Annotated in this window: 52 protein-coding genes, 3 tRNA genes and 2 pseudogenes (2 of these 57 cut by a window edge); 31 read left to right on the forward strand and 26 right to left on the reverse strand. The window is 65.9% G+C overall.

The window, feature by feature from the left end:
* Positions 1-248, forward strand: the final stretch of a protein-coding gene (locus ACFO5K_RS22640) for an alpha/beta fold hydrolase (protein WP_378566571.1). Its footprint begins 556 nt before the window's first position; only the last 248 of its 804 coding nucleotides appear in the window; its start codon lies off the left edge, out of view; the stop codon is at positions 246-248.
* Here ACFO5K_RS22640 and ACFO5K_RS22645 read toward each other — a convergent pair.
* Complete coding sequence (locus ACFO5K_RS22645; RefSeq protein WP_378566574.1) at positions 245-1141, reverse strand: LysR family transcriptional regulator ArgP; 897 nt, start codon at positions 1139-1141, stop codon at positions 245-247. The genes ACFO5K_RS22640 and ACFO5K_RS22645 overlap by 4 nt on opposite strands.
* 67 nt (positions 1142-1208) lie before the next feature.
* On the opposite strand from ACFO5K_RS22645, the gene ACFO5K_RS22650 reads away from it, so the two are divergent.
* On the forward strand, positions 1209-1829 hold the full coding sequence (locus ACFO5K_RS22650; RefSeq protein ID WP_378566936.1) for a LysE/ArgO family amino acid transporter: 621 nt from the start codon (positions 1209-1211) through the stop codon (positions 1827-1829).
* 4 nt (positions 1830-1833) lie between these two features.
* Here ACFO5K_RS22650 and ACFO5K_RS22655 read toward each other — a convergent pair whose 3' ends face one another.
* The 3 genes from ACFO5K_RS22655 to ACFO5K_RS22665 all read right to left on the reverse strand — a co-directional run bounded on the left by ACFO5K_RS22655 (position 1834) and on the right by ACFO5K_RS22665 (position 4293).
* Positions 1834-2175 carry a hypothetical protein gene (locus ACFO5K_RS22655; protein ID WP_378566577.1) on the reverse strand — a complete coding sequence of 114 codons (342 nt, stop codon included), beginning with the start codon at positions 2173-2175 and terminating at the stop codon, positions 1834-1836.
* A gap of 75 nt (positions 2176-2250) precedes the next feature.
* Positions 2251-2883: a transglycosylase SLT domain-containing protein gene (locus ACFO5K_RS22660; protein ID WP_378566580.1), complete on the reverse strand. Its 633-nt coding sequence runs from the start codon at positions 2881-2883 to the stop codon at positions 2251-2253.
* A 474-nt stretch (positions 2884-3357) separates the two neighbouring features.
* A complete protein-coding gene (locus ACFO5K_RS22665) occupies positions 3358-4293 on the reverse strand; it encodes a LysR family transcriptional regulator (protein ID WP_378566583.1) in 936 nt (311 codons plus the stop codon).
* 70 nt (positions 4294-4363) lie between these two features.
* Between ACFO5K_RS22665 and ACFO5K_RS22670 the strand changes: the two genes are divergently transcribed.
* From ACFO5K_RS22670 to ACFO5K_RS22695, 6 genes are all read left to right on the forward strand, one after another.
* Entirely contained in the window at positions 4364-5566 is a 1203-nt protein-coding gene (locus ACFO5K_RS22670) for a TDT family transporter (RefSeq protein WP_378566586.1), read from the forward strand.
* A gap of 77 nt (positions 5567-5643) precedes the next feature.
* Entirely contained in the window at positions 5644-5796 is a 153-nt protein-coding gene (locus ACFO5K_RS22675; RefSeq protein ID WP_378566589.1) for a hypothetical protein, read from the forward strand.
* 9 nt (positions 5797-5805) lie between these two features.
* The gene (locus tag ACFO5K_RS22680) at positions 5806-7029 is read left to right on the forward strand and encodes an MFS transporter (protein ID WP_378566592.1); all 1224 of its coding nucleotides are present in this window, start codon (positions 5806-5808) and stop codon (positions 7027-7029) included.
* The gene (locus tag ACFO5K_RS22685) at positions 7026-8093 is read left to right on the forward strand and encodes a flavin-containing monooxygenase (protein WP_378566595.1); all 1068 of its coding nucleotides are present in this window, start codon (positions 7026-7028) and stop codon (positions 8091-8093) included. Before ACFO5K_RS22680 ends, ACFO5K_RS22685 begins: the two co-directional genes overlap by 4 nt.
* A 1030-nt stretch (positions 8094-9123) precedes the next feature.
* Positions 9124-9660 carry a DUF6882 domain-containing protein gene (locus tag ACFO5K_RS22690; protein WP_378566598.1) on the forward strand — a complete coding sequence of 179 codons (537 nt, stop codon included), beginning with the start codon at positions 9124-9126 and terminating at the stop codon, positions 9658-9660.
* Positions 9661-9782: 122 nt separating this feature from the next.
* Positions 9783-10130, forward strand: coding sequence for a hypothetical protein (locus ACFO5K_RS22695; protein WP_378566601.1), 348 nt, complete (start codon positions 9783-9785; stop codon positions 10128-10130).
* A gap of 198 nt (positions 10131-10328) precedes the next feature.
* Here ACFO5K_RS22695 and ACFO5K_RS22700 read toward each other — a convergent pair whose 3' ends face one another.
* Positions 10329-12653, reverse strand: coding sequence for a WD40 repeat domain-containing protein (locus ACFO5K_RS22700; RefSeq protein WP_378566604.1), 2325 nt, complete (start codon positions 12651-12653; stop codon positions 10329-10331).
* A 125-nt stretch (positions 12654-12778) separates the two neighbouring features.
* On the opposite strand from ACFO5K_RS22700, the gene ACFO5K_RS22705 reads away from it, so the two are divergent.
* The 3 genes from ACFO5K_RS22705 (at position 12779) to ACFO5K_RS22715 (ending at position 17252) form a co-directional block, all read left to right on the forward strand.
* Entirely contained in the window at positions 12779-14122 is a 1344-nt protein-coding gene (locus ACFO5K_RS22705; RefSeq protein WP_378566607.1) for an esterase/lipase family protein, read from the forward strand.
* Positions 14123-14184: 62 nt separating this feature from the next.
* On the forward strand, positions 14185-16236 hold the full coding sequence (locus ACFO5K_RS22710; protein WP_378566610.1) for a hypothetical protein: 2052 nt from the start codon (positions 14185-14187) through the stop codon (positions 16234-16236).
* 467 nt (positions 16237-16703) lie between these two features.
* Complete coding sequence (locus ACFO5K_RS22715; protein WP_378566613.1) at positions 16704-17252, forward strand: hypothetical protein; 549 nt, start codon at positions 16704-16706, stop codon at positions 17250-17252.
* A 635-nt stretch (positions 17253-17887) separates the two neighbouring features.
* Here the strand turns inward: ACFO5K_RS22715 and ACFO5K_RS22720 are convergent.
* Positions 17888-17960 (reverse strand) — tRNA-Lys (locus ACFO5K_RS22720).
* Between the two features lie 377 nt (positions 17961-18337).
* On the opposite strand from ACFO5K_RS22720, the gene ACFO5K_RS22725 reads away from it, so the two are divergent.
* Positions 18338-19546, forward strand: a complete 1209-nt coding sequence (locus ACFO5K_RS22725; protein WP_378566615.1) for a L,D-transpeptidase — start codon at positions 18338-18340, stop codon at positions 19544-19546.
* 60 nt (positions 19547-19606) lie between these two features.
* Here the strand turns inward: ACFO5K_RS22725 and ACFO5K_RS22730 are convergent, their stop codons facing one another.
* Both ACFO5K_RS22730 and ACFO5K_RS22735 read right to left on the reverse strand, forming a co-directional pair.
* Positions 19607-19945, reverse strand: a complete 339-nt coding sequence (locus tag ACFO5K_RS22730) for a hypothetical protein (protein ID WP_378566618.1) — start codon at positions 19943-19945, stop codon at positions 19607-19609.
* A gap of 95 nt (positions 19946-20040) precedes the next feature.
* The gene (locus ACFO5K_RS22735; RefSeq protein WP_378566619.1) at positions 20041-20217 is read right to left on the reverse strand and encodes a hypothetical protein; all 177 of its coding nucleotides are present in this window, start codon (positions 20215-20217) and stop codon (positions 20041-20043) included.
* A 25-nt stretch (positions 20218-20242) separates the two neighbouring features.
* Here ACFO5K_RS22735 and ACFO5K_RS22740 point away from each other — a divergent pair, with 25 nt between their 5' ends.
* Complete coding sequence (locus ACFO5K_RS22740; protein WP_378566620.1) at positions 20243-20788, forward strand: CGNR zinc finger domain-containing protein; 546 nt, start codon at positions 20243-20245, stop codon at positions 20786-20788.
* A 130-nt stretch (positions 20789-20918) separates the two neighbouring features.
* Here ACFO5K_RS22740 and ACFO5K_RS22745 read toward each other — a convergent pair.
* From ACFO5K_RS22745 to cmrA, 3 genes are all read right to left on the reverse strand, one after another.
* Positions 20919-20991: transfer RNA gene (locus ACFO5K_RS22745), tRNA-His, on the reverse strand.
* A gap of 55 nt (positions 20992-21046) precedes the next feature.
* Complete coding sequence (orn, locus tag ACFO5K_RS22750; RefSeq protein WP_378566623.1) at positions 21047-21685, reverse strand: oligoribonuclease; 639 nt, start codon at positions 21683-21685, stop codon at positions 21047-21049.
* Between the two features lie 80 nt (positions 21686-21765).
* A complete protein-coding gene (gene cmrA, locus ACFO5K_RS22755) occupies positions 21766-22569 on the reverse strand; it encodes a mycolate reductase (RefSeq protein ID WP_378566626.1) in 804 nt (267 codons plus the stop codon).
* A 391-nt stretch (positions 22570-22960) separates the two neighbouring features.
* Here cmrA and ACFO5K_RS22760 point away from each other — a divergent pair, with 391 nt between their 5' ends.
* The 3 genes from ACFO5K_RS22760 (at position 22961) to ACFO5K_RS22770 (ending at position 25196) form a co-directional block, all read left to right on the forward strand.
* Positions 22961-24397 carry a phosphotransferase gene (locus ACFO5K_RS22760; protein ID WP_378566629.1) on the forward strand — a complete coding sequence of 479 codons (1437 nt, stop codon included), beginning with the start codon at positions 22961-22963 and terminating at the stop codon, positions 24395-24397.
* A gap of 93 nt (positions 24398-24490) precedes the next feature.
* Positions 24491-24739, forward strand: coding sequence for a hypothetical protein (locus ACFO5K_RS22765; protein WP_378566632.1), 249 nt, complete (start codon positions 24491-24493; stop codon positions 24737-24739).
* 100 nt (positions 24740-24839) lie between these two features.
* Positions 24840-25196, forward strand: a complete 357-nt coding sequence (locus ACFO5K_RS22770) for a hypothetical protein (protein ID WP_378566635.1) — start codon at positions 24840-24842, stop codon at positions 25194-25196.
* Between the two features lie 82 nt (positions 25197-25278).
* Here the strand turns inward: ACFO5K_RS22770 and ACFO5K_RS22775 are convergent, their stop codons facing one another.
* The gene (locus tag ACFO5K_RS22775) at positions 25279-27309 is read right to left on the reverse strand and encodes an FAD-dependent oxidoreductase (protein WP_378566638.1); all 2031 of its coding nucleotides are present in this window, start codon (positions 27307-27309) and stop codon (positions 25279-25281) included.
* Positions 27306-27860: a PadR family transcriptional regulator gene (locus ACFO5K_RS22780; RefSeq protein WP_378566641.1), complete on the reverse strand. Its 555-nt coding sequence runs from the start codon at positions 27858-27860 to the stop codon at positions 27306-27308. Before ACFO5K_RS22780 ends, ACFO5K_RS22775 begins: the two co-directional genes overlap by 4 nt.
* A gap of 90 nt (positions 27861-27950) precedes the next feature.
* On the opposite strand from ACFO5K_RS22780, the gene ACFO5K_RS22785 reads away from it, so the two are divergent.
* Positions 27951-29270, forward strand: coding sequence for an MFS transporter (locus tag ACFO5K_RS22785; RefSeq protein WP_378566644.1), 1320 nt, complete (start codon positions 27951-27953; stop codon positions 29268-29270).
* An 86-nt stretch (positions 29271-29356) separates the two neighbouring features.
* Here the strand turns inward: ACFO5K_RS22785 and ACFO5K_RS22790 are convergent, their stop codons facing one another.
* Positions 29357-30004: a TetR family transcriptional regulator gene (locus ACFO5K_RS22790; RefSeq protein WP_378566647.1), complete on the reverse strand. Its 648-nt coding sequence runs from the start codon at positions 30002-30004 to the stop codon at positions 29357-29359.
* A 145-nt stretch (positions 30005-30149) separates the two neighbouring features.
* Between ACFO5K_RS22790 and ACFO5K_RS22795 the strand changes: the two genes are divergently transcribed.
* Genes ACFO5K_RS22795 through ACFO5K_RS22805 form a run of 3 tightly spaced genes read left to right on the forward strand, consistent with a single transcriptional unit; the run spans position 30150 to position 32750 of the window.
* A complete protein-coding gene (locus ACFO5K_RS22795; protein WP_378566649.1) occupies positions 30150-31241 on the forward strand; it encodes a ferredoxin reductase in 1092 nt (363 codons plus the stop codon).
* 40 nt (positions 31242-31281) lie between these two features.
* Positions 31282-32430, forward strand: coding sequence for a fatty acid desaturase family protein (locus ACFO5K_RS22800; RefSeq protein WP_378566652.1), 1149 nt, complete (start codon positions 31282-31284; stop codon positions 32428-32430).
* Positions 32430-32750, forward strand: a complete 321-nt coding sequence (locus ACFO5K_RS22805; RefSeq protein ID WP_378566655.1) for a hypothetical protein — start codon at positions 32430-32432, stop codon at positions 32748-32750. The genes ACFO5K_RS22800 and ACFO5K_RS22805 overlap by 1 nt, the downstream gene beginning before the upstream one ends.
* Here the strand turns inward: ACFO5K_RS22805 and ACFO5K_RS22810 are convergent, their stop codons facing one another.
* Positions 32751-33209 carry a DUF4254 domain-containing protein gene (locus ACFO5K_RS22810; protein WP_378566658.1) on the reverse strand — a complete coding sequence of 153 codons (459 nt, stop codon included), beginning with the start codon at positions 33207-33209 and terminating at the stop codon, positions 32751-32753. It abuts the gene before it with no gap.
* A gap of 340 nt (positions 33210-33549) precedes the next feature.
* On the opposite strand from ACFO5K_RS22810, the gene ACFO5K_RS22815 reads away from it, so the two are divergent.
* The gene (locus ACFO5K_RS22815; protein WP_378566661.1) at positions 33550-33870 is read left to right on the forward strand and encodes a hypothetical protein; all 321 of its coding nucleotides are present in this window, start codon (positions 33550-33552) and stop codon (positions 33868-33870) included.
* Positions 33871-33872: 2 nt separating this feature from the next.
* Here ACFO5K_RS22815 and ACFO5K_RS22820 read toward each other — a convergent pair whose 3' ends face one another.
* The 5 genes and pseudogenes from ACFO5K_RS22820 to ACFO5K_RS22840 form a co-directional block, all read right to left on the reverse strand.
* Entirely contained in the window at positions 33873-34865 is a 993-nt protein-coding gene (locus ACFO5K_RS22820) for an ABC transporter ATP-binding protein (protein WP_378566664.1), read from the reverse strand.
* A 2-nt stretch (positions 34866-34867) separates the two neighbouring features.
* Positions 34868-35701: an ABC transporter permease gene (locus ACFO5K_RS22825; RefSeq protein WP_378566667.1), complete on the reverse strand. Its 834-nt coding sequence runs from the start codon at positions 35699-35701 to the stop codon at positions 34868-34870.
* Complete coding sequence (locus tag ACFO5K_RS22830) at positions 35694-36569, reverse strand: ABC transporter permease (protein ID WP_378566670.1); 876 nt, start codon at positions 36567-36569, stop codon at positions 35694-35696. Before ACFO5K_RS22830 ends, ACFO5K_RS22825 begins: the two co-directional genes overlap by 8 nt.
* 224 nt (positions 36570-36793) lie before the next feature.
* Positions 36794-37558, reverse strand: a complete 765-nt coding sequence (locus ACFO5K_RS22835) for an alpha/beta fold hydrolase (RefSeq protein ID WP_378566673.1) — start codon at positions 37556-37558, stop codon at positions 36794-36796.
* Positions 37559-37727: 169 nt separating this feature from the next.
* Positions 37728-38048: pseudogene (locus ACFO5K_RS22840) on the reverse strand (glycerate kinase); the annotation flags it as partial.
* 1545 nt (positions 38049-39593) lie between these two features.
* Between ACFO5K_RS22840 and ACFO5K_RS22845 the strand changes: the two are divergent.
* The 4 genes and pseudogenes from ACFO5K_RS22845 to ACFO5K_RS22860 form a co-directional block, all read left to right on the forward strand.
* Positions 39594-40121: pseudogene (locus ACFO5K_RS22845) on the forward strand (AAA family ATPase); the annotation flags it as partial.
* A gap of 168 nt (positions 40122-40289) precedes the next feature.
* Positions 40290-41921: a hypothetical protein gene (locus tag ACFO5K_RS22850; protein WP_378566951.1), complete on the forward strand. Its 1632-nt coding sequence runs from the start codon at positions 40290-40292 to the stop codon at positions 41919-41921.
* Complete coding sequence (locus tag ACFO5K_RS22855; RefSeq protein ID WP_378566676.1) at positions 41918-43042, forward strand: aminotransferase class V-fold PLP-dependent enzyme; 1125 nt, start codon at positions 41918-41920, stop codon at positions 43040-43042. Before ACFO5K_RS22850 ends, ACFO5K_RS22855 begins: the two co-directional genes overlap by 4 nt.
* The gene (locus ACFO5K_RS22860) at positions 43039-43962 is read left to right on the forward strand and encodes an aminoglycoside phosphotransferase family protein (protein ID WP_378566679.1); all 924 of its coding nucleotides are present in this window, start codon (positions 43039-43041) and stop codon (positions 43960-43962) included. Before ACFO5K_RS22855 ends, ACFO5K_RS22860 begins: the two co-directional genes overlap by 4 nt.
* A gap of 54 nt (positions 43963-44016) precedes the next feature.
* Here ACFO5K_RS22860 and ACFO5K_RS22865 read toward each other — a convergent pair whose 3' ends face one another.
* The 5 genes from ACFO5K_RS22865 to ACFO5K_RS22885 all read right to left on the reverse strand — a co-directional run bounded on the left by ACFO5K_RS22865 (position 44017) and on the right by ACFO5K_RS22885 (position 48406).
* The gene (locus tag ACFO5K_RS22865) at positions 44017-44259 is read right to left on the reverse strand and encodes a hypothetical protein (protein ID WP_378566682.1); all 243 of its coding nucleotides are present in this window, start codon (positions 44257-44259) and stop codon (positions 44017-44019) included.
* A 194-nt stretch (positions 44260-44453) separates the two neighbouring features.
* Positions 44454-44987, reverse strand: coding sequence for a hypothetical protein (locus ACFO5K_RS22870; RefSeq protein ID WP_378566685.1), 534 nt, complete (start codon positions 44985-44987; stop codon positions 44454-44456).
* 79 nt (positions 44988-45066) lie between these two features.
* On the reverse strand, positions 45067-46194 hold the full coding sequence (locus tag ACFO5K_RS22875) for a hypothetical protein (RefSeq protein ID WP_378566688.1): 1128 nt from the start codon (positions 46192-46194) through the stop codon (positions 45067-45069).
* Between the two features lie 849 nt (positions 46195-47043).
* Entirely contained in the window at positions 47044-47559 is a 516-nt protein-coding gene (locus tag ACFO5K_RS22880; RefSeq protein ID WP_378566691.1) for a hypothetical protein, read from the reverse strand.
* A 214-nt stretch (positions 47560-47773) separates the two neighbouring features.
* Entirely contained in the window at positions 47774-48406 is a 633-nt protein-coding gene (locus ACFO5K_RS22885; RefSeq protein ID WP_378566694.1) for a winged helix-turn-helix transcriptional regulator, read from the reverse strand.
* An 82-nt stretch (positions 48407-48488) separates the two neighbouring features.
* Between ACFO5K_RS22885 and ACFO5K_RS22890 the strand changes: the two genes are divergently transcribed.
* Positions 48489-48896 carry a DUF1761 domain-containing protein gene (locus ACFO5K_RS22890; RefSeq protein WP_378566697.1) on the forward strand — a complete coding sequence of 136 codons (408 nt, stop codon included), beginning with the start codon at positions 48489-48491 and terminating at the stop codon, positions 48894-48896.
* A 527-nt stretch (positions 48897-49423) separates the two neighbouring features.
* On the opposite strand, the gene ACFO5K_RS22895 is transcribed toward ACFO5K_RS22890, so the two are convergent.
* Positions 49424-49497, reverse strand: a tRNA-Arg gene (locus ACFO5K_RS22895).
* 135 nt (positions 49498-49632) lie between these two features.
* Here ACFO5K_RS22895 and ACFO5K_RS22900 point away from each other — a divergent pair.
* From ACFO5K_RS22900 to ACFO5K_RS22920, 5 genes are all read left to right on the forward strand, one after another.
* Positions 49633-51699 carry a cytochrome c oxidase assembly protein gene (locus tag ACFO5K_RS22900; RefSeq protein ID WP_378566700.1) on the forward strand — a complete coding sequence of 689 codons (2067 nt, stop codon included), beginning with the start codon at positions 49633-49635 and terminating at the stop codon, positions 51697-51699.
* A complete protein-coding gene (locus ACFO5K_RS22905) occupies positions 51696-52673 on the forward strand; it encodes a threonine/serine dehydratase (RefSeq protein ID WP_378566703.1) in 978 nt (325 codons plus the stop codon). Before ACFO5K_RS22900 ends, ACFO5K_RS22905 begins: the two co-directional genes overlap by 4 nt.
* A 129-nt stretch (positions 52674-52802) precedes the next feature.
* Entirely contained in the window at positions 52803-53381 is a 579-nt protein-coding gene (locus tag ACFO5K_RS22910) for a single-stranded DNA-binding protein (RefSeq protein WP_378566706.1), read from the forward strand.
* Between the two features lie 68 nt (positions 53382-53449).
* A complete protein-coding gene (gene ettA, locus ACFO5K_RS22915; protein WP_378566709.1) occupies positions 53450-55126 on the forward strand; it encodes an energy-dependent translational throttle protein EttA in 1677 nt (558 codons plus the stop codon).
* Positions 55127-55328: 202 nt separating this feature from the next.
* Positions 55329-57000 carry the 5' end (the start) of an NAD-glutamate dehydrogenase gene (locus ACFO5K_RS22920; protein WP_378566713.1) on the forward strand. Its footprint extends 3215 nt past the window's final position, so the window shows 1672 of its 4887 coding nt (coding positions 1-1672); its start codon is at positions 55329-55331; its stop codon lies beyond the right edge, outside the window.

A 57000-nucleotide genomic window follows, 5' to 3' on the forward strand; every position in this document is an offset into this window, starting at 1 on the left:
GCACGCGGGCGCAGGCCGGGATGGACCGGTCCCAGGACCGCAGCGCGGCATATCGGCGGATCACGGTGCCCAGCTTGGTGATCGGCTTCGGCGATGATCAGATGGTGCCGCCGCGGTTCGGTCGCGAGGTCGCCGAGGCCATCCCGACGGCCACCTACACCCAGATCGAGCAGTGCGGGCACTACGGCTATCTCGAGCGGCCCGATGAGGTCAACCGGGTGCTGATCGACTTCCTCTCCGCCGGCTAGGTCACCGGGCGCAGCGCCGTCACGGCGCCGGCGCCGATCGCAGCCGCGACGGCGTTCAAAGCGGGCGAGTCCAGCTTCCACTGCTGCCAGTACAGCGGCACATCGATGCGCGACGCACCGTCGATGTTCACCAGAGTGCCCGCGGCCCGCTCGGTCTCGGTCTGCAGGTCGGGCAGCATGCCCCAGCCCAAACCCAGGCGCACCGCCTCGGCGAACGCGGTGGACGACGGGACGAAATGGGTGGGCGGGTCGATCGGCTCCGGATTCGTGGCGCGCAGGTGACGCCACTGCAGGTCGTCTTTGCGGTCGAACTGGATCATCGGAACCTCGGCGTAGGAGCCGGGACGCGCACCGTCCGGGAACCAGTGCCGCGCGAAGTCCGGGGTGGCCAGGGCCTGGTAGCGCATCGCGCCGAGCGGTTCGACCCGGCAACCCTGCACCGGCGTCGCCGTCGCGGTGATCGCCGCCATCACCGTGCCGTCGCGCAGCAGGCGGGTGGTGTGTTCCTCGTCTTCGCGGTGGAGTTCGAAACAGATCCCGCCCGTGACCCGCGACAGCGCGGGCAGCACCCAGGTTTCGAGGGAATCGGCGTTGACGGCGATCGGGATCCGCGCCGGGCGCCCGGCCGGTCGATTCGCCTCGCCGAGTTCGCGGGCGGCTTCGCCGGCGAGCAGGTCCACCTGCCGGGCCAACCGCAGCACCGCGAGCCCGGATTCGGTGGCGCGCACCGGTTTCGAACGCTGCACCAGGATGCGGCCCGCTGCTTCCTCCAGCGCTTTGATCCGCTGACTGATCGCCGACGGGGTGACGTTCAATCGCCGTGCCGCCGCCTCGAAGGTGCCTTCGGTGAGCACGGCATCGAGGGCGCGCAATTGGTCGAGCTGTAGATCCACGTCAAGTGATTCTAATGATGGTGAAGAATAAACAGCTGGACTGTATATGGCGGCACTTCTACCGTCGATGAACGTGACGGCAGCATCGGCGGCAATGGCCGCCCTCTCGGGATTGGGTTTCGGGCTCTCGCTCATCGTGGCGATCGGCGCGCAGAACGCGTTCGTCCTGCGTCAAGGCGTGCGCGGTGGGCACGTGTTCGCGGTGGTCGCGATCTGCGCGCTGTCCGACATCGTGCTGATCGCGGCGGGGGTGGCGGGCTTCGGCGCTGTGGTCGAGTCGTTTCCGGCCGTACTGACCGTCGCGCGCTGGGCGGGGGCGGTCTTCCTGATCGGCTACGCGCTGTTCGCGGCCCGGCGCGCGCTCGGATCATCGGCGCTGCTGGTCGAGACCGGCACCGCCACGGCCCTGAGCGCGTCGGTGCTCACCTGCCTGGCCCTCACCTGGCTCAATCCGCACGTCTACCTGGACACCCTCGTGCTGTTCGGTTCCTTCGCCAGTACATGGGCGGCACCGCTGCGGTGGTTTGTGGCGGGCGGGGCCATGTTCGCCAGCGTCGTGTGGTTCCTGGCGCTCGGCTACGGGGCCCGGCGGCTGGGCCCGCTCTTCGCGCGGCCCGCCGCCTGGCGCGTGCTCGACTCGCTGATCGCGGTCGTGATGATCGTGCTGGCGGTGAAGCTGGTGGTGTGACGGCTCAGGATCCGGTCCAGGGCTTCACCGGCGGCTTGACCCACAGCAGTTTCTCGTCGGCGTGGGCGCGGACCGCGGCCGAGTGCCGCGGGTTGCGGGCCGCCCACGCGTCCTTCTGGTCCAGCAGGTCCGCGACCACTCGCCAGGTCTCGCCGGTGCTCGGCGGGTTGGTGTCGGCGGCGCGCGCCAGTTTGCGCAGGACGGGCGCGGGCAGCGCCAGCAGTTCGGCGCTGCGGATATCGCGCGACCACACGTAGGCGGCCAACCGGCGGGCCTTGGCGACGCGGCTCGCGGTGGCCGCGTCGGAATGCGCGTGATCGGGTGCCTGGTCGGCGCTGTCTGGCACGCGCCCGATTCTACGACGAACGCCCGCGCCCCGGTCTTCCCCAACCGGTGCGCGGGCGTTGTGTGGTGACGGTGCTCAGTAGGCGCTGTTCACGTTGTCCATCGAGCCGTAGCGGTGGGCTGCGTAGTTGCAGGCCGCGACGATGTTGGACACCGGGTTCCAGACATCGAACGGGGTGCCGTCGACGTGGTAGGCGGCGAAGGTGGGGTCGATCACCTGGAGCAGGCCCTTGGAGGGGATGCCGTTGATCGCGTTGATGTCCCACAGGTTGATCGCCTGGGGGTTGCCCGTCGACTCGCGCATGATGTTGCGGTGGATGCCCTCGTAGCTGCCGGGGATGCCCTTGGCGGCCATGATGTCGAGCGCCTCGCGGATCCAGCCGTCGAGGTTGTTCGGGTAGGCGGGAGCCGGTTCCGGCATCGGGGCCGGGGCGGGCTCGGGGGCCGGGGCGGGTGCCGGGGCGGCCTCGACTTCGGGCGCGGGTGCCGGGGCGGGGATGGTCTCGATGGCCGGTGCGGCACCGACGGCCGGGATGGTTTCGGCCTGCTCGACGACCATGGCGGCACGCTCGGGCGCGCTGTCGTCGGCGAAGGACACCGCCGAGGACGCTGTGACGGCGATCAGACCGACGGAGGCCACAGCCACAGTGAACGCCTCACGGCGCGATCGGCGGCTGATAACGCTGCTGAGCTTGTCTTTGTTGAGCATGTGCTGTTCTGTTCCTTCATCTCTGTCTGGCGACCGCGAGGCCCGGTGGGGGCGCGGTGGACCGCGCAGCGCGCGCAGCGGCGCACGCCGGTCAGGCGATGTGTTGTTTCTGTCCATATGGGGAATGTGCGACGCTGGTGAGAGGACAGACGCTCGATGGCTGTCTGTCGCGTCGCACGGTGCTCCACAGCTGGCTGCGGGGAGACCACGCGCTGTCCGGTGCCGGGAAGGTTGGATACCTCCGCGTTGACCAAACCGCAGGTCTGTTTATGACCTGATGACAGAATGGTCACGACGGGTTAACGCAGGGTGAACGAAATTCAAACGCCAGGTGCTGGCGATCTTGGTTCACTTGCCGGGTGGTTGCAGAATCGTTATGTATGCAGGAGGTTTACACTGCCGCTCTGCGTGGTATGGGTCACAGAAAAAATTTGCCTCTGACAGGTTTCTTTCGTGTTCACCCAGCTCATCGGCTCACTGATGCGGCTCGCCAGAGCCGATCCCGGACCGGTGGGCGATGGTGACGAGGTCGCGCGCCGGGCCTTTGGGCGCAGTGCCCGCCGGCCAGACCGCGCGCAGGACGCGATCCAGCTCCAGCCCTGTGATCGTCGGAATGACCAACGTGCCCGCCGCCGCCTCGGCGGCCACGGCGAGCGAGCTGAGAATGGCGGGCCCGGCTCCGGCGGCCACCGCGGCTTTGATGGCGGTGGTCGAGGACAGCTGCAACGCCGCCGGCGCGGGTCGGGCGCCGGGGTACTGGCGCGCCAGGCAGTCCTCGAACCAGTCACGGGTGCCGGAGCCCGATTCCCGTTGCAGCAGGGGTGTCGCGGCCAGCTCGTCGACGTCGACGGTGCCGCGCCGTGCCCACCGGTGCCCCGGAGCGACCGCCACGACCAGTCGGTCTCTGGCGATCACCCGGCTGTCGAGGCTGTCGAAGTGCTGTCGGCTCTCGACGAATCCGATCGCCGCGCGGCCGTCGAGCACCGCCTGCGCCATGTCGGCCGAATTACCGGAATCGAGTGCGATGCTCAGATCCGGCGCCGCCGCGCGCAGGTTCGTCAGCCACTGTGGGAGCAGGTATTCGGCGATGGTCTGCGAGGCCGCGACCCGCAGTTGTGAGCGGTGTTCGGTCCGCAAGGTCTCGATGCCGGTGTCCAGGCGGCTCGCGGCATCGATCACCGCGCGCGCCCATTCCACGATGAGCTCGCCGGCGCGAGTGGGACGCGAACCCAGGGTGCTGCGCTCGAGTACCGGCACGCCGACCAGCTTCTCCAGTGTTCGTATGCGCGAGGACGCGGACGGCTGACTGATCCCGTGAGCCTGCGCGGCCCGGCCGAGGCTGCCGAGCTCGACCACCGACAGCAGCAGGTCGAGAGCGGCGAGGTCCGGAACACGAGGCGACAGGGGCATAGATCGATTCTATGCACCCATGTCTGCGCGACGGCTACCGGCGAAAGCCGCGCCGCACGAGCCTGGACCTATGACCATTACCGTGCCGCGCAGGCCCGAAGTTCTCGCTCGGAACGCCGGGTCCGCACGAACCGATGCGCTGGCCCACGTCGGCCTCAACTGGTTCGCCATCGTCATGGGCACTGGTATCACGGCGAACGCGGCCGCCCAGCTGCCCCTACAGCTGCCCGGACTGCGTGCCGCGGCCACGGGCCTGTGGCTGCTGGCCGCGGCGCTGTTGGCCGCCCTCGGTGCGGCATGGGCGATGCGCGCGATCCGGCACTCCGAACATGCCCGCGCCGACCGCGACCATCCCGTCCTCGCCCACTTCGCCGGTGCGGCGCCGATGGCGGTGCTCACCGTCGGCACGGGAGCGCTGCTGTTCGGCCCCGACCTCATCGGTGCGAGCGCGGCCGTGACCCTGGCGTGGGTGCTGTGGCCTGTCGGCGCGGTAATGGGGCTGGCCACCGCGTTCGCCGTGCCCTACCGGATGATCACCCGGACGCCGGCACAGCGACCCGACGCGGCATTCGGCGGCTGGCTGATGCCGGTCGTACCCCCGATGGTCGCCGCGGCGACCGGTGCGCTGCTCATCCCGCACACTCCGCCGGGACAGGCCAGGCTCACCCTGGTGATCTGCTGTGGCGCCATGTTCGGGCTCAGCCTCTTCGCCGCCCTGATCACCACCACCATGATCTGGTCCCGGCTGATGCACTTCGGAGCACCCGGTGCCGGTTTGGTGCCCACCCTGTGGATCGTGCTCGGGCCACTGGGTCAGTCGGTGACCGCGGCATCGGCCATGGCCGATGCCACACCTGGGCTGCTGCCGGCTCCACAGGCGGAGACGGCCGTCGCGGCCGCGACCATATTCGGGATCGCTACCTGGGGTTTCGCCATGCTGTGGCTGGCTTTGGCGCTCGCGGTCACCGCCCGCGCCATCCGGGCTCGCGCGCTGCCCTTCTCGCTCACCTGGTGGGGATTCACTTTCCCACTGGGCACCTGCGTCACCGCGAGTACCGCATTGTTCCAGCACACCGGCGCCGACCTGTTCGCCGTCGCCGCGGTGGCGCTGTACGCACTACTGGTCGGCAACTGGGGGACAGTGGCCGTTCGCACCGCACGCGGAGTGCGCGACGGTTCCCTGTTGCGACCTGGTGCACCGGCTCCGGAGCAGAACGCGGCTGCCGCAGCCCCTCGGTTCGCGGCTTGGACGCGGGCCGGTGCATCGACGTAGATCTATGGTTGTGTTCATCGACGCTGATCGATACTCTCGGATTATTGATCGATCCAAGTCGATGAAAGAGGTCTGTGATGAGCGTCCTGCCCGTTGTTGTCGTCGGAGCCGGTCTGGTCGGCCCCGCCGCCGCCGAACCGGCCCGCCGTGATTTGCCGTGGCTCCCGGAGCTCCGCCTCGGCGCGCCCGCCGCTTTGCAGGAACTGCCGTTGACCTCGCCTGCGCGCTGACCCGCTGCGATGCAGGTTGTTTCGACGTCCGCGGCACCCGCCGCAACCGGGTTGCGGCAGGTGCTGGTGGTCTTGTGCCTCACCGAGATCACCAGCTGGGGAATCCTGTTCTACGCCTTCCCGGTCCTGCTCGGGTCCATCGCCACCGACACCGGCTGGTCTGCCACCGCGTTGACGGCGGTTTTCTCGGCCGGGCAGTTGCTCACCGCGCTGACCGGGATCTTCGCCGGGCGCCGCCTGGACCGCCACGGGCCCCGAGTGGTGATGACAGCGGGCTCGGTGCTCGCGGTCACCGCGCTGATCATCGTGGCCACCGCGCAAACCCTGATGATGTTTCTGCTCGGATGGGTACTGGTCGGGGTGGCGATGGGTGCGGTGCTGTATCCACCCGCGTTCGCGGCATTGACCCGCTGGTACGGGCCCGACCGGGTGAAGGCCCTGACCGTGCTGACCCTCGCCGGTGGACTCGCCTCCACCGTGTTCGCTCCCCTGACCGCGGCCCTGGTGTCACGGTTGGACTGGCGCGCAACCTATCTGGTGCTGGCGGTGATCCTCGCGATCGTGACCGTTCCCGCACACTGGTTCGGATTGCGCCTGCCCTGGCCCGAGCGTCCTGACCAGAACACCGAACACGTCCACTCCGGCCCTCCCGGTGCGATCGCGCGCAGCCGGCCCTTCCTGCTGCTGGCGATCGCGTTGAGCGTCACCGGGTTCGCTTCGTTCGCGGTGGTGGTCACCCTCGTACCGTTGATGACCGAACGCGGGATCTCCACCACCACCGCCGCGATCGCCCTCGGCCTCGGCGGAATCGGGCAGGTCGCCAGCCGCATCGGCTACAGCGCCTTCGCTGCCCGTACCAGCGTGCGCACCCGCACCACAGTCATCCTGGTCGCGATCGCGGCCACCACCATGCTGCTCGGAATCTTCACCACCGCAGCAACATTGACCATCGCAGCCGTGCTCTCCGGCATGGCACGCGGCGTGTTCACCCTGCTACAGGCCACCGCGATCACCGACCGGTGGGGCACGGCCCACTACGGGCAACTCACCGGGCTGCTGTCGGCGCCCATGACCGTCGCCCTGGCCTCGGCCCCGTTCGCCGCCACCGCCCTCGCCTCGGGGTTGGGTGGCTACCCCACCACCTTCGTGATCCTCGGCAGCGCCGCCGCCGTGGCCGCGGCGCTGTCCTTGTCCACTATCCCGAAACACGCACCGAAGGAACAACACTCATGATCGACGCCCTCGTCATCGGCGCAGGCCAATCCGGGCTCACCGCCGCCCGCGCACTCACCGACCACCACCTGGCGCCCGTCGTCCTGGAGGCCGGGCCCGACACGGCCGGTTCGTGGCCGCACTACTACGACAGCCTCACCCTGTTCTCACCCGCCCAGCACGCCACCATGCCCGGCCTGGACTTTCCCGCCGACCCCCACCACTACCCGCATCGCGACGAAGTCGTCGACTACCTGCGCCGCTACGCCGAAACCCTCGACGCCGACATTCGCACCGACACCACCGTCACCACCGTCGAGGCGCACCCCGACGAAGGGTTCGTCGTCCATACCGGGGACGGCGGGCAATTCCACACCGCCGGGATCGTCGCAGCCACCGGTTCTTTCGGTAACCCGTACCTGCCCGAACTTCCCGGGCAAGACCGGTTCGGTGGGAACCTGCTGCATGTCGCCGACTATCGCCGCCCCCAGGATCACACCGGCCGGCGGGTGGTCGTCGTCGGTGCGGGCAACTCCGCGGTGCAGGTCGCCTACGAACTCGCCGACCACGCCACCGTCACCCTGGCCACCCGCCACCCGATCAACTTCTTGCCCCAGCACCGCGACGGACACGACATCCACCACTGGCTCGTCTCCACCGGATTCGACCGACTCCCGCTGGAATGGCTCGTCCGCTACGTCGGCGGCACCCTCGTCATGGACACCGGCGACTACCGGCAAGCCCTCACCGCCGGGCGCATCGACCGCCGGCCCATGTTCACCGGCTTCGACACCGGCGCCATCGTCTGGCCGGACGGCACGCGCGAACCAGCCGACACCGTGGTGTTCGCCACCGGTTACCGACCCGACCTCGGCTACCTCACCGAGCTCGGCGCCCTCGCCGACGGCTTCCCACGCCACAGCGCCGGGGTATCGACGACGCACCCCGGGCTGGTCTACGTCGGGCTGGAGTTCCAGCGGTCGTTTTCCTCCAACACGCTGCGCGGGGTCCATCGCGACGCCGAACTCGTGATCAACGCGCTGGCTGCCCACATCAACCAGGCACCGGCGAAGATAGGACTGTAGATCCGCACCGGGCTTATGGCAGCCGACGGGGCACGATGGCAGCCGACGGTGTCGCATTGGCACGATGGCAGCCCGACGGTGTCGCATGGGCACGGCGCGAGCTATCCGGTGCCGCGGGTAGGGGCGTGTATACGCCGCGGCCTGATCGGAGCGAACAGCAGTGGCCGGTCGTCGAGGATGTGACGAGACACATAGCTTCGAAAGCAGGACTCGGCGCGCCGTCGATCGAGCCCTGTGAAGTCCGTTGCGCGGCAGTAGCCAGACCGGAAGTTCGGCCCTGAATTCGGGCGTACTTCCGGTCACGGCCCGCAAAAAGAAGCAGGTCAGGACCGATGACCGGTCCTGACCTGCTTCTTGTTGTGCGCCATCAGGGACTCGAACCCCGAACCCGCTGATCGAGGCTCTTGGGCTTCGCGCTGGTAGTCGCCATGTTTGAGGGCGAGGCAACCGTTCGGGGATCGAGTCGGAACCGGCGTCTCACCGTCGCTGACCTGTGGTTTTTTGGCCGCGATGATGTGCGGAAGGCGGGAACTCTTGGGGAATTCTTGGGGCGGGGTCGAGTCGGAACCTACCGTTGCGGTCCGAGACGGTCTGGTGATCAGCGGAATTTGGGATCGGCTACCCAACCGGCGCTGAGGACCAGCGCAGTCGAGCGCTGGATGTTGTGGAAGCCGAAGAGACGATCGTGACAGACCGTGATTTTCCTGGGCTGCTCGACGGTCGCCGGGGTGATGTTCTCCGGTCATGCTGGGACCCTCGATGCCGATGCCGATGCCGATGCCGAAGCCGTTCGCGGTGAATGAGGCGGCGACGACCTGCTGGGCTTCTCCGAGAACCAGATCCCGTTCCGATATCAGAGGCAGAGGTTGGCCGTAGTCGTGAAGTCGTCGTCGGTGAAGTCGTGATGAGCGGCCAACCTTGACTGCGACTCGGTGAGTCACCGCACTGGTTGCACCCTCGCTCGCGGACTTGCGTCGCGTTGACCGTGAGGGATAGGTTGGCCAGTTCTGTTGTGTGCAAGGAGGTTTCGGTGGGGTTTTTCAGGCGGCGAACGAAAATGGATGCGGCGGAGGGAAAGCCTGATCTGGCGCTATTGCTGATGCAGGGCGAAGATCTGATCGACCAATTGGGGAAGGCGCATATGACCTGGGGGCTTGGCTCGGCCGATCGGTGGGATCTCGACCAGACCACCGGACTGATCTCCTGGACCTTCCCCAGCAAGACCGCAACAGCTCCCGCACAAATCATCGGCAGCCACAATCCGGGAGCCGGTACATGGATGTGGGCTTGGTCCAATGAGAGCATTCTGCCCGAGCTGAGCCGTGACTCCGTGGCCTTCTGCGATTGGGCAGTGGCCAACGACCTTCCTGGGTTGGCCGAGCCGGTTGCCGAGGCGGACGATGAGCAAGCCGCCACGTTCGCCACGCCTGCCGTGCGGGTCACCGAGGCAACCGGTTTCTACCGAGCTTCCAGCGGCTCATCGTCCACATTCATCACCTTCGGCCCAGTCACCCTCACCGCGCAAGATGGCACGACCTCGAATGTAGCGATCAACATCTCGGCCTAGCGGCGGACGGAAGTGGTTGTACGCGTGAGATATTGACTGAAACCCATTCGTCGATGAGCACGTGCGGATCGATAACAACTTCTCACGAAACACATCGGTATGGCGTAGTGATGCACTCGTCTATGCAGGTCGAAAGTAGCCTCTTGGGGCTGCTCCATGTGTCACCGGATCGAGTAGCAGTCCCCATCGACCGCAGATACTGCGACGAGGACGAGCTTCATGAACTGATCTGGCAGGCTTGGTCCGACGCAAAAATCGACAACGACCTCAGCATTAACCACGAGCTCGATCTTTCGGTGGGAACCTCGGCCGTGAAGAGCTGCGGGATCGACCTCGTCGCCACCTACGACGACCAGCACCGAGTCGGAGTCGAGGCCAGGGGCGCTGGCTGGTGGGCTTCAGATGTGGTGCAAGACCAATTTGTCCGGTACGCCGAGACCTGGCGCAGATCGACTCGTTGCTCCTATTGACCGCTGATCCCGATCTAGCCGAGATCGACTGGCCCCGCGATCTCAGCGTTCCGCTGTTCACCGTACTGATCGCGGGAAGGCGATCCCGGCTGTAGATGTTTGAGCGCAACGAGGCCCCCGGGTCCCGCGGAGGGAGTCTGGGGCCGTTGCACTGCGGTGGTGCCGATGTCACGCCGTCGACTGCAGTCGGGATACGGCTTAATACTTTTCGACAATGACGTCGTTCGAGGCGCTGGCGAGCAGTAGTGTGCCGTCGGGCAGGTTCGCGAACGCCACCGCGTTGACGATATCGTCGTGACCGGTCATAGGCAGCCCGAACAGCGAATTGGAGGCTACATCCCAGACCCGTACCGTCTTGTCGTCGGAGCCGCTAGCGAGAAGCAGGGTGCCGTCGGACAGGTTTCCGAATGCGACTGCGTTGACATCGCGAGTATGACCGATGATGGGTTGGAATAGCTGTCCGGTAGCCGCATCCCAAATTTGCACTGCGTGGTCGTTGTCGTCAGAGCTGCTAGCAAGTAGCAGCGTCCCATCGGGCAGGTTGCCGAACGCCACTGTATTCACCGGACCGGGTAGGTCTGTAATCCTCAGAGATAGTTCTTCAGAGATCACATTCCAGACGCTTATTGTTTTGTCGGCGAAGCCACTGGCAACCAGCAAGGTACCGTCGGGGAGGGTTCCGAACGTCACCATTCCGAGCGGCTTGGCATGCACCGGAAGGGTCCGGTACAGCTCCCCAGACTTCCAAATATGCACGGCCCGCTCGACCTCGTCGAGGGTGGCCAGGACTACTGTGCCGTCACACAGAGCCCCAAATGTCAGACCGACCGTCTCCATCTGGTCCGCCGGATGCGAACCGACCGGGACGCTGGACGTCGCGTTCCACAACCGCATCATCCTGTCCTCGGCGGAAGTGCATGCGAGCCATAAGGTGTCCTTCTCGATGTATCCGAAGGACATCGATGACACCTCGCCGAAGATATTGGGAGAGTCAAGCGGTTCGCCAGATATCGCGTCCCACAACCGCGCACCACTGTCCGAGCCGCTGGCTAGGAGCAATCTGCCGTCTGAGAGGGTGCCGAATGCTAGCTTGTTCACCTTGAAACCCATGGTCTCCCTGTGGGCGAGTTCTTCATAATACAGGTACTCGTCGTCGTCTTCGTTGCTCGCGAATGACCCAGAGTGTCCCGCCGATGCGGGGTCCCACACCCGCACGGTTTGATCATCGGAGCCGCTGGCCAGCAAGAGAATGCCGTTCGGCAGGGTGCCGAAGGCAACTGTGTTCACTGCGCCAGCGTGGCCGGTCAGCGGTAAACCGACAGACGTCCCCAATTCTGCGTCCCAGAGACGTACGGTGCCGTCCGAGGAGCCGCTGGCGAGCAGGCGCGAGCCGTCGAAGAGAGTGCCGAACGCCACCGCGTTCACTCCGCCATTGTGACCGGTCAAAGGCGGGCCGAATGGTCGTCCCGTCGAGGCGTCCCACTGCTGCACGGTGTGATCGCTGGAGCCGCTGGCAAGCAGGTCGGTCCCATTCGAAGGAGAGTCGAACGTCACGGCGCTCACCCAGCCGGTGTGGCCCTCAAGCGGATTCCCGTAGGGCTCCCCGGACGCCGCATCCCACCGCCGCACTGCGCCGTCGTCGGAGCCGCTGGCCAGCAGCACGGTCCCGTCCCGCAGAGTGCCGAATGCCACCGATCTCACCCAGGCCGCGTGGTCCATCAAAGGGGGTATAAACGGGTTTCCGGATACCGCATCCCACCATTGCACGGTGTCATCGTCGGAGCCGCTGGCCAGCAGGACGGTGCCGTCTGGGAGAGTGCCGAACGCTACCGTGTTCACCCCTCTGCTGTGGTCGGTCAGCGGCAGCCCGATGGGCACACCCGATGCCGCGTCCCATACCCGCGCGGTTCGATCCGAGGAACCGCTGGCCAGTAGCAGTGTGCCGTCGGGCATTGTCCCGAATGCAACGGACCGCACTTCGCCGGTGTGCCCGGTCAAGGGCGATCCGACGGGTTCCCCCGATGCAGCGTCCCACACCCGGACGGTGTGATCCGCGGACCCGGTGGCGAGCCACAGAATGCCGTCCGGAGTCGTTCCGAACGCGGCGGACAGCACGCTATGGGTGTGACCGCGGAATATGCGGTGGAAGGTCATGGGCAGGGCGGTCGTCCACAGAGTTCGGGATGGGCGCTCGGGAAACGTATTCAGCACCTGTGCGGCGGCACGTTCATCCCTGGCGGCGATTGAACGGAGGACCTCCGCGCGTTCACCAGGAATCTCAGTCGCGTTGAGGCTGGCGAACGTGCGCCAGAACAGCCGGGATACGGGATGATCCTGTGCGTGGGTTGCCAGAGCGCGCGCGAAGCGCGGGATATCGGCGTACAGCAGATAGCGATTGTCGTCGAGGAGTTCGGCGAGACGGTTGCCCGCAGCGGCATGAGTCGCGAGGTAACGCTGCAGATACGGGTTGGCATGAGCCCAGTCGCTGTCCGGCACCTGCGGGCTTGTCGGTTGTTTGCTCATCTGCACCTCCCCCGAGATGGCCGTGACTCCATCCCAATCTCTGTGGGCCTCCATCCTCGCTGAGATAGGCTCCGGAGAGTCACTTTTGGCACTACCGATCGGTCATTGAGGGGGAGTGGATTTCCGTGAGCGATGATCTCGTAGTCATCGTGCCGGGCATCACTGGCAGCGTGCTCGCCCCCGGAGGGCAGCCGCTGTGGAGTCTGTCTGCCGCAGCCTTGCGTAACGGAGTGCTCCGGACCAGCGCCGTCCTGGACAGTCTGACACTTCCATCGGATCTTGAGGAGTTGTCGGACTTTGAGGAGGTCGCGTTCGATACTCCGGAAGTGATCCGGGGGATACACGTTTGGCCGGGATTCTGGCAGGGGATGGGTTACGGCGCGCTGATCGACCGTCTTGAGAGTGCCGTACCAGGCCGCGTGCTGTGTTTTCCCTATGACTGGCGGCTACCGAATGCCTACACAGCATCGAAATTAAGGCTTTTCGTCGAGGAGGCGCTGCGAAGGTGGCCGGGTCGGCGCGTGACGTTCGTATGTCATTCGATGGGGGGGTTGATCGCCCGGTACTATCTGGAAGTTCTCGGCGGTCGTGAACACTGCGCGCGGCTCATTACAATCGGGACTCCATTCAGCGGAGCTGTCAAGGCAGTGAAAGCTCTCACCGGTGGACTGTATCCGCGGATTCCCAATGTAGGTGAACGGGTCGCGCGTGTGGCGACGACGTTCCCGTCGGTGGCCGAACTCCTGCCAACCTACCGATGCTTCGATGCCGGCCCCGGCACGGAACCGCTGACACTCAGTGAGATTGACGTACCAGGTCTTCCGAATAAGCTGGTTTTGCGGGGTCGTCGTTTCCACGACGAGTTGCGGCAGGCCGTCGAACGTAATCACGCCGCTTTACGGCACGGCGAGAATAGCTACCCAATGCATGTGTTCGCTGGAAAGCTGCACGTCACCGATCAAAGCATCGCCGTGGACGGCAGCCGATTGGTGTACCAACAGACTCAACGCGGAATCGATCACGCTGGTGACAGCACCGTACCCTCTTTCAGTGCGGTTCCGGCGGATTGGGAACGCGACGAAAACGCGCTGTTCCGTTCGGCTAAGCATGGTCCGCTCGTCAACCACCGGGATCTTCTCGATGACGTGATCGCGAAGGTCACCGCTCGCGAACTGGGCGCCATACTCGCGCCACTGGACGAACTCGCGGTGTATCTTCCCGAGATCGCTTCCGTTGCCGAACCGGTCGATCTGACGGTAATCAGCGATTCGCCGAACATGCGCTTACACGCGAGTATTCGGGATGTCGATGGTCATATTCATGCCAGTCATATTCCGCTGATCCCTGATGGCAGCGGGCGCCGTTACGTGGCATCTATGGGTTTGCCGCTGGGTTTGTGGCAGGTGCGAATTGAAGAGATCACCAAACATCCACAGGCATTTGTCGAAGACTTGATAACCATCGTCTGACTTCGAGTAGTTCGTTCCAGTCAACGCGCACAAGAAGCTGATAAATCGAGGCGGGTAAATACATGGACGCCAAAGGTGATCGCGGAACGTTTGCAGTCGTCGTCATCGCAGACTACGACGATCCAAATTTAAATCTGAACAGTGCCGGAAAGCATGCCGAATTAGTTGGCGCTGTATTCCGCGATCTCGGGTTCGGGGAGGACTGCCGATCCGGAAGTTCGTCCTCGCGTGAGATCCAGGATTGGCTTACGGACTGGAATCCCTCGTCGCGTCGGTTGTTGCTTTACTGGAACGGCCACGCACAATCAGACGGCGACGATATCGCACTATTCTGCGGCGACTATCGATCCGATAAGCCATTCGCCAAGGTATCGGGCCGCCAGCTAGGACAAGTACTGGCCGATCGGGAGGCTGTCGAGATTGTCGTCATAGTCGACTCGTGCAAGTCGGGCGTGGGAGTCGATGCGATCACCGCAGCTTTCAAAAAAAGCGTGCAGGATCGGGCGTTCGCCGTGGGGTACGAGCCAGGTTTGGCAGTCCTTAGCTCTGCGAGGGCGGGTGAACTCGCCCGCGAGGGTGTATTTGCCACCGCGCTGGAACATATTTTGCGTGAAGGTCCCCCGTCCCCGACGGAGACGTACAGTGGCTGGACGGCACGCGACGAGCTAATTACCCCGAATGATCTGTATGACGCGTTGCGCGTGCATCTGCACAGTAGCGGCGCACACCAGCAACCGGACTTCGGCCAGGTGCGTTCGGTCGGCGGATTCTTCCCATTCTTCAAGAACAGCCGCCATCGACCAAGCCGCCCGGATGTGATCGTTGAAGCGTTGCGGCACAGAGCATTCGCTGACTCCGACCTCATCGAGCATTTCATGGTCAAATTTCGGGGGATCGATACGCTCACTGCAGACGGCTGGTATTACGCGCCGCGCCCGGGTCCACAAGACCGTATCACCGATTGGCTGAAAGATGGGCACGGAATGCTCGTCGTCACCGGCCCCCCTGGCTCGGGCAAGTCCGCGCTGCTGGGGTGGCTGGCGGCGATGTCCTCGCCCGACTACCGCCAACATGCGGCTAAAATTCTATCCGACATCAATAGTTCCGAGCTGCCTCCCGAAAATGCGATAAGCGCGGGCATTCATGCCAAGCAGCGCACTTTGCAGGAATGCGTCACGTTCTTGGGGGAAGCGCTCGAACTTGCCCCGCCGGGAATAGGATGGGAGGAGCCCGGTCCGCTCGTCGAGCAAGTGGCCCAACTTGCCAGCCGCAACCAGAGCACCATCACCATCTTGCTCGACGCGCTGGACGAGGCATACCCCGCCGATCAGAACCGCATCGCCGTGGATCTTCTCGCCGCGCTCGCCGCCCGGCCCCGCGTGCGCGTCATCGTTGGCACCCGCCCCAATCGTGAAGATCCCCGACGGCGCGAGAATCCGAGCCCGCCTTCCGATGGGCCCTGGACTGCCGATGGTCCGCTCATCCGAGCTCTGACCTCAGACTCGAATCGAGTCGTCCGGCTAGATACCGACCCTGGATCTAGCTATGCCATCGCCACATACACCATCAACCGACTGCTCGACGCCAACTCCGAATCTCCTTACCGTACCCAGCCCGAACTGGCCGAAGTCACTGCAAGCAAGATCGCCGAACACAGCAATGGCATCTTCCTGTTCGCACGACTGCTCGCCCGTACGCTCGTCAACCGTTGCGACACAATCGATTTGAAAAGCAGCGACACCATCGCGCTGTTCAACGGTGGCGTCGCTGAAGCGTTCGACTCGGACATCAACAGCTATGGGCCCGACCGGCAACGGGTCTACGATGTCCTCGCGCCTCTCGCTTGGGCCGAGGGATCCGGTCTGCCGCGCCGCGATATCTGGCTCACTGTTGCTAACGCTCTCGTTCGGGCCGGAATCAGGTATTCGGAACAGGACATCGCATGGGTGCTTGAACACGCGGGGGCTCACATCGTCGAGTCAGGCGAGGACGGCCAGACCGTCTATCGCCTATATCACCAAGCTTTTAACGACTACTTTCAGCGCAACGTCGACCATGTCGAAGTTCAATCTCGGATAACTCGGTCCCTGCTTGAGCTGGTCCATCACCGGTAGGTCGGTTACAGAGCGTCGCTAGGCACTCGAAGCCGCTAATCCGTACTGATCGTTGCGCGACGGTGGCTACGAAGGACTGCTCGGTGGCGGTTTACGATTTCAGTCGTAACGAGACATGGTCCGCGGTACCATCGCCGCCATGACTGAGCAGCGCCTCTGTGTGTTCTGCGCCGGCCCCAATAACTCCCGCGAGCATGCTCTCGCATCCTGGTTTTTGGCGCGGTGGGACGGCCAGGGCCCATTCACCGCTTCGATCAACGGCGAACCTCTGCTTACGAGAGCCCAGCGTCCGATACAGAGTGACAAGATATGGCGGGTCATGCTGCCTAGACTGCAACAACGGACTCGACAAGGCCTTCGAAAAACTTGCCAAAGAGCCAGCTCGTCGGCTGCTCAATGACCTTCATCCGCTCGATACGGCAGCTGAGGTGAGGAACTTCTCGCGTTGGGTCGCAAAGACTCTCGCGATGTACGTACACCCCGCCGCGGTACACGGGGTGTACGCGTCACGTGCTGTCGGCGAAGTCGGTCCCAATCCGCGTGACCCCCGCCGCCTTCCCGGCGAATGGTCGGACTATCCGCCAGAGGTTCTTGCGGCGATCAGTCGCGGTGAACTCGCGGATGACCTGTCGCTGTGGGTCGCGGTGATCGACGCCATGGGGCAGCCTGATCCTGAGTTCGACCCGGTATGGCTTCGCAGCACAGCGCGAAGCGATGGAAGTGGAGGCACAGGGCAGTCCGTGGCGATCGGGTTCGATTTGCCCGGGACTACGCGCATTGTCTTCTTCCAGCTCGTCCACCATCCGTTGCACGACATCGTTCATCCTTTCGAGGCAAAAGGGTTGGTTACGCGGCTCTGGCCGAACCCGCCCGACTACCTCGATCTTGAATCGCACGCCGTGCTGGACAAGAACACCCGTCTCGGGGGCGTCTTTCTCGACGGCAAAGGAATGTCCGAGCACCTCTCGCCGGACCGCCGCGCAACCGGTAACGGGCTCCCGGACTACCTGACCTGAGCCACGCCGCCAGAACCTGTGCACCAGAGAACGTGTGGCAATCGGTATGAGTCCGAAGGCGGGCAGTCACCTGGCATCGGTGATGCTGTCACCCGGATAGCGAAGCAGTCTCAGCCGGTTGAGAGGGCATCGAACGGTTCGATCTAGATGCAGTTGCAGGCGAAATGGAGGCGGACACCAGTCTGCACCGCCCGAGCTCCAGCATAAAGTGATGCGAATCATAAATCGAGTCTTTGGCTAGCAGAGTGTCGAGGATGTCTTGCGCCTCGGCGATCTTCATCTCGTAGCTCCGCGCTCCGCCCTGTTTCGTTCTCGGGTCGAGGAGGGCACGACGGGCATTGATGTACGGCTCACCGCGTCGGCGGCATCTCGAACCCGATCAGCCTGTTCATGTTCTACCGGCCATCGAAGATCCACCCTGCCGCCAGATGGTGTTGCATCACACACCGACAGGTACCGATGGCACCTGAAGGTGCGCTGACGCAGCACCCAACCACTGTTGGGGACCGGCGGGGGTAGCAGAGGAGCAGAGGAGGGCTGGGACGAAATCTTGGTGTTTTCTTGGTGACGGCGTGTTCAGATGGGTCAACGAAGGAAGCCCCTGACCGTCGTGCCTGGTCAGGGGCTTCCTGTTGTGCGCCATCAGGGACTCGAACCCCGAACCCGCTGATTAAGAGTCAGCTGCTCTGCCAATTGAGCTAATGGCGCTGGATCTGCTGCATACTGTGCTTGCTACACAGTTGCTCGGATCGCGACTCTAGGGAGAGCCTCTCGGCTTCTCCGCTGGCCCCGCTCTCCGGTGCGGAACAAACATTAACAGGTGCTGGGCCGGAAAGTGAAATCGGGCGCTGACCAGCGGCAACGTCACAGTGCCCGGGTTGTTAACGGTGAGGGGCTCTGTGCCTATCTAACGAGTGTGACTTGGTCGTGTCGGCGGGCTTTCGACGTTGGTGGCGACCAGGCGGGCTGGCAGAATGGCGGGACGACGATCTCGGTCGCCCCCGCCGGTACGGATGGCAGCAGCGATCCGGTCGGTGGGATCTGCGGCGCACGGATATCGCGTCGGTACGGAAACGGGGTTGGACATGGGTAAGAAGCGGGGGAAACCTCGGTCACTGCGGGCTTTCTGGCCGGTGGCACTGCTGGCGGTGTTCGCGCTGGCCGCGTCGGCGTGTTCGGCGGCCGGTGGCGCCGGGGTGGAGGTGGCGATCGATCGCAATCCGGTCACCGAGCTCATCAAGCCGAAACTGGTCTCCGAGGTCAAGGACGGGCAGGTCGGGGTGTCGCCGGCGATGCCGCTGGCGTTCCAGGTGGAGGACGGCAAGTTCACCGAGGTGACGCTGACCAACCAGCAGGGGACCGCGGTGTCGGGTGAGCTCGCGCCCGACGGGCGCTCGTGGGCCACCACCGAGGTGCTCGGCTACGGGAAGACCTACCAGCTCGCGGCCACGGCGATGGGTCTGGGCGGACTGAACTCGGCCACCCTGAGCTTCACCACCAGCTCTCCGAACAACCAGACCAAGCCGTATCTGATGCCCGGCGAGGGTGCCGAGGTGGGCATCGGCCAGCCGGTGGCGGTCCAGTTCGATGAGAACATCCCCGACCGTCGCGCCGCGCAGGAAGCGATCACGATCACCACCGAGCCGCCGGTCGAAGGCGCCTTCTACTGGGTGAACAACCGTGAGGTGCGGTGGCGGCCCGAGCACTACTGGGCGCCGGGCACGCGGGTGACCGTGGATGTGAACGTCTACGGCAAGGACCTGGGCAAGGGTGTGTACGGCCAGGACGACATCCATTCCTACTTCACCATCGGTGACGCGATGATCTTCACCGCCGACGACAACACCAAGCAGGTGACGGTGGAGCGCAACGGTGAGGTGGTCAAGACCATGCCGACCTCGATGGGCAAGAACTCCACGCCGACCGACAACGGTATCTACATCGTCGGCGACAAGTTCGCGGAGATGGTGATGGATTCCTCGACCTACGGTGTGGCGGTGGACTCGGCCGACGGCTACCGGACCGAGGTGGATTTCGCGACGCGGATCTCCTACAGCGGCATCTTCTTCCATTCGGCACCGTGGTCGGTGGGGCAGCAGGGCTACTCCAACACCAGCCACGGCTGCCTCAACCTGAGTCCGGCGAACGCGCGCTGGGTGTACGAGAACGCCAAGCGTGGTGACATCACGATCGTGAAGAACACGGTGGGTGGCACGTTGTCGGGTGTCGACGGCCTCGGCGACTGGAACATTCCGTGGTCGGAATGGAAGGCGGGCAACGCCGACATCTCCTGAGCCGAAAAGACCAAGGGCCACCGGGTGCTTCCGGTGGCCCTTCGGTGTATCCGGGGTGTCTCAGGCCGGAGTGGGGAGATCGCTGCAGTCCATCATCGCTTCGCCCGCGACGGCGAGCGCGCTGCCCAGGGCGCCGCACAGGATGCGGCCGCCGAACAGGAGGCGGTCGAGGTTGGGCAGGCCCGCCGAGCCGGTGCCGGAGGAACCCGTCGTCTCCAGTCCGGTGGTGGACCCGCTCTGCGCCGACCCCGACTCCGGCGCTCCCGGTAACCCGAGCTCGGGCCCGTCGGTGGTGAACGCGGTGAGGGGCAGGCCGGGCGCTGCTGCGGCGGCGGAGCCTGCGATCGGGCCCAGTGCGGTGGCGGCCACGAAGGCCGCGACGACGGTGGAACGCTTCATCTGATGGTCTTTCCGCTCTGACGAGATCTGCCCCACATCTGGGCAGCCGTCCAGAGCTTAGCCCGCCGACGTGATCTTCGTCATCGACCCGTCGACTACGCCGTCGCGGCCGTTTCCGGTTCCTCGCCCCACAGTTCGGCCGTGATGCCGACACCGGCACCGCCGAGGGCGACCCGGCGCGCACCACACCGGCAGCGCTGGTAGGCGACGAGTCCGTCGCTGGTCCGGTGGCATGACTCGATCCACCAGGTGTGCGTGCTGTGCCTGCTCATGACTCCAGCGTGCTGTAATGGCATTGTGCATTACAACCATTACGGACGGGAGCCGGTGCAACTCGGCGTCGGGCTCCTCAACGATCCGTGCGCTGACGCCGAGGAACTGGGCAGGCGCTGTGCGGCGGCCGGCCTTGTGCTGGCGGCGGTGCCGACCGACGCCGAGTTCGCCGCGGTGACGGCGTTCCTGGCCCGTTGGCGGCGCGTCGTCGAATGCGCCGACCGCGCGGAGCGTGCCCTGTTGCTCAATACGCTGCTCGCCGAGTACGCCACGGCCCCCTGGCTCACCGACCACGTCGGTGACGGCTGGCACCTGCACTTCCGCGACCCGTCCGCCACCACCGACCGTCAGATCGCCGCCCTGCTCACCGTCGGCACCGCACTACATCTGACCGGTCTCGGCATGGACCGCCTCGGTACCTGCACCGCCGACGGGTGCCCCCGGGTCTTCGCCGACACGTCCCGCAACGGCCGCCGCCGGTTCTGCAGTCCGGCGTGCGCGAACCGGTCGGCGGTACGCAGGCACCGAGCGAGCCGGGCGAGTGCGGGGATCGACCACCGTGCCCGCTGACGCACGTTCCGGTCGTTGATGGTTGCCGCGTGTCCTCGTTCGCGCCGCGGCCCACGCCGGGACGCTGCACACTCGATCGGTCACGCACACGAAGAAGGCCCGGTCCCTGGGGACCGGGCCTTCTCTCTCGGGTGACCGACGGGACTCGAACCCGCGACAGCCAGGATCACAACCTGGTGCTCTACCAACTGAACTACGGTCACCATATCCGGTTCTGCACCGGCGCGGTAAATACTAGCGCGTATGTGGCCCCAGTCCCTAATCCGCTGGTTGGGGGCTCGTTCCGGTGACATCAACGGCTTCGGTGACCGCCGCGGCGACGGTCGCGATCTCGGTGCTCGACGGTCCGGGCGGCGCCACGAACACGGTGCGGCGGTAGTACTCGAGCTCGCGGATGGATTCCTTGATGTCGGCCAGCGCGCGGTGAGCCAGGCCCTTCTCCGGCTGCCCGAAGTAGATGCGCGGGTACCAGCGACGGCACAGCTCCTTGATGGAGCTCACGTCGACCATCCGGTAGTGCAGGTGCGCGTCCAGTTCCGGCATGTCGCGGGCGATGAACCCGCGGTCGGTCGCGATGGAGTTACCGCACAGCGGCACCGTGCGCGCGGTGGGCGCGTACTCGCGGATGTAGTCGAGCACCTGCTGCTGGGCTTGCTCGAGGGTGACGGTGGAACGCCGAACCTCCTCGGTGAGCCCGGACTTCGCGTGCATGTCGGCGACCACCGGTGGCATGCAGGCCAGTGCGGCGTCGTCGGCGTGGATGACGATGTCGACACCGTCACCGAGAATGTTGAGGTCGCTGTCGGTTACGAGCGCGGCGATCTCGATCAGCTTGTCGCTGTCGAGACGGAGCCCCGTCATCTCGCAATCCATCCAGACCAGGAGTTTGTCGGACACGCGAGCAACCCTATCGGTGCGAGTCCGGATCCGGGCGGCAGGTGTGTGGTGCGTCCGGCGGGACCGGCGCCGAGATGGACCTAGCCGCCCAGCTTTTTGTAGAACGCGCCGGCGACCGGGGCGGTGAACGAGCGCGGGCCGTAGTTGCCCGCCACGCTCATTCCCTTGCTGATCAGGCCGGGGACGATGCGCATCTTGTTGCGGGCCAGCGCGTCGATGGACACCTTGGCGGTGTATTCGGAGGAGACCCACAGGAAGTCGGGGACCATCTTGTCGACGATCGACTGATCTTCCGGCGCGGGGGTTTCGGTGCGGACCGGGCCGGGCGCCAGCAGGGTGACGTGCACGCCGGTGCCCTTGAGCTCGCCGCGCAGCGACTCGGAGAAGGTGTTCGCGAACGCTTTCGACGCGGCGTAGGTGGCGTTGTTCGGGATCGGCATGTTGCCCGCCGCCGAACCACTGATCAGGATCCCGCCCGCCTTGCGCTCGAGCATGCCGGGCAGCACGGCCAGGGTGAGGTCGTGCACGGCGGTGGCGTTGAGCTCCATCTGTGCCCGCTCGTAGGCGAAGTCGAGCTCGGCGACCGGGCCGAAGGTGGCGATGCCCGCGTTGTTGCACAGCACGGCGATATCGCGCACCGCGAGCTCCTCGACGAGGCTCGCGCGCTGGGCGCGGTCGGCCAGGTCCACGGCGCGGACCTCGGCGGTGATGCCGTGCGCCAGCGTCAGCCGCTGGGCCAGCTCGGTCAAGATGTCACCGCGGCGGGCGACGAGGATCAGCGAGTAACCGCGGCCGGCCAATTCGGCGGCCAGCGCGGTGCCGATGCCGGAGGACGCGCCGGTGACGACGGCACGATTGTCTGCAGTGGGGGAGGGCAAGCTCACACGGGGAGCTTAGGGGATCAGTACCGGGGTGCGGTGCCCGCGTCGTGGTGACCGTCGCCGGTGGTGGGGCGGGGCTCGGTCGGTGGATCGAGGGGAAACCGGTGGCTCGGCAATAGCATGAGAGGCGTTATGACCATGGACTCGTCATCGCCGCGCACCCTCGCCGACCGGACCGGCCGACTGCCGCACACGGCGACGCGCGCGGCCGCAGTGCTCGTGAGCCGGCCGACGCACGTGGTGGATCCTGGGTCGGCTCGGTGGGGGGACGGCTGGTCGACCGGCGAGCGGACCCTCGGCGTTCATTCCGCCCGGTTGCGCTCGGTGGCACCGTTGTCCTTCTACACGGCGCGTCCGACGACCGGGGCGGCTTTCGGCCGGAGCTGGTGCGGCAATGGCTGACGACCAGGTCTTCGGCATGGGTGAGCAGGAACGAGCCCGGCCCACCTGGCCCGCGCTCACCGAGGACGAGGTCGCCCACGCTGTCGCAGCCACCTGGGGTGGCGCGCAGCCGCTGGTGATCGAATGGCGCAGCCCGCGTCCGCTGTCGTCGACGGTCGGGGTGCGGTGCTCCGACGGCGCGCGTCTGGTGGTGAAGCGGTTGCCGTTGCGATTGCGCGACGAGGCGGCACTGGCCGAGGAGCACCGCTTCACGGCACATCTGCGCGCAGCGGGGATTCCGGTGCCCGAAGCGCGGGCTGTCGTCGGCGACCGGCTCTCTGGAACAGTTGCTCGGCGATCTGCGCCGGGCAACTCCGGGCCTGACTCGACAGCGAATGAGGTGGCGGCTCGGCGATCCGCGAAGCGCGATTCCCGGCGTGACTCGGCAGAGGGCGAAGTGGTTGTTCGGCGATCCGCGACAGGTGGTTCGGGGCATGACTCGACAGAGCGTGAGGTGGTTGTTCGGCGATCCGCGACAGGTGGTTCGGGGCATGACTCGACAGAGCGTGAGGTGGTTGTTCGGCGATCCGCGACAGGTGGTTCCGGGCGTGACTCGATAGAGGGCGAGGCGGCCTCTCGGCAACTCACCACCGGCGATGCTGGTCGCGGCCGGACCGGGCAGGAAGCGGCTGGGGGCTTCGTCTACGAGGTGCAGCGCGCGGGGGTCGGCGAGGACCGGTACCGCGAGGACTTCTCGTGGTCGCCGTACCGCGACACTGTCGACGCGGCAGCAGCGGGCGCGATGCTGGCCCGACTGCACCTGGCCGCAACGGGTTTCGATGCACCGCCACGACCGGCCCGCCCACTGGTGTCCACCATGCACGGTGGCGTGATCAGCGCCGTCGACTGGCACATCGCTCGCCGTCCCGCCCTCGCCCGCTTCCTCGCCGACCGTGACTGGCGCACCGAAGTCCCCGACCTGCGCGCCGATCTCACCGCCGCGACTCCGCTGTGGACCCACGGCGACTGGCACCCCACCAACCTGCTGTGGCAATCCCACGAGGTTTCCTCGGTGATCGACTTCGGCCTGGCCGACCGCACCACTGCCATGTTCGACCTGGCCACCGCGGTCGAACGCAGTGCGGTCGACTGGGTTTCGCTGCGCGACGGCGGTCCGGCCCACGTCCGCACCGACCAGATCACGGCCCTGATCGAGGCTTACCGATCGGTGCGACCACTGGCCGCGGGTGAACAAACCCTGCTCACCGACCTGCTGCCCCTGGTGCACATCGGCTACGAACTCTCCGAGATCGACTACTTCCTCACCGTCGCCCACGATCCGCACAATGCCGAAATCGCCTACCGCGATTGGCTGATCGGGCACCTGCACTGGTACATCAGTCCCGCCGGGCAGGACCTGCTCGCCACGGTACGGGCCGCGGCGGCCTGAGTGCACCCCGGATCGCCCTGCGCACCCAGATCGCCCTGCGCGCCCCGATCGCCCCGACGCACCCGGCGCACCCGGATCGCCCGGCGCATCTCGATGGCGCGGCGCACCTGGACCCCGGCGCCCCCTGATTGTCCTGCCACCCCGATCGCCCGGCGCACCCTGATTGTCCTGCGCACCCGGATCGCGCTGCGCACCCGGATCGCGCTGCGCACCCGGATCGCGCTGCGCACCCGGATCGCGCTGCGCACCCGGATCGCGCTGCGCACCCGGATCGCGCTGCGCACCCGGACCGCGCTGCGCACCCGGACCGCGCTGCGTGGCCGGATCGCGCTGCGTCGCTGAATCCCTCTGCGCTGCCGTGGGATCCGAATCGGCCACCGACTACCCTTGCCCTTTTCGACCCGAGCCGACAAGTGCGGCCACCGAATCAGGAGGCACCTCCGTGTCATCGACACTGACGCAGATGATCGTGATCGTCTCTTTCGCCGGTGCGGTGCTGCTGCTCGCCGTGCTCATGCGCGTGCTCACCACCAACCAGCGCCGCCGTGGGCTGCCTGCCGGTTTCATGAAGCTGTACGGCTTCGTGGCGCTGGGCGGATTCGCTCTGCTGCTGGTGGCCCTCGATGTCGAGCCGGAGGATCAGGGGATCAAGATCGCCGCGTTCACCCTGCTCGGCATCGTCGCCGGCTACCTGGCGGGCTCGCCCGATGCCGACCGGAAAGAGGAGACCACCGACCCGCTGCCCGCCGATGACGACGCCCGCGAAGACAAGGCGCCCGCCGAGGTCGCGGCCAAATAGCACACCCCGCCCACCGGATGCGAGTTCGGTGGGCGGGGTGTGACGGTCGCCCGTCGCGTCGGACGACCGGGTCAGGGGGAGGTCAGAGGCGCGCGGCCAGGCGGGTGCCCTGGTCGATGGCGCGCTTGGCATCCAGTTCGGCGGCCAGGTCGGCGCCACCGATGAGGTGCAGTTCGACTCCGGCGGCGCGCAGCGGTTCCTCGAGCTCGCGCACCGATTCCTGTCCGGCGCAGACGATCACGTTGTCGACCTCGAGCACGCGCGGGTTCTCCCGCTGCTCACCGAAGCTGATGTGCAGGCCCGCGTCGTCGATGCGTTCGTAGTTCACCCCGCCGACGTGCTCCACACCCTTGGCTTTGAGCGCGGCGCGATGCACCCAGCCCGAGGTCTTGCCGAGGTCCTTGCCGAACGGGGTCGACTTGCGTTGCAGCAGCACCACATCGCGGGCCGCGGGGGAGGGGTTGGGCGCCTTGAGCTGGCCGCGGACCTGCTCGTCGTCGGCGTCGACGCCCCATTCCTCTTTCCACTCGTCGAGCTTGAGCGTGGGGTGGCCCTCGACGGTGAGGTATTCGCTCACGTCGTAGCCGATGCCGCCGGCGCCGATCACCGCCACCTTCTTGCCGACCGGCTTCGCTTCCTTCACCAGTTCGGCGTAGGACAGCACCATCGGATGATCGATCCCGGGGATGTTGGGGATGCGCGGGCGCACACCGGTCGCCAGGATCACCGAGTCGTAGTCGCCCGCGATCAATTCCTCGGCACCGACCCGCTTGGCCAGATGCAGGGTGACACCGGTGAGTTCGATCTTGCGGCGGAAGTAGCGGATCGACTCGTCGAACTCTTCCTTGCCGGGGATGCGGCGGGCGATGTCGAACTGGCCGCCGATCTTGTCGTCGGCCTCGAACAGGTCAACGTGATGGCCGCGCTCGGCCAGGCTCACCGCCGCCGACAGCCCGGCCGGTCCCGCCCCCACCACGGCGACGCGTTTGCTGCGCCGGGTCGGCAGCAGCTGCAGCGTGGTCTCGCTGGCCGCACGCGGGTTGACCAGGCACGACACCTTCTTGTTGCTGAAGGCGTGATCGAGGCAGGCCTGGTTGCAGGCGATGCAGGTGTTGATCTCGTCGGCCCGGTCACCGCGCGCCTTGTTCGCCCACTCGGGGTCGGCCAGCAGCGGGCGCGCCAGCGAGATCAGCGCCGCGTCACCGCGGGTGAGGATCTCCTCGGCGATCTCGGGCATGTTGATCCGGTTCGAGGCGCACACCGGGATGTTCACCTTGCGGGCGATCTTGGCGGTGAACTCGACGAACGCCGCCCGCGGCACCGAGGTGACGATGGTGGGCACTCGTGCCTCGTGCCAGCCGATGTCGGTGTTGAGGATGTCGACGCCGACGGCCTCGAGCTCCTGTGCCAGGGCGATGATCTCGTCGAAGGTCTGGCCCTTGTCCACCAGTTCGGCCATCGACAACCGGAACACGATGATGAAATCGGGGCCGACCTCGGCGCGGATACGCTTGGCGATCTCCACCGGCAGCCTGCGCCGGTTCTCCGCGGTCCCGCCCCACTTGTCGGTGCGCTTGTTCACTCGCGGCGCCAGGAACTGGTTGAGGAAGTAGCCCTCACCGCCCATGATCTCGCAACCGTCGTAGCCGGCGAACTTCGCCAGCCCGGCGCAGCGCACGTAGTCGTCGATGGTCTTCTCGACACCCTTGCCCGACAGGGCGCGCGGTTTGAACGGGTTGATCGCCGACTTCACCGCCGAGGCCGACACACTGGTCGGCATGTAGGAGTAGCGGCCCGCGTGCAGGATCTGGATGGCGATCTTGCCGCCCTCGGCGTGCACCGCCTTGGTGATGGCGCGGTGCCGGTAGGCCTCGGTCTTGTTGGTGAGTTTGCCGCCCAGTGGTGCCAGCCAGCCGGTGCGGTTGGGGGCGTAACCGCCGGTGATGATCAGGCCCACGCCGCCGCGCGCCCGTTCGGCGAAGTAGGCGGCGAGCTTGTTGGTGTCCCAGGCGCGGTCTTCGAGGCCGGTGTGCATGGAGCCCATGACCACCCGGTTGCGCAGGGTGGTGTGGCCGAGGTCGAGTGGCTCGAACAGGTGGGGATAAGCAGTCATGGGCGGTGTTCACCTTTTCGCGGTCGCAGGGCCTGCAGTACTTCGTCGCACCATTCGACGTAGCCGGACTCCGCGCGGATGCCCGCGCGCAGCACCAGATACTGGTGCAGGGCGGTGCCGGAGAGCTGGTCCGGCACGGGGAAGAATTTCTTTTCACTGAGCCGGAACTCGTCGAGCCGCTCGGCGTGCTGGGTGCGATGGCGGGCCACCTCGGCACACACCGCCTCGATGTCGCCGTGGGCGGCGCCGCGGATCTTGACGCCGAGCTCGTCGCGCGCGGGCACCGCGTCGGTGGGCTGGGCGATCCAGCGGGCCAGTTCGGCGTGCCCCGGTGCGGCCACCGAATACACCTTCTTGTCGGGTTTGCCGTGCTGGGTCACCGATTCCACGGTCACCCAGCCGGCTTCCTCCATACGCTTGAGGACCCGGTAGATCTGCTGGTGGGTGGCACTCCAGAAGTAGCCGATCGACTTGTCGAATCGGCGAGCGAGCTCATATCCCGAGCCGGCCCGTTCGCTGAGCGAGACCAGCAGCGCGTGCTCCAGTGCCATGCGAGGAGAATATCCGGAACGATCGGTACTATGCAACCAGGTTCATATGTTTGCTCCGCATGAACCGTCGATCGCCATTACGCTGCGCCCATGACCGAGGTGAGCGCGTCGCAGACCGTCGGCGAGGCGGCCGGACGCGGACAGGTAGTGGCCTGGGGGTTGTGGGACTGGGGGTCGGCGGCCTTCCAGGCCGTGACGCTGACCTTCGTGTTCTCGGTGTATCTCACCGACACCGTCGGCGACGACCTGCCCGGTGGGATCTCGGCCAGCGCCTGGCTGGGCTGGGCGCTGGCCGCCGCCGGTCTGCTGGTCGCGGCGACGGCGCCGGTGTGCGGGCAGTATTTCGACGCTGTCGGCTCCCGCAAGCGCGCGCTGGCCACACTGACGGCGCTGACCGTGGGCGCGATGTCGCTGATGTTCTTCGTGCACGACGACCATGGCGACCTGTGGCTGGGCCTGGCGCTGCTGGCGTTCGCCTCGGCCACCTTCGAACTGGCCGGAGTGCCCTACAACGCGATGCTGCGGCAGGTCTCCACGCCCGCCACGGTGGGGCGGGTGTCCGGGTTCGGCTGGGCGATGGGCTATTTCGGTGGCATCGTGCTGCTACTCATCTGTTACGTGGGATTCCTGGCCGGCGAGGGCGACACCCGCGGTCTGCTGGGGATGCCCACCGACCAGGGGCTCAACGTGCGGTTGGCGATCGTGCTGGCGGCGGTCTGGTTCACCCTGTTCGCGCTGCCGGTGCTGTTCGCGGTACCGGAACTGCCCCGCACCGATGCCGATCCGGGTGCGGCGCGGGTGGGATTCCTCGGTTCCTACCGGGTGCTGTGGCGCGATGTGCGCGACCTGTGGATCAGCGATCGGCACACCGTGTGGTTCCTGCTGGCCAGTGCCGTGTTCCGGGACGGATTGGCCGGGGTGTTCACCTTCGGCGCGGTGCTGGCGGTGCAGGTGTACGGTTTCGCCGCCGCTGATGTGCTGTTGTTCGGCATCGCCGCCAATGTGGTGGCGGGTGCGGCGGCGATCGCGGCGGGGCGCTTCGACGACCGGATCGGCCCCAAGCGGGTGATCGTGGGTTCGCTGATCGGGATGATCGCCTGCGGAGCGATGCTGCTGGTGGTCTCGGGCAGCCTGATGTTCTGGATCTTCGGCCTGGCCCTGACGGTCTTCGTCGGCCCCGCGCAGGCTTCGGCCCGTTCGTTCCTGACCCGTCTCGCCCCGCCCGGCCGCGAAGGCCAGCTGTTCGGGCTCTACACCACCACCGGCCGCGCCGTCTCGTTCCTCGCCCCGGCCCTGTTCGGCCTGTTCGTCTGGGTCTTCCAGAGCGACCGTGCCGGTATCGCGGGCTTGCTGGTGGTGCTCACCGCCGGCCTGCTGGCCCTACTCCCGGTGCGCGCTCCGAGTCGCTGACCTGTGCGATATCACGATCTGCGGCACCGCATTTTGTGAACACCCGTACTCCGAACAATCGGGGATCCGGCCGGTGCCCAGGTGGTTCACCGCTGTTCGGCTGGTTTCCAGCTGGTGATGCCCAGCGCGATCAGGCGCATCTGCATGACCGTGCGCTCGACGATGGCGGCTTCCTCGCGCGGCGTGGCGGCGATGAAAGCCGCGATTCCGTCGGTGACGGTGGTGACCAACAGGTCGGCCGCGATCTCGAGTTCGGTGGTGCTCCACGAGTCCAGCGCGCGCAGCCGGGACAGGTCGGCGACGATCTCGCGCACGATCAGCTGCATCTCCATCGCGATCGCCTGGCGCAGCGGGGCGGGCCCGCCGTGACGCTCGCGGATGAGGAAGCCGAACAGGGCGCGTTTGGTGCGTACCTGGTCGAACACGAAGCGCACGGTGTCGGCCAGATGCGCGTCGGGCTTGCGCCTGACCTCGCGCAACGCCAGGCGCAGTGCGGTGACACCTTCGTCGACCAGGGTGGCGCCCAGATCGTCGAGTGAAGCGAAATGGCGGTAGAACGCCGTCGGCACGATGCCGGCCGACCGCGCGATCTCGCGCAGGCTCAGCGCCGCGAAACCGCGGTCCGAGGCCAGCGTCAGGGTGCCCTCGAGGAGCGCTGCCCGAGTGTGCGCTTTGCGCTCATTCCGGGTTCCTGCCTGCTCAGTCACATCGGTGAGCATACAGCCGTTCACCATAGTCGCTCCCTTGGATGTGTTGCCCGGCTCACATCTTTGCCGGTTGACAGTGGGCCGGGGGTATCCGGCACACTAGTGAGTGTACAGGCGTGCACTGAAAGTTGGACCGCACGCTCACGGAACTTCCGCAGAGGGGCAACACGCAATGGTGGGACTGATCGACCTGGTGCAGACGTTGACGACGCCGCATCCGCTGGACCGGTACCTGGAGCTCGTCCGCCCCGCGCTGACCGCGCGAGAGCTGCGCGCCGAGGTCACCCACGTCTCACACGCGGTGCCCGGCTCGGTGACCCTCACGCTGCGCGCTTCGCGACAGTGGCGGGGTCACACGGCGGGCCAGTACGTGCAGATCGGCGTCTCCATCAACGGTGTGCGCCACACCCGCTGCTACTCGCCGATCGACCCGGAGAGTCGCGGCGACCGCTACCTGCAGATCACCGTGAAGGCGCACCCGGGCGGGCTGGTGTCGAACTACCTGCACGAGCACGCCGCGCCCGGCATGGTCGTCGACCTGGCGCCCGCCGCCGGTGTCTTCGCGCTGCCCGCGCAGCGGCCGGAGAAGGTGCTGCTGGTCAGCGGTGGCAGCGGGATCACCCCGGTGCTGTCGATGCTGCGCACCCTCGACGCCGAGAACTACGCGGGCGAGGTCACCTTCCTGCACTACGCGCGCCAGCCCGAGATGGTGCCGCACCGCGCCGAACTGACCGCGATCGCCAACCGGCGCCCCAACTTCCGCGTGGAGTACCGCTACCCGGTGGAGCCCGGTACCGTGGTGGACGGTGAAACCTCCACCGGCAGCGGGTTCTTCGACTACGACGAGCTCGACCGCGTGGCGCCGTGGTTCGCGCAGGCACAGACCTTCGTCTGCGGGCCGCCGCCGCTGATGCGGGCCGTGCAGACGATCTTCGAGGCCGAGGACCTGCAGGATCGGGTGCACAGTGAGGAATTCACCCTCACCACCGTGCCCACCGACCCGTCCGAGGCCACCGGCACGATCACCTTCTCCGGCAGCAAGGTCGCTGCCGACAACAACGGAGCAGCGCTGCTCGACCAGGCCGAATCCGCCGGTCTCACCCCCGAACACGGCTGCCGCATGGGGATCTGCTTCTCCTGCACCGCCACCAAGGTCTCGGGGTGCACGCGCAACCTGCGCACCGGCGAGCTCGACGCCGACCCCGACAAGCAGATCCAGATCTGCATCAACGCACCCGTCGGCGACGTCGACATCGCCCTCTAGACCACCGATTTCCGAGAAACAACCCAGGGGAGATACAGCCATGACGATCCTCACCGAAGGCAAAGACGGCCCGGTCATCCTGAGCCCGGAGCAGGTCGACGAGCTCGGCGCCGCACTCGACGAGCTGCGCGCCCGCGTGGTCGCCGACCTCGGCGAACGCGACCGCGATTACATCTACAACATCATCAGGACCCAGCGCGGTTTCGAGATCGCCGGCCGCGGGCTGATGTACCTGGGCTTCCTGCCGCCGTTCTGGCTGGCCGGTGTCGCCGCACTCGGTGTGTCGAAGATCCTCGACAACATGGAGATCGGCCACAACGTCATGCACGGCCAGTACGACTGGATGCGTGAGCGCGGCATCAATTCCCGCGAATTCGACTGGGACACGGTCTGCCCGGCCGACCAGTGGAAGCACTCGCACAACTACATGCACCACACCTACACCAACATCCACGAGATGGACCGCGACATCGGTTACGGCATCCTGCGCATCGACGAGGGCCAGAAGTGGCACCCGTACTACCTGGGCAACCCGGTGTACGCGTTCCTGCTGATGGTGCTGTTCGAGTGGGGCGTGATGGTGCACGACCTCGAGGCCGACAACATCGTCAAGGGCAAGCGCAAGTGGTCCGACCTCAAGCCGCTGCTCAAGGGGCAGGGCAAGAAGGCGGGCAAGCAGGTCCTCAAGGACTACGTGATGTTCCCGGCGCTGACCGGCCCGCTGTTCGTGCACACCCTGGTGGGCAATGTCGCGGCCAACCTGGTGCGCAACGTGTGGACCTACTCGATCATCTTCTGCGGTCACTTCCCCTCGGGCGTGCAGACCTTCACCAAGGACGAGACCGCCGAGGAGACCCGCGGCGAGTGGTACGTGCGTCAGATGCTGGGTTCGGCCAACATCCGGGGTTCGCGGCTGTTCCACATCATGTCGGGCAACCTGTCGCACCAGATCGAGCACCACCTGTTCCCCGATCTGCCGGCCAACCGGTACCCCGAGATCGCACCCGAGGTGAAGGCGCTGGCCGAAAAGTACGGCCTGCCCTACAACACGGGTCGTTTCTCCAAGCAGATCGGTTCGGTCTGGGCCAAGATCTTCCAGCTGGCGCTGCCGGATCGTTTGGTGAAGAGGGCCCCCAAGCCCGGTGTTATCGTTATGCGTAATCGGAAGGCAACCGAAGTGGGCGTGTAATGATCGGCAAATTCGAAAGCAACAAGGATCTCGTCCAGGAATTGACCTCCTCCGGTGCGCGACGGGTGGGCAATATCGCCGCCATCATCACCGGAACCGTCGTCGAGGTGGCTCGGGAGATCGGTGAATTCGTCACCGACGCGATCGAGATGAACGAGGCCGCCGCGGCCGCCCGCCGTGACGCCGCGGCCGACGCCGAGGTCGCCGAGTCCGCCGAAGATCTCGACGCCGCGCCCGCGGCTGATCTCGGCGAACCCGCCTGGCTCACCGAACCGGTGAGCGAGGCCGGCGAACCGAAGCCGGCCACCGAGCAGCGCTGATCACCACACCGGCAACCGCCTGCGGTGTTCGGTGACGTCGGTGATCAGATCTCGGTAGCCGTCGGTGAGTTCGGCCAGCCGGCACCACTGCAGATGCGTTCGACCCTCCGGATCGCCGCCCAGCGCACGCTGGGCGGCGATCCATTTCGCTGCCATCCGGTCGATCACCGCGCCGAGGGTCTCGGTGTGCAGCGACGCGCCCGCCCGGTGGGCCACGTGGGTGGTGACCCAGTCGTCGATGCGGGCGATCAGCGCGGCGCGTTCGGCGTCGATGTCGTCGAGGTGGTGGCCGGGCGCGCCGTCGAGCACGGTGCGCCGGCGATCGTGGCAGCGGGCGAGTCCGGCGGCCGCGTCGAGGACCCGGTGGCGCGTCGGGCCGGGCTCGCCGGCTTCCACAAAGGCCCGCAACAGCGCCGAGGGCGACGGCAACGGCGCGAGATGACCGGTATTGATCGGCATGTGAGGCCCCCTGATGACACCCGTGTCGAATACGCCGGTGCCGGGCAGTGGTCACCGTGAAGTGCATTCCCCGGCACCGGCGTAGCCCCGCCCGGGCGTCGACGAATGAATCCGCGACGCTGCAGAGGTGAAGACGGCCCGGGGAAAATCGGGACCCCATCAGGAAAGCGCGATTCGGCCCCGGCACGCAATAGTATGGTGTACAAAACACGGGCTCGGTAGAAATCGTTATCCATCATAACGGCCGAGTCACTTCACACCGAGGGCTGCGGCGCATTCGTGGCAACCATTTTCCCGGTGTGCGCCGACGGCGGCTGCACATGGACTAACCTCGGTCAATGTGCCGGCTTATGTGTCCTCACCCGAGTTGACGTTCGGTTTCCTGTTCGCGCTGGAAGACCCGCAGCGAATCGCCGACGTCGTGCGTGGGCTCATGGAGCGGCGCGCGGTGTCGGTGTTCCGGCTCGCGCGCCTGTCCGACGACGACGGCCCGCCGCAACGCTATGTGGTGAACTGGGCCGCCATCCCGCAGATCTCCATCACCACCAGCGCACCCGAGCCCGATGAACTGGCCGCCCAGCGGATCATGCTGGTCAACGCCTTCCTCAGCGAGGGCGGCGAGGTGAGTATGTACGCGGGGAACCCGAACGCGTCCAGCTGAACTCAGCGCGCCGACTCGTAGATCCGGCGCACCACGTCCTCGATGCCGGGTTCCTCGATCGACAGATCGCGCACCTGCGCCCGATCCGACACCGCTGCCAGTAATGCCGCGGCGGTGGTCTGCTCGGCGTCGAAGGCCAGCCGCTGGCGCATACCGCCCGCCGCGCTCGACAGCAGTTGCGCACCGCAGGGCAGGTCGTCGAGGTCCGGTGTGGGTGTGGCCAGGTCGACCACCAGCACCCGGCGCGCGCCGACGGTCGCGCCGAGTCCGGGCAGCGAACCGTCGTAGACCAGCCTGCCGTGATCGACCACGAGCACCCGGTCGCACAGTCGTTCGACATCGCCCATGTCATGGGTGGTGAGCAGCAAGGTGGTGCCGCGCTCGATGCGCTCGGCGCGCAGGAACTCGCGTAATCGCTGCTTGGACAGCACGTCCAGCCCGATCGTCGGTTCGTCCAGGATCACCAGCTCCGGTGAATGCAACAGCGCGGCGGCCACTTCCGCGCGCATGCGCTGACCGAGCGATAGCTGGCGCACCGGGGTGTCGAGGGTGTCGGCCATTTCCAGCTGCTCCACCAATTCGTGGGTGCGCTTGTCGGCGACATCGGGATCGAGGCGGTGGATCGCGGCCAGGATCGAGAACGACTCGTGCAGCGGCAGGTCCCACCACAGCTGCGAGCGCTGCCCGAACACCACACCGATCCGCGCGGCCAGTTCTCTGCGCTGGCGCACCGGCTCCAGACCGCAGGTACGTACGGTGCCCGTGGTCGGCACCAGAATGCCGGTGAGCATCTTGATCGTGGTCGACTTGCCCGCTCCGTTGGCCCCGATATAGCCCACCGCGGAACCGCGTTCGACCCGGAAACTCATCCGGTCGACGGCGGTGATGGTGTCGCGATGCCTGCGCCAGCGGCGGCCGTTCTTGCGATACACGGTGAACTGGCGGGAGAGGTCGGCGATGTCGATGATCGGATCCGACCGGTTGGGCTCGTCCATCGTTATCCGCCCCCTCCCTGATAATGCCTCGTACCGATCCGCCATGCCGCCGCCGCCAGCAACCACACCCACGCCGCGGCCACCGGTGTCAGCCACGCCGACCAGGCGGGCAGCAGTGCCGGACCGGGCAGGCCGAGCAGGGCGATGGTCGGCACATACGCCGTGAACGCGACGGGGATCGCGAACCCGAACAACAGTTTCAGCGGTGTCGGGAACACCGAGGCCGGCTGCATCGCGGCGAACGAACCGCCGTAGGTGAAGCTGTTGGTGAGCTCGGCACCGTCGATCAGGAAGAACTGTAGCCCCGCTGCGCATACGAAAAGGCCACAGAACAGCGCGATTCCACTGAGCAGGGTGATCACGATCAAGATAACCGGGGCGATGCCCCAATCGATATCGTTGCGCCACAGCCCGATCGACAGCACGATCACCGCAACGGCCGCCCGTGCCAGTCTACGCAACGAGATGTCGCTGGTCACCAGTTGCGCGAGCAGCGGCTGCGGGCGCAGGTGGTAGGCGTCGAGGGAGCCCATGCGGATCATCGACGGCAGCGAATCCAGATGCCCCACCAGCACCTGGGCCAGTGCGAACGCGGTGTTGGACAGGCCGAACAGCAACAGCGCCGCGTTCACGTCGAGCCCCCCGAGGGTGCCGACATTGTGGAAGATCACCCACACCTCGGCGAACTCCACCAGTCCGATCAGGAACGCGCTGAACACCTCGGTGACGAACGAAATCCGGTACACCTGCTGTGCTTTCACACGCGAACGCAATACTGCGAGGTAGGGGGTGAACCAGGTCCCGGCCAGCGTGCGCGCGGTCTCCGGTTCAACCACCCTGTACCTCCAGCCTGCGTTGTCCCGCCCGCAACAACACCCTGCCGAGCAGCCCGATCATCAGGACCCAGAACGCTTGCACCGCAACGACGAACAAGGCCCCGTTCGCATCGACCCGCCCCGACAGCGTATCGATCGGTGCCTGCAGGATGGAAGGAAACGGCGTAGCCATCGCGATGGCCCGCAACCAGTCGGGGAACATGTGCACCGGAACGAAAAGCCCCGCAAGGAAGGTGCCGACGATCTGGTAGAGCACCCGGATGCCACGGATCTCCACCACCCAGAAACCGATCAGCGCCACCGCGAACAAGCACAGGAACGACAGGGCTACCGCGAGCAGCACGCTGAGCACCCCGAGCAGATAGGCCAGCGGGGTCGTCGGCATCGACAGGCCGAAGGTGGCCGCGCCGATCGCCAGACTCGGGACCGCGCGCGGCAGGAACGTGCACGCCGCCCGGCCCATATCGGTGGCCAGATAGCCGAGCTGGACGTCGACCGGGCGCAGGAAGTCGATCGCCACATCACCGGACTTGATCCGTTCCACCAGATCCAGCGGCGGGCCCATGAACTGGGTGGCGCCCAGCAGTGCCTGCGACAACCACACATAGGCGACGATGGTGCCCTCGTCGTACCCGCCGAAATCACCGGCCGAGCGCACCGCGGCGACCATCACCGCCGCACGGACGAATCCGAATACGCAATTGGTGAACAGCCCGGCGAACATCGCCAGCTTGTACTGCGCCTGCCGCTTGAACCCCGCCCGCGCCAGCGTCCAATACACGCGCGCGGTGCCGGGCTTGCGCCTACGTCGCCGAAACCGTCGCACCGCGAAGCCGAGCCGCCCATCCCCCTCCGCACTGCCCCGCACAATCAGCCAAGTCTAGGCCGCGACACCCCGCTCAGAACGAGAACCGGACCAACCGCAGACTCCGAACAGCCGTCACGACGAACTCAGTGCTTCGGGAAGCCAGTCGCGAACAGGATCGCGATGGCGACCGAGCTGACCACGGAGATAGCGAGAATGATCCACATGAGGCGCAAGGTTACCTGTCGGTACTACTTGACACCCCATCGCCCGGGGTGACCGCTGTCTCAGCCCGCGGCGGCGGTCCCCTCGGCTGCACACCGGTCGAGAAACGGAGTCACCGTCCGCAGGAACAACGCGGGATTTTCGCAGAAGCTTTCGTGGCGGGCGGCCAGCACGGCGACCTCGGCATGCGGCAGCTGCCGCCGGAGCCCCGCACGGTTGAGCAGCCACGGATTGACCGGGTCGTAGCGCCCCCACACCACCTGCACCGGTGTGCCCGGCAGCAGGGGCGCACCGGTGGTCAGGTCCGCGCTGGGATCGACGAGACCGCGCCAGAGGCTGCAATACACCTGTAAACGGTCCGGCCGGCCGGGCACCGCCTTGGCTCGCTCGTAGACAGCCCGGAGGTCGGCACCGCGGGGCGCGCCCAGATACAGCCGGGCAGCGGGCGTGATCGCCCGGCGCGCGACGCCCGGGCGCCCCATCGTCCGGCAAACCGCCCGGGTGACCGCGTTGAGCGGTACGAAACCGGCGGGCTGCACCAGCACCACTCCCGCCATGGATCGCCGCTGCGCCAACCGCACCGCGGCGTAACCACCGACGCTGTTGCCCACCACGACCGGATCCCGGTACCCCGCGCCGGCCAGCGCGTCCCAAACGGTTGCGGCGACATCGGCGAGACCGAGCATGGTGACCGCCGCCGGGTCGGTGACGGTGGATTCGCCGTACCCCGGCCAGTCCACCGCGGCGACGGCGAAGCGTTGTCCGAGCGCCGGAAGCACCGGACCGAAGTCGCGATGGTCGCCAGGATTCGCGTGCAGCAGAAGCAACCCTGGAGCCTCATCGGGCGAGCGGCCGGACAAGTGGACGGCCACCGAGCCGAGCGCCGTCGGCACCACCAGCTGTGCTCGCGTTTCTCCTGATGTCATCAAGCCCCCTCGATCTTCGATGTGTCCCTTGCCATTCTGCTACATCGCGGAGGGAGCGCGACTGGTCCGGGGCCGCGACCACACCACCCAGCAGAATCATCCGCACGGTCCGCTCAACGGCGTCGGTCAGTAACCGTCGTGCCCCGGAAGCGGCGTCGGCGAGCGGCATCGAGACCGGGATGATGGAGGCGATCGCGGCGATCCCGATGTCGTGTACCGCCGGTGCTCCGTCGCCGAGCGACCCCGCCAAGGCGATCACGGGGACACCGTGCCGGGCCGAGCGCCGGGCGATTTCGGCGGGTACCTTGCCGTGTGGTGTCTGGAAATCGATCGAGCCCTCGGCGGTGATCACCAGGTCGGCCTTCGCGATTCGGCGTTCCAGGTCGATACCGCACGATTCATCGGTCGGGTCGGCACCGCCCAAGTTCATCGCGGTGCCCCCGCCAGCGACGCGCCGGCGCTTGCCTCCTTACATCGCTACTGGGACTTGACCGCATGTGTGCCAAATCTATCCTTCACCACAGACGAAACCCAGCCTGACAGCCGTGATAGCCCCCTCGCGAAGGTTTCGCACGCCGGCGGAGTCGATATCCCATTTCGTCAGGTCCTCCGAGACCGGATCGAGTGGGCGGGCTGTCATATGGCAACCATCACTGAATTTTCCCCTGATGCCCCAGTTGTAGGGTTCTGGACCAACAAGAGAAAAACGCACACCCATGGACAAACCGGGACCGGAGATCTTTTCGACCCAACCGTCGCCCGCGTCAACCAGATATATGGATTCGTAGGCGCATCCAGTATTTCCGCAAATCGATCCGAAATGCACGCGCTCATATCCAACTACCATCGTTTCCTCGGCATGCCTCCGGGGTACGGCGTTTGGGGCTTGACTGGCGTAATAGTATGTCGTGACCCCGATGGCCACAACAATGAGCATAAGAAGTCCGAACCAACGAACGATATTTCGCCTCCGGCCTACTTGCATGTGTATACACCATCGATCATGTCCGAAGCTATCTGGCGCGAGATATCAAATCGGTTGATATAGTCCATGGCTGCGGGGCCGAATTCTTGATTCGGGATATAAGTATCCAAGAACTGCCCTTCCGAATTGTATACCAGGACCTCGGGTCGCAGTTGGCTGAGCAGGGCGACCGCTCGACGGAGCCGCTGGTCGAGCCCGCCGCGCAGCCCTGACAGGCCGAGATGCCCAGGCAATCGCGTAGTCCAGCCCGCGCTGTACTACGCGATTGCCGTTATTGAGTCGAGAAGGGAAACAACCTGATGCATGTCATGCGGAACACGAAGGGGCACGACGACACCGGTGCCATCAGACCCGGCGTAAGTTTCAGCGGGAACGACTATGTGAGCCTGCAACTACGCGACAGCGATGACGACCCAGGCCGAGCGCTCATCCTCGAACCGGGCAAATGCAATCACGGCGTTACCATCTGCCGAGAATGCGCCGAGAGCTGGGAAATCGACTACCACGTCCACTACTACTACACGGCAGGCGGACGCCAACTCCTCGAACACATCCAGGTAGACCGAAACCCTGCGACACCCCCTGACACGGACCTAACACCGCCCATCTAGCGATTGGTGTAGATCAACTGGTGGGTATGGGTGACACTGGCACGGGGGGCGGCGTCACCACGTAGGCGGTCATCGTCACATGCTCTCCGTGACGTACCGCTCGGGACGAATACCGCGGACGCCTGATGGTGGCCCTCACCCTGAACCTTGGGTGAGGGCCAACCGCCGTCCACCTGCCGCCGAATCCTAGAGCGCCCCAACATCTCCCGGTGCGCAGGCAAACCAGCATCTATGATTTGTGACTGGAACCACGTGTGTTGTGCGAGGACCGTCGGGAGGGGATTTTGTGCCGGGGACAGGTGCTCCAGCGCCGCTGGTAGACCGGGTTGACGAGCTAGCGATGCTACTGGCGGTCGTCGACCGTTCTGTCGAGAGCCGCGAGGCGCAGGTTGTCGTTCTCCGCGGTGAGGCCGGGGTCGGGAAGACCAGCTTGCTTACCAGATTCGCCCACGAAGCCGCCGAACGGCACAGTGCTTCCCACCTGCTCACGGGCTACGGGCAAGCGATGCTGAACTCACTGGCCTCGGACTCGTTCCAGGCCGTCCGAGAATGCCTGCGATCGTTGGCTGCCTCGGCGCAAAGATCTGGATCGCCGTCGCGCTGGCAGCGAATCGCGCAGTCGTTCAAACAGAATGCGCCGGACTGGATCGAGTCGGTTCCGGTGGTCGGGCAAGTGCTCGCGGCTGGTGTTCGGACCGGTCAGTCGTACGCGGCCAGTGGCGGCGACCGGACCGAGATGGACAGTCGGCTCGACCAGCTGCTTCGGCTGATCGAGGACATCGTCACCGATACTCCGCTGGTGATGGTGGTCGACGACCTGCACTGGGCCGACACCGCCACGATCGACCTGCTGACGGCCATCGCGCTGCGGGTGCGGGGCCCGCTTGTCTTGGTCCTCGCGTACCGGTCCGATCAGTTGAAGTCCGCCGATCAGACTCATCCCTTGCAGCGGACAGTCTTCAAATTGTGCCGGTATCGTCCGGAGACGCCGGTCATCGATCTGTTGCGCCTTTCGCCGCACGACACCGAGGAATTGGTGCGCCGCACCGTCGTCGGTCCGAGCGCCTCACATAGTGTCGTGTCGCGGATCGTCCGGCTCAGCGATGGCAACCCCCTGTTCGCCGAGTCGTTGGCCCGAGTCGACCGACACCGCTCCCACCACCCGCCGAGGCAGATCACCTCCGTCATCGAAGATCGACTGTCCTACTTGAGCTCCGAGGACCAGCGGTTGCTCGAAACCGCCGCCTTGATCGGCTACAGCTTCGAGGTCGACTACTTGGCCCAGCTCACCCGGATCGACATCGACGACGTATACGAGCGTCTCCACGTTCTCTTCGACGAACATGATCTCGTTCGTCCCGCTGATCAACGAAACCGCTACGACCGCTACCGCATCCATCACCCCCTGTTCGCGCAGGTGCTGCGGGAACGTGGCGCGGCCAATGAGCCCCGGTGGCGTCGTCATCACGCCAAACTGCTTCAGATCATCGAAGCGGAACAGGACTGGGACGATGAGCTGTTCGTGCGGGCGGCCGCGGTAGCCGTCGAGGCCTCCAACGGGCCAAAGGCCGGGGCGCTCGCACTGCAAGCCGCTCGCCGGCAATTCGCGCTCGGGGCGGTCTCGAAAGCCCGTGACCTTGCGCGGATCGCGGTTGAGAACACTCCGTATTTCGACGCGTTCGCGCTGCTGGCCGAGTGTCTCTCCGCTGGAGGCGATCACGCTGCTGCCGTCGATGCGTGCGTTGCGGGACTCGGGTTCGCTGAAGCGGTAGCACCCGCCGAGGTCGCGCATGTTCGTCTGTTGTGGGCTCGGAACCTTCGCATGACCTGCCGATGGGCCCAGGCCGTCGAGGTTCTCGACCAATTGGCGATCGACTTCCCTGAGCCTGGGGGAGTGCTGGCTGAGACGCTGAATCTCTACGCCGAAGTCGCTCTGTGCGGGCCGAGTCAGGATTGCGCCAGGTGTGTCGAACTGTGCGACCAGGTCGCGGCGATGTCGACCGAACCCGAGGTGCAATCACGCGCCTTCGGTCACCGCGGGCTCGCGCACCTGGCCGCCGGTCAGCCGATGGAGGCCGAGCAGTGGTTGCAGAAGGCGATCGACGTCGCCCGCGCGGCAGGGCACCCGTATGCCGAGTACGAGGCTGTGCACTGGCTCAGTAAGAAGACGATGGCGTGCTTGGAGGTCGAACGCTCCGCTGAGCTTCTCGCGCAACTCCGGGAGATGTCGCAGACCTCCGGGGTCGCTAGCGAGAACCCACCACATGTCCGCGATCTCAGCCGGGTCCTCGGGACGCGTGGTGAATTTCCCGACGCCGCCAACGCTTTCGCGGTGTTCACCGACATCAGCCAATCGGCAGCGGCCGGTCGGGTCTCGACCACCCTGGCGTGCCAACTCGCGGAAATCGAGTCGCTGCGGGGTCCGTTCGCGGCGGCTGAATTCCTCGACGAGGTACTCCGCGCCGCGAATGAAGACTTCCTGCTCGCCGATTCGCGCGAGCTGCTTCGAGGGCTGGTCGAACGCCTCGGCGCTCGCCCGCCGGGATGGAACCCGGTCGCTTTCGCGGTTGCTGAATTGGAGGTGCCCCTCGCCGACGCGCAGGCGGCTGACGCGATCTTCCGGTTCGACGTACCCGATCTTGGGCACCTGCGGGCAGGTCTGGCGTGAAACCCGAGGCGAGCGCGGCCTTCGCGTTGCGTCCTGACCTCACCCAGTTCAATCACGCGTCCTATGGGCTGAGTTCGCGGCGGATCATTGCCGAAGGAGACAGGCTCCGTCTCCAGATCGAATCCGACCCGACCGTGCATCTGGGATCCGAGCTGACCCGCCGTCTCGCGGCGCAGACGACGTCGGTTGCCGAAGTGCTCGGCGTCGACGGTACTCGAATGACACTGTGCGCCAACGCCACTTCGGCTGCGGCAGCGATTGTCGCTTCGGTGCCGATCAGCCCGGATAGCACGGTGGTTGTCCTCGATGTCGAGTACTCGTCCATTCGTCGTGCCTGGGAGATCGCGTGTTCCAAGGCAGGGGCACGGTTGGTGTCCGTCGCCGTGCCGGTGCCGCTCGAGTCGACTGACGCTCTGCTGGCCACCCTCGATGATCAGGTTCCGGGCAGGGTTGACTACTTGCAGGTCAGCGCGATCACCTCGTCAACCGCGATTCGGATGCCCTTACCGGCTCTCGGGGAGTGGGTCGAGCAGCGAGGTGGCCGACTGATCGTCGATGCGGCGCACGGTCCAGGGCACATCCCTTTACCTCCCGAGCTGTGGGATGCGGCTGCTGTTTTCGGGACCCTCCACAAATGGTTTCCGACCCTGCGTCCCGTCGGCTTCCTCTGGCTTAACTCAGAGCTCGACGTCCGGCCGGCGGAAGTTTCGCTGACGTGGGACTCCTCCGATCTCGTCGAGAGATTTTCTTGGCCGGGGACATTCGATCCAGTCCCTCGTTTGTGCATGGAGACGGCGATCGGGCAGTGGCTCGAATGGCAGAGCGCCGGGCTGATCGATGACTGTGTGAAATTGGCAGACGCCGCTGATCAGCTGCTGGCCGATGTTGGCGCCCGGCACACGGCCGCAACGGAATTCAAGCCGCCACGCCTTCGTTCGTTCATACTCGACGGAGTGACAGCGCCCCAGATCAAGGACGCACTCCTGGCCGCCGGTATCCGGGCATGGGTCGGCAACGGCGCGGGTGGAGAATGCCTGCTGCGACTCGCGACCCACATCTACAACGACGAGAACGACGTCGATCGTGTCACCAACCGAATCCAGGAGGTGCTGTCTCGATGAACGTCCCGACAATCCCCGAACGGCTGGAAGCAGCCATCATCTTCCTCCGCGGCGAGGACGACGGTCGAGCCTGGCTCGGAACCCTCCCGGATCAGCTCGCCCGGTATGCCCAGCGATGGGGGTTGGAGCTGGAGAGCATCGCCGACAACGGTGCGATGTCCTGCTGCGCGTACTGCACCGAGACCGAAACAGGCCGAGCCGCGGTGCTGAAGATCCCCGTCGACATCGAGGCCGGTAACACCGAGATGCAGATGATCGACCGGTGGTCGGCAGGCAACGCCGCACCGTCGGTCTTACGTCAGGACGTGAATACCGGCGTCTTCCTGATGACCCGCATCATCCCGGGCACCGTGGCGTGGCCCGGTGGTGACCCCGTCGAGTCCGCGAGCTTCGCGACACTTCTCAGCCGTCTCAACTCGCCGGACTTGCCAGAACCGCCAGCTCTGAAAGACCTCGCCGACGTGATCGAGATGCGAATGGGCTGGGCAAGAGAACGTTTCGACGACCCCCGGTTCGTGGACGCCATCCAACGCATCAACGGCAACCAACACCTCGCGGACGCACAGGTGGTGCTCGACAAGCTCTTGACCACCACCGAACAGCCTCTAGTCCTCCACGCGGATCTGCAGGCCAAGAACATTCTGCAAGGTCCTGACCTTTGGTACACGATCGACCCACTAGGGGCCGTCGGCGACGTCAACGCCGAAGCCGCACTGTGGGTGGCGATTCAGGACGGGCCGCGCACGATTGGTGAGCGACTCGACGATCTGGCCAAGCACCCGCTGCTGACGCCGAACCGACTGCTGGCCTGGACATATGTCCTCGCCGTTGCCGAGTATCGGCCGTACCTGCCGGCATCAGGGGAGCGAATTGAGCGCTTCGTACGTGCCATGAATCGTGGAATCATCGACTCGCTTTGACGGCAAGATCCGTAGCGGAGCGGGGCCCAAGGGTTTGCTTCCCATCAGCACGAATCAACAGTCCGTATGTACGAAGACCCGGCTTTTCTCGTCGCCGCCGTCGTGGATGACGACGTACCGTCTCGGATCCCGGTAACCCTCGACCGAGTGCTCGTTTCCGGCATCAGTCGTCAACAGATCGCTCATCCCGGTCGCGTCCCAGTACGACTTCCACGACGGGGGTACGCCGGGAGCGAACTCCGAGAATCCGGATCGTTGCTTGAACTCGCTGACTGACCCGATCTTGATGTCGACCACTGCTACTGAGGTCGACTCTCTGAATTGGGTGTCATGCTGGTACCACACGACATCCGCACCCTCCGGGAACGGTAGGTTTGCACATGTCGACAGGTGGTTCAGCTGGTCTTCCTGATCGCCGGAACATCCCCCGATCCCGGTAGCGATTGCGCACCCAACGAGACACAGAGCGACCGTCTTTCCGCGAAGATATTTCACAGCTTCTCGACCCGTCTGAACAGAAGTTCGGCCTCGCCGTGGACGCGGAAACTCCGCGCCCAACCAGCTTCCTCGAGGTGGCGCATCTCATTGTTCACGACACTGAGAGGCCCAGTCTCCGAGTCCTTGTCGTAGTTATAGTACTCGTAGACATAGGTCTTGTAGATGATCTCAGCCTGGAGACCACCGTCTACTTCGGAGACCGTTGTGTCGCTGCCTACCGCCACATCGTAGTGGCCCAACGCATGGTCGATATCGTCGTCATCTCCTGGTTGAACACCGAGCCATACTGAGCTCAACTCCTGCGTGATACCGATCTGGGGATTCTGGCGTGCCTGGTTCTTGATTTCCTCCACGCCTTGCGCAAATGCTGCTTTCGCCCCAGCGGTTGCCATTACACGGATGTAGTGGCGGGTACTGATCTCGTAGATGAAGCCGGCTGGTTTATTATCGAGATATCTTGCGAGGAGGTCCGAGGATAATTCCCATCCCTGGCTGTCGAAATATGTTCCCGCTGCTGCGGCATCCACACTCGCCGCCGCGGCGATTGTCTTATCGCCAGCGCTGGTTTTCGAGCCGTATACCGCACGGTCCGCTGGCAGTTCAGGATCAGGAGGGCGACGCAATGCTGCTCTCCCACCACACGTTGTTTCCGAATCCGTATCGGCTCACGCCGAAATCGACAACCACTTTGTCTGGCACCTCGTATTCAGTCGCGGAGAAGGTAGGGACTGACTGTCCCGGCGTGTAGTCGAGCGCCTGGGTGATCTTTCCGGTCATGGTCGTGATCGCGTCCCGCCGGGCATCGGATGCTGCTTTCAGCGCATCGACTGCCGAAACGATCTGTGATTTGTAGGCGTCGTTCATCGGCCGATCGATGAGTTGGGCCCATGCTCCGAGCGGTAGGGTGAAGTCGAGGAAGCTCATTGACTGGGACAGTCCGCTGCTCCAGCCCATCGCCTGGTTGTACACCAGGCGTTCGAGGCAAGCCCCACCGTTGGTGACGATTTTCGCCACGATGTCCAGATCGGTGCTCCTGGTGGAGATGGCATTTCCGAGGGCGCTTGCGCTCGTCGCGAAGGATTCCGAGGTGTTCCCGGACCAGCTGCCTTGCAGCCACTGGACGCCGTTGGCCAGGTTTTGCGACGCCAAGAAGTCATTGATGCCGAGCTGTCGAATCCGACTGCCCAAGGTCTCCAACGTCTCCCAGTCCGAGGCCAGCGGGACGAGGTAGTCGGCTGTCGGTTTTATCCCGATCGCCCGGCTCAGCGGATCATCGAAGTGCGAAAGCAATTCGATCGCCGAGTCGACCACCTTGCGCACGGTGAACTGGCCATCCTCGACCGCTGGCAGCGTAGGCAACTGCAGCCCCGCGAACCGGGTGACTCCGGCACCGCCCGATGCCCCGTTCGCCGCCTGGTCATTTGTCGTGCTCGCCGCGAGAGTCGAGATCGCGTGTGCCGAAGTATCGTCGGTCCCCTGGAACTGACGCGCAGCCGTGGACAGACTGGTGCTGTAGGAAGACAAGCTGGTCAGGTCCTGCTGATGCGACGTGGCCAACGTTGCTTGGAAGGTCTCGAACGACGATGTCAGCGTGGCGAGCAAGCCGGTCGTTCCGCTGGGCAGTGAGACTTCCGACAATATGCGCGAAGCATTGGACGAGAAGTTCGTTCCCAGGTCCTGCAGGTCCAACCCGAATCCGTCGAGACTGGCGACCTGCACGGCGAAGTCGTTCATAGGTTCCCCCCTCGGCGCAACGGTAGCAGTGTAGCGATGTAGATCACCGAATGATCAAGTCTCACTGGGGAGCTGACCGTAGTGGTAAGCGCGCGGTGCCGAATTTCGATCCGTTCCCTCGGCGACTGTGATCGCGTGCTCGGGCGCGGTGGGTGCGCCCGGTTCCCTTGGGCAAGCGCCTTTCGGCTGTTCGCTGGGCACATTTGTCCGTTGGCGTGGTTGGGCCGACACCCGGACCGCGGGCCTGCATTATCACCCCGGTCATGCGTGCGACCTCACGCCACGCGCGCGGCTCCTCCTGCCGCGGTGACCAGGCTACTGCAGCCCGTAGCGCTGCGGTTGCCACCGTCGCGCGGGATCTGTTCGTACTCATCAAGTTCCATCCTCGAGATCGAACCGCTCCGTACCGTTGCCTTCGTACCAGGCACCACTGACACGTTTCGATCATCGATGGTCATCCGGCGCATTCTGGCGCGTGAAAACCCACGTGAAGTCTGGTTTCGCCGACCAATTCGGAGGCGTTCCCCGGTGTTTTGAGAAGGCGTGCCGTTCGCTTACCGTCGTCAGTGGGCCGCGCAATCACAACTGAATAGGCCTGTAAATTTTTGCACCGATATCCCCTCAGCAAGTGGCCGCAGGTGTTTCATCTCCGGGTGTGGTACCTGCGGCCGCTTAGGGTAAGCTCTGCGGCGTAGTCCCAGTAGCAGGGGATGATTCGGGTGACTTGGTTGGTGCGGACACTGCCGGCCGAGCAACGATTTCGATGGCGAGCGAATCGTCCTCGGTCAGGCACCAGGGCGACCAACCTTCAGGCCTGCGTAAGCGAGGTTCAGAAGTGCCCTGACGGCGTCAGTGCCGCGCTGTTTTCAGTGCGGCTACCTCGGCCTTCAGCTCGGCGAGCTGGCTCTCCAGCTGCTTTCGGGTTGGTTTCGGCGGCGTGGCGGGTGGGCCTGGCTGCGGTACCGGCTGTCCGCTTTTGAGGCCGACCGGCTCGTATGCCACGATCGCTGCGGGATTGCGGCCACACTCGGTGCACTCGGTTGACGAGCTGCCGTGTAGGACAGGGCTTTCGATGGTGCTGTGCCGGCTGGTTTCGTGTATGTGACCGCAGTACAGTCGGATACGCCAGCGCATGAGCTCGTGGTCGGGCGTCATAGGCCAAGACGCCATCATCTTCAGAACCCGTACGACATTGTCCTGCCGGGCCTGCTTGAGCTCGGGGTCCGCGGACTCTTCGGCTTTCCATTGCTCGGCCTGGGCTTTCACGTGCCTGTGGATTTGCTCGACGTCCTTCTGCCACCGGTGATCCTTCTTGGTCAGCTCGTACGATTCGAGGGGAGTCCCATGGCTGAGATAGACCGTCACACCGAGTGGTTCGCAGCGAGTCCATGGTGCGGATGGTCACGGCGGTGATTGTGCAGGTCTCGTTCGACATCGGATGTCGCCTTCGTCGGACACTATGGTGTTCGCCGACCAATTGGATACCGAGACACCACCGGGCACACCGACGCCGGACCTAGGCTGAAGGCCTGAGGAGCTGCCGACTGGCAACTGGCGCAGGATTTGTGGCTGACTGCCCTTACGGAAACGCTCGGCGGAGGACATCAGCGTTACCGAGAAGGGTCCCCGACGCGAGGGCCTGGTCCACTAAGAGGGCACCGGCAACGAGGCTGACCACGATCTCGGGCTCGGCGGTCAGGACGGTCTCTGGTTGACGGTCAGCGTCGATCCTCGCGCTCGGGCCGTCCTCGTCGATCCGGAGAACGATGAGGAGCCCCTCCACATCGAATCCGACCTCCACAGGCGGCACTGCGGTCCTGCCACGGAGCATCGCAGGCAAGGCCAGTGCCAGCCATCGTGGCCGGAAGTCGTCATCGCCCCGTCCTGTCGCCAGCAGCGGAATGGCCCATCTGCCAAGGGCCTCCATCGGCTCCCTGAGCTCCGCACCCCAGGTCGTCAGGCCGTAGAGGACGCCCGTGTCTCCCAGTTGTCGCTCCACGACCCCAGCCGACTCCAGCGTCCGGAGACGCTCGGCCAAGAGGTTGCTCGCGACGCCGGGGAGGGAGGACTTCAGTTCGCCGTACCTCAGCGGTCCGGGTAGCAGCTCGCGCACGATCAGGAGATTCCAGCGGTCCCCGACGACGTCGAGCGCCCGCGCCAGCCCACAGAACTGACCGTAGGAGCGTCCGACTGGCTGCTTTATGTTTTCCATTGTGGTAGATAATATCAACCACGCACTCGGGACGTCACACCACGACCGGCCCTGGGTTCGACGAGGACGGAAGGGCTGTGCAATGGAGATCAACTGGCTCGGGGCCGCGATCGCGTTCGTAGCGGGCATGGTCGTGGCGTTCATCTGGTATCAGAAGGGCTTCATCGCGAACGCCTGGGAGCGGCTGACGGGCGTAACGCCGGACCGCTCGCTACCGGCCCGCGCAAGGAACATGACCCAGTTGGCCATCGCGAACCTCCTGACCGCCGTCGGCCTCGCTGCGGGGATCTCGCTCGCGTCGGAGGCGACCGGCGACGAGTCTGTGGGGATGGCTCTGCTGGTTGGGTTCGCAGCGTGGCTGACGTTCTCTGCCAGTACGCTCCTGCAGCACAATGCCTTCGAGCTGAAGCCCGCGATGCTGACCGTCATCAACTCCAGCTACCAGCTCGCACTGTTCCTGGCGATGTCGGTCGTAATCGGGCTGCTGTAACGTCGAGGAGTCGTGTTGATCACGTCACCCAGCGCACCCGACCTTGCTGATTGCGGCGAGGATGACCACCTCAGGGCTGTGCGCGGCGGGTCGTCTGGTGGTGCCGTCGGTCGAAGCGCCCTTCAGGTGACGGCACGCGCAGTTCCATGAAGCGCCATCGTCACGGGGTCTGTGTGACGCCTCCCGCAGGCTCCCGCGTCGACTTGTACGCCGCCACTCGTCGCGACGCGAAGGCAGGCCTATCGAAGCGGGCGTTGCAGCGCAAGCACGGTGTCGGCTACCGCACAGTCAAGGAGGCCTCGGCATCGGCATAGCCGAAGGAGCTAACCAGGTGTCGGCGATCACCCGGCGACGGACTTCGCCGTTTGGGCATTGGCACCTGATCGAATCCGACGTTTCCGACACCGGGATATAAGGCATGCCAGTGTGATCAGTCGCTGGCGATCTGCCCTACAGCGAGATCAGCGCGGATACCGTAATGCCAGAACTGCGAATCCGCTGGTCAGCGGATTCGCAGTTCTGGGGCGCGCCCCCGGCAGGAATCGAACCTGCGACCTAGAGATTAGAAGGCTCTTGCTCTATCCAACTGAGCTACGGAGGCAATCGCATTCACTTTGGCCGAACTCGGCCGCGGTGTCCAGCGCGAAAAGTATAGCGACTCGGCCGTGGGGGAGGCCGGGTCGGGAGCGCGGCCCCATCGGGGCGGGTCGAGCCGGGTCGAACTACCCTCGTTGTCATGTCGTTATCGCAGGACCCCTCCGTAGGAACCGCCGTCGACGGCGGTCCGCCGGCGGAGTCCGGTCGGGCGGCCGCGACGGGTAATGCCGCGTCCTTCGGTGTGCTGAGCGCGCTCGCGGGGGCAATGGCTGCCATGGTCGCGGCGCTGGTGGTCGGGTTGTCGGCGGCGCAGGCGTTGAGTCTGCTCGGAATCCCGGACCCCGGTCCGGTGACGACCTACGGTCTGCCCGCATTGCGCGCAGTGGCCGAGTTGGCTGCCGCGGTGACCGTCGGTTCCCTGTTGTTCGCGGCGTTCCTGTTGCCACCGCGCGACGGCGGGCTGCTCGAGGCCGGTGGTTACCGGGCGGTGCGGCGTGCTTCGGACGCGGCGCTGGTCTGGGCGGGGTGCGCGGCCTTGCTGGTGCCGTTGACCGTGGCCGACACCACGGGTCAGCCGGTGAGTTCCATCTGGCGCCCCGAGGTGCTGTGGCCGGTGATCACCCAGGTCGAGGCGGCCGGTGCCTGGCGTACGACGGCGTTGCTCGCGTTGCTCGTGGCGATCGGGTGCCGGTTGGCGCTGCGCTGGGGGTGGACGCCGATCCTGCTGGCCGGTGCGGCGGCGGCCATGATGCCGCTGGCACTGACCGGGCATTCGTCTTCGGGTGGCTCCCACGACGTGGCCACCAACTCGTTGATCCTGCACATGGTCTCGGCCGCGATCTGGGTGGGTGGGCTGATCGCGGTGCTCGCCCACGCGCTGCGTGGTGGGGCGAACACCGACGTCGCCGCCCGGCGGTTTTCGCTGGCCGCGACGATCGCGATCGTCGTGATCGCCGCCAGCGGGGTGATCAACGCGTGGGTGCGGGTGCCCGCAGCGGAACTGTTCACCACCACCTACGGCCGGTTGGTGCTGGCCAAGGCGGCGGCCCTGGTGGTGCTGGCTTGCGTCGGTTATCTGCAACGTCGGATCGCGTTGCCTGCGCTGGCCGCCGACCCGCAGGCTCGTGGTGGGCTGATCAGGTTCGCCGGGGTGGAGATGGTCCTCTTCGCCATGACGATCGGTCTGGCCGTGGGGCTCGGCCGTACCCCGCCACCGCCGCCGACGGTCGTGCCGACACCGACCGAAGTGGAGCTGGGCTACACCCTCAACGGTCCGCCGACCGTGGGCAGACTGCTGTTCGACTGGCGCTTCGACCTCATCTTCGGCACCGTGTCCATCGTGTTCGCTGTGCTCTACCTGCTCGGTGTCCGCCGCCTGCGCAAGCGCGGCGACGCCTGGCCGGTGGGGCGGACCATCGCCTGGCTCAGTGGTTGCCTGGTGTTGCTGCTGGCCACGTCGTCGGGTGTCGGACGGTACTCACCCGCCATGTTCAGTGTGCACATGGGCGCCCACATGGCGCTGTCGATGTTGGCGCCGATTCTGCTCGCCCTGGGTGGTGCGGTGACGTTGGCGTTGCGCGCGCTGCCGCCCGCCGGACGCGAAGGCGTGCCGGGTCCGCGCGAATGGATCCTGGCCGCCGTGCACAACCCGGTCTCACGGTTCCTCACCCAACCGGTGGTGGCCTCGGCGATCTTCGTCGCCGGGTTCTACGCGCTGTACATGGCGGGCATCTTCGACACCTACGTCGATTCGCACGCCGCCCACCTCATGATGAACGCGCACTTCCTGCTCAGCGGCTACCTGTTCTACTGGGTGGTGATCGGGATCGATCCCAAGCCGCGCGAGGTGGCTCCGCTGACCAAGCTGGCCATGGTGTTCGGCACGCTGCCGTTCCACGCCTTCTTCGGTATCGCTCTGATGAGCATGAACACCGTGCTCGGCGGCTGGTTCTACCGCACGCTCGACCTGGGCTGGAACATCGACCTGCTCGCCGATCAGCGCAACGGCGGCAGCTTCGCCTGGGCCAGCGGTGAGGTGCCGCTGGTGGTGGTGATGCTGGCGCTGCTGATCCAGTGGTCGCGCAGCGATGAGCGCTTGGCCAAGCGCACCGACCGGGCGGCCGATCGCGACAACGACGCCGATCTCACCGCCTACAACGCGATGTACGCCGAGCTGGCGCGTCGCGACCGTGAGGTTCGTCGGTGAGCGAATGCGATGTGCCGGTGGGCGCGTCATCCGAACCCGTGCGACCCCGTCGGGTCCTGCGCGCCGACGTGCGCACGGCGCGGCGCCGATTATCGGGCCGGGTGCGCAAGACACCGGTTTTCCATACCAGCGTCGAGGGCCCGGACGGGCCGGTGCCGGTCTCGCTCAAGATGGAGTTCCTGCAGCACGGCGGCACCTTCAAGGTGCGCGGCGCGCTCAACGCCCTGCTGGGCGCCGACGGCGACGCCGACCACATCGTCGTCGCCTCCGCGGGCAACGGCGGGATCGCGGTGGCGCTGGCGGCGGCCCAGCTGGGTAAGGCGTGCACGGTGGTGGTGCCGGAGTCGGCACCCCACACCAAGGTCGCCGCGATGTGGGCGCACGGTGCCGAGGTGTTGTGGCACGGGACGAACTACGCCGAGGCCGAGCGCCGGGCCGTCACGTTGGCCGCCGAACGCAAGGCCGGACATCTCCATGCCTACGACATGCCCGCGTTGGTGGCGGGCGCCGGGATCATCGGGCTCGAACTCGAGGAGCAGGTGCGTGGGCGGCCGCCGGTGCTGGCCGCGGTCGGCGGTGGCGAGCTGATCGCCGGGCTGGGCGCAGCGCTGGGCAAGCGCCGCCGGATCGTCGGGATCGAAGCCGAGCACACTCCGGTGCTGTCGGCCGCGCTCGCCGCGGGCGGGCCCGTCGAGGTCGACGCGCCCGCGCCGGCGGGCGAACTGCTGTGTCCCACCCGGATCGGCGACATCGCCTACGACATCGCCCAGCGCCACCGCATGCCCGCATTGCCGGTGGCCGACGAGGCGATCACCGCCGCACGCGAATATCTGTGGCGCGAATTCCGCGTCGTCGTGGAACTCGAGGGTGCGGCGGCGCTGGCCGCGGTGCAGAGCGGGGCGTACAAACCCGAGCCGGGCGTGCGGCCGATCGTGGTGCTGTGCGGGGCGAACACCGAACTCCCCATGCTCTGACACACACGATGTCCACAACCGCCGAAGTTGTCCACAGATGCTGTTCGTGGCCCTCGCTCGCCCCGGTACTCGGTCATCCTTGGGTGGTCAGAGCAACAACACCGAGTGATCCGAGCGGGGGCGGTTTCGATGTACGAGGCGAATGCGACGGTGATCGGCACAGTGGTCACCCATCCGGTGCGACGCGACCTCGCCAGCGGCGAACAGCTGGTGACCTTCCGGATGGCGAGCAACGCGCGCCGTTTCGACGCGAACGTGGGGGAGTGGGTGGACAACGGCACGCTCTATCTCACGATCAGCTGCTGGCGCCGGTTGGTGGCGGGGGTGGATCGGTCACTGCACCGCGGTGATCCGGTGATCGCCTACGGCCCGTTGCGCTCGCACGAATACCGGGGCAAGGACGGCGGTGAACGGCGGGATCTGGAGATGCGCGCGATCGCGGTCGGACCCGATCTCGGGCGGTGCAGCGCCGCGGTGGTGCGGCGCACCGAGGGTCCGCGTACCGGGCCGCACGGGATGCGGAATATTTCCGATCCGCGCGTTGCTGCACTGCCCGATACCGCGGCCGTGCCCGGCGCCGAGGTCGTGGGTGAGTATGCGCTCACCGGCCCCACTGCCGTAGCCTCTACGACCGCGGCGGATTCCCTCCCGACGCGATCGCCGGACGCGGCGCCCCATGCGGGTGTCCCCGCGCAGGTCGACGCCTGAGGGCTGGTCCGCGGCACCGGCCCGCTCCGCATCTCGCCCCTGTTACCACCACCGATAGGCTTCCATATATGGCTGAGTTCATTTATCAGATGATCAAGGTTCGCAAGGCGCACGGCGACAAGGTCATTCTCGACGACGTGACGCTGAACTTCCTGCCCGGCGCCAAGATCGGTGTGGTCGGCCCGAACGGCGCCGGTAAGTCCAGCGTGCTGAAGATCATGGCGGGGCTGGACCGGCCCAACAACGGTGAGGCGTTCATCGCGCCCGGCGCCACGGTCGGCATCCTGCAGCAGGAGCCGCCGCTGAACGAAGAGAAGACCGTCCGCGGCAACGTGGAGGAGGGCCTCGGCGAGGTCAAGGTGAAGCTGGACCGCTTCAACGAGATCGCCGAGCTGATGGCCACCGACTACTCCGACGAGCTCATGGACGAGATGGGCAAGCTGCAGGAGTTCCTCGACCACGCCGACGCGTGGGATGTCGACTCCCAGCTCGAGCAGGCAATGGACGCGCTGCGCTGCCCGCCGCCGGAGGCGCCGGTCACCAACCTCTCCGGTGGTGAGCGTCGTCGTGTCGCCCTGTGCAAGCTGCTGCTGAGCAAGCCCGATCTGCTGCTGCTCGACGAACCGACCAACCACCTCGACGCCGAGAGCGTGCTGTGGCTCGAGCAGCACCTGGCCTCCTACCCGGGTGCCGTGCTGGCCGTCACTCACGACCGGTACTTCCTCGACAATGTGGCCGAGTGGATCCTGGAACTCGATCGTGGCCGCGCCTACCCGTACGAGGGCAACTACTCCACCTACCTGGAGAAGAAGGCCCAGCGGCTCGAGGTGCAGGGCAAGAAGGACCAGAAGCTGCAGAAGCGCCTCAAGGACGAGCTGGCCTGGGTGCGCTCCGGTGCCAAGGCCCGCCAGGCCAAGAACAAGGCGCGCCTCGGTCGCTACGAGGAGATGGCCGCCGAGGCCGACAAGCACCGGAAGCTGGACTTCGAGGAGATCCAGATCCCGGCCGGCCCACGCCTGGGCGACATCGTGGTCAACGTGTCGCACCTGGACAAGGGCTTCGGCGATCGCCAGCTGATCAAGGACCTGTCCTTCACGCTGCCGCGCAACGGCATCGTCGGGGTGATCGGGCCCAACGGTGTGGGTAAGACCACGCTGTTCAAGACCATCGTCGGACTCGAGTCCGCCGACAGCGGTGAGGTGAAGGTCGGCGAGACCGTCAAGCTCAGCTACGTCGACCAGAACCGCGCGGGCATCGACCCGAAGAAGAACGTCTGGCAGGTCGTGTCCGAGGGCATGGACTTCATCCAGGTCGGCAACCAGGAGATGCCCTCGCGCGCCTACGTCAGCGCGTTCGGCTTCAAGGGCCCGGACCAGCAGAAGGCCGCCGGGGTGCTCTCCGGTGGTGAGCGCAACCGCCTGAACCTGGCGCTGACCCTCAAGCAGGGTGGCAACCTGATCCTGCTCGACGAACCGACCAACGACCTCGACGTGGAGACGCTGGGCTCGCTCGAGAACGCGCTCGAGCAGTTCCCCGGCTGCGCCGTCGTGATCTCGCACGACCGGTGGTTCCTGGACCGCACCTGCACCCACATCCTGGCGTGGGAGGGCGACAACGACAACGACGCCAAGTGGTTCTGGTTCGAGGGCAACTTCGAAGCCTACGAGGCGAACAAGATCGAGCGGCTCGGCGCCGAAGCCGCACGCCCGCACCGGGTTACGCACCGTAAGCTCACCCGCGACTGAGATTTGCGCGGACCGCACGACGGCCCGGCTGGACGATCTGAGAACGATCGACCGGCCGGGCCGTCGGTGTTTCACAAGTTACCGGCGCGGCAAGGCGAAATTGCCTGAGCGCGGGCGATGAGCCGGGGCTAGTCTCGGCTTCGCGTCACCTGAGTTGCGGAATCGAAGCCAACCGAACCGAATCCATGGGAGTGGGCGAAAGATGACGGTCTCGTCGGAAATGTCGAGCGCGGCGTGGTCCGCGGAAATGCCGCAGAGTCTGCGCGGTGACCTCGCTACCCTCGAGGAGGCGTATTTCCGGCATGTCGACGCCGGCGACGAGAACTTTCCGGTCACCGGTATCACCCAGATCTTCCGCCGCCACATGGAGCTGGCCGCCGTCCGCATCCCCGGCCGGGCACTGGTGCGGGTGTACCACCCCGACGACGGATCGGGCATGGGCGCCGCGGTCCAAGTCGTCACCGACGACATGCCGCTGCTGGTGGAGTCGATCACGGCGGCGCTGGGACGCATGCAGGTCAGCGTCAGCGAAGTGATCCACCCGATCTTCGAGGTCACCCGGGACGAGAACGGCAGGCTCACCGGCGCGGCCCCGCACGAGGTGGACGGCAACGGCGCCGAAGGGCTGGCCGAATCGTGGATGCACCTGCAATTGCACCCCTCCACCGGCCGCGCCCAGCTCGACGACATCGAACGCACCCTGCCCGAGGTGGTCGCCGACGTTCGTCAGGTCATCGATGACACCGAGGCGATGATCGCGGTGCAGGGTTCGCTGGCCGATCACCTCGACCGGGCCGCGGCCGCGGGCAAGGCCCCGTTCTCCGCGGTCGAGATGGCCGACTGCGCCGAGTTGCTGCGCTGGCTCTCGCACGGCAACTTCACCCTGCTCGGCTATGCCCGCTACCGGCGCGGCCTCGAGCACGGCCACACCGTCACGACGCCGGTGCCCGGCGCGAGCCTCGGCGTGCTGCGTCCCGACATCGGCACCGACTTCCAGGTGCCGATCAACGGCGGAGACCGGCCGCTGCTCATGCTCACCCAGGGCCTGGTGCGCGCCACCGTGCACCGGTCGGTGTACCCGTACTTCGTCGGCGTCGCCGATATCGACGACTCGGGCACGGTGCACGGGGTGCATCTGTTCATCGGAGTGTTCACCGTGAGCGCGGTGCACGAGAACGTGCTCGACATCCCGGTGATCAACCGCCGGGTGCGCACCGCCATCGAGGCCGCCGGGTTCGACAAGGATTCCTATTCCGGCCAGGCGATGCTCGAGGTGATCGAATCCTTCCCGCGCACCGAGCTGTTCTCCGCCGATATCGCGACCATGCGCCGCACCGCCGTCGCGGTCCTCGGCGTCGGGTTGCGCAGGCAGGTGCGGCTGTTCCTGCGCTGCGACACCTACAGCCGGTTCGTGGCCTGCATGGTGTACCTGCCGCGCGACCGCTACACCACCGCCGTGCGCCTGGAGATGCAGGACATCCTGGTGCGCGAACTCGGCGGTGTGGACATCGACTACTCGGCCCGGGTCAGTGACAGCGAGCTCGCCAGCGTGTACTTCACGGTGATGCTGCCCGCCGAGGCCACCGGCGAGGCCGCACCCGACACCTCCGAGGCGAACCGGCTGCGCGTGCAGGGGTTGCTGAACGAGGCAAGCCGCACCTGGGACGACCGGATCGGCGACGAGGTGGCCGACTCCACACTGCTCGATCCGGGCGTGGTGTCGCGGTACTCGGCGGCGCTGCCGGAAAGCTACAAGGAAGACTTCGGGCCCGCTCGCGCGCTCGACGACATCGTGCGCCTGGAACAGCTCGCCGAGGGCGGTATCGACCAGCACCTCTACCGCAGGCCCGAGGCCGCACCGGGTTCGTGGCGGT

Origin of the sequence: Nocardia halotolerans (assembly GCF_042650145.1) — a bacterium.
Classification (GTDB): Bacteria; Actinomycetota; Actinomycetes; order Mycobacteriales; family Mycobacteriaceae; genus Nocardia; species Nocardia halotolerans.

Excerpts from the sequence above, each read along its gene's own strand:
- ACFO5K_RS22675 (WP_378566589.1), top strand. The coding sequence starts at position 5,644 with ATGAGCGTCCTGCCCGTTGTTGTCGTCGGAGCCGGTCTGGTCGGCCCC.
- ACFO5K_RS22795 (WP_378566649.1), top strand. The coding sequence starts at position 30,150 with ATGGTGGGACTGATCGACCTGGTGCAGACGTTGACGACGCCGCATCCG.
- ACFO5K_RS22900 (WP_378566700.1), top strand. The coding sequence starts at position 49,633 with ATGTCGTTATCGCAGGACCCCTCCGTAGGAACCGCCGTCGACGGCGGT.
- ACFO5K_RS22875 (WP_378566688.1), bottom strand. The coding sequence starts at position 46,194 with ATGAACGACTTCGCCGTGCAGGTCGCCAGTCTCGACGGATTCGGGTTG.
- ACFO5K_RS22700 (WP_378566604.1), bottom strand. The coding sequence starts at position 12,653 with ATGAGCAAACAACCGACAAGCCCGCAGGTGCCGGACAGCGACTGGGCT.
- ACFO5K_RS22685 (WP_378566595.1), top strand. The coding sequence starts at position 7,026 with ATGATCGACGCCCTCGTCATCGGCGCAGGCCAATCCGGGCTCACCGCC.
- ACFO5K_RS22810 (WP_378566658.1), bottom strand. The coding sequence starts at position 33,209 with ATGCCGATCAATACCGGTCATCTCGCGCCGTTGCCGTCGCCCTCGGCG.
- ACFO5K_RS22820 (WP_378566664.1), bottom strand. The coding sequence starts at position 34,865 with ATGGACGAGCCCAACCGGTCGGATCCGATCATCGACATCGCCGACCTC.
- ACFO5K_RS22890 (WP_378566697.1), top strand. The coding sequence starts at position 48,489 with ATGGAGATCAACTGGCTCGGGGCCGCGATCGCGTTCGTAGCGGGCATG.
- ACFO5K_RS22760 (WP_378566629.1), top strand. The coding sequence starts at position 22,961 with ATGGCTGACGACCAGGTCTTCGGCATGGGTGAGCAGGAACGAGCCCGG.
- ACFO5K_RS22725 (WP_378566615.1), top strand. The coding sequence starts at position 18,338 with ATGGGTAAGAAGCGGGGGAAACCTCGGTCACTGCGGGCTTTCTGGCCG.
- ACFO5K_RS22710 (WP_378566610.1), top strand. The coding sequence starts at position 14,185 with ATGGACGCCAAAGGTGATCGCGGAACGTTTGCAGTCGTCGTCATCGCA.
- ACFO5K_RS22885 (WP_378566694.1), bottom strand. The coding sequence starts at position 48,406 with ATGGAAAACATAAAGCAGCCAGTCGGACGCTCCTACGGTCAGTTCTGT.
- ACFO5K_RS22730 (WP_378566618.1), bottom strand. The coding sequence starts at position 19,945 with ATGAAGCGTTCCACCGTCGTCGCGGCCTTCGTGGCCGCCACCGCACTG.
- ACFO5K_RS22660 (WP_378566580.1), bottom strand. The coding sequence starts at position 2,883 with ATGCTCAACAAAGACAAGCTCAGCAGCGTTATCAGCCGCCGATCGCGC.
- ACFO5K_RS22775 (WP_378566638.1), bottom strand. The coding sequence starts at position 27,309 with ATGACTGCTTATCCCCACCTGTTCGAGCCACTCGACCTCGGCCACACC.
- ACFO5K_RS22785 (WP_378566644.1), top strand. The coding sequence starts at position 27,951 with ATGACCGAGGTGAGCGCGTCGCAGACCGTCGGCGAGGCGGCCGGACGC.
- ACFO5K_RS22665 (WP_378566583.1), bottom strand. The coding sequence starts at position 4,293 with ATGCCCCTGTCGCCTCGTGTTCCGGACCTCGCCGCTCTCGACCTGCTG.
- ACFO5K_RS22680 (WP_378566592.1), top strand. The coding sequence starts at position 5,806 with ATGCAGGTTGTTTCGACGTCCGCGGCACCCGCCGCAACCGGGTTGCGG.
- ACFO5K_RS22780 (WP_378566641.1), bottom strand. The coding sequence starts at position 27,860 with ATGGCACTGGAGCACGCGCTGCTGGTCTCGCTCAGCGAACGGGCCGGC.
- ACFO5K_RS22670 (WP_378566586.1), top strand. The coding sequence starts at position 4,364 with ATGACCATTACCGTGCCGCGCAGGCCCGAAGTTCTCGCTCGGAACGCC.
- ACFO5K_RS22695 (WP_378566601.1), top strand. The coding sequence starts at position 9,783 with ATGCAGGTCGAAAGTAGCCTCTTGGGGCTGCTCCATGTGTCACCGGAT.
- ACFO5K_RS22735 (WP_378566619.1), bottom strand. The coding sequence starts at position 20,217 with ATGAGCAGGCACAGCACGCACACCTGGTGGATCGAGTCATGCCACCGG.
- ACFO5K_RS22790 (WP_378566647.1), bottom strand. The coding sequence starts at position 30,004 with ATGGTGAACGGCTGTATGCTCACCGATGTGACTGAGCAGGCAGGAACC.
- ACFO5K_RS22800 (WP_378566652.1), top strand. The coding sequence starts at position 31,282 with ATGACGATCCTCACCGAAGGCAAAGACGGCCCGGTCATCCTGAGCCCG.
- ACFO5K_RS22715 (WP_378566613.1), top strand. The coding sequence starts at position 16,704 with ATGTACGTACACCCCGCCGCGGTACACGGGGTGTACGCGTCACGTGCT.
- ACFO5K_RS22805 (WP_378566655.1), top strand. The coding sequence starts at position 32,430 with ATGATCGGCAAATTCGAAAGCAACAAGGATCTCGTCCAGGAATTGACC.
- ACFO5K_RS22860 (WP_378566679.1), top strand. The coding sequence starts at position 43,039 with ATGAACGTCCCGACAATCCCCGAACGGCTGGAAGCAGCCATCATCTTC.
- ACFO5K_RS22765 (WP_378566632.1), top strand. The coding sequence starts at position 24,491 with ATGGCGCGGCGCACCTGGACCCCGGCGCCCCCTGATTGTCCTGCCACC.
- ettA (WP_378566709.1), top strand. The coding sequence starts at position 53,450 with ATGGCTGAGTTCATTTATCAGATGATCAAGGTTCGCAAGGCGCACGGC.
- ACFO5K_RS22650 (WP_378566936.1), top strand. The coding sequence starts at position 1,209 with ATGAACGTGACGGCAGCATCGGCGGCAATGGCCGCCCTCTCGGGATTG.
- ACFO5K_RS22910 (WP_378566706.1), top strand. The coding sequence starts at position 52,803 with ATGTACGAGGCGAATGCGACGGTGATCGGCACAGTGGTCACCCATCCG.